The sequence below is a fragment of the Acidovorax sp. GW458-11-26-14-TSB4 genome (assembly GCF_059423865.1).
On the sequence record NZ_JBWKYR010000006.1, the window covers coordinates 292,738 to 348,872 of the forward strand.

The window sequence follows — 56,135 nt, forward strand, 5'->3', positions numbered from 1 at the left end:
TGCAAGCGCCCGCCGTTTCGCGTGAAGACGCGCATGGCAGGCAATCTGCGCACGCTTTCGTTCCATGCGGAAGTGTTCGGCAGCCCGGGCCCGGGCTCCGGCAGCGGCACCACCAACCTCTACGCCTTTGCCACCGCAGACCTCGGCACCTGGATGCAGCTGGACGAGCAGGGCCAGTGGAGCCTGCTGGGATCGCCCGTGCCGCCAGCCAGGGCCAATGTGCCGTTGGCCGGCGAAGCCCGGCCGGTGGTGCTGCCCATCCTGCCGCAGCTTTCGGGCGTGGGTCTGGCCGGCGTGCGGATTTTTGTGGGGCAGGGGCGCGATGCGCAGGAGATGCTGCAGGCGCAGCGCTTTCGCGAGGTGCTGGAGCTGGCGCCCGAAGACTGATGGCCCATCAACCTACCGGCCGAGCAACCGACCAGCCGATTCACGCTACCGCCAAACACCTGTTCCGAGGCCTATTTGCATGCACCATCCGCTTCTTCGATCCCTGGCCGGCCTGCTGACACTGGCATTGGCCGCCACTGCCGCGCAGTCCCAATCCATCGCCACCGGCGCGCGCCATGGCCTGGCGCTGCAGGCCGATGGCAGCGTGCTCGCCTGGGGCGACAACCGGCTGGGGCAGTTGGGCCAGGAGCGCACCCTGTATGCCGAGGTGGCGCGAGAGATCCCGCTGCCCGCGAAGGCCGTGGCCGTGCGCACCAGCACCACCAATGCGCTGGTGCTCGACGACCAGGGCAACATCTGGAGCTGGGGCACCAACCGCCGTGGCGAACTCGGTGACGGCACCCGTGCGGACCGACCTACGCCGCAGATCGTGTTCCGCAATGCTGCGCAGATCGTGGTCAATGGCGGGGCGTCGTCCCCCACCTTCGTGCTCGACAGGGATGGGCAGCCCTGGCAATGGGGGCCGCTGCCGGGTGGGGGCGAAGCACTGGCGCCCGTGCAGTCCGCCCAGGTGCCCGCACGGCTGGTGAAGCTGGTGCCTCGGGGGGCCACCGTTGCCGCGCTCGACGACCAGGGCGTGCTGTGGTCCTGGGGCGAGGGCGTGGCCTGCGCCGATTCGCCGGCCAAGACCGGCCCGGTGGCCATGCGCGGCCTGCCGCCCCTCAAGGATTTCGGGCTGTCGTTCGAAAGGCTGCGCGCCTCCAGCCTCTCCGGCGCACCCACCCCTGCGGGAGCTGGCACGCCCCTGTCCCTTGTGCAGGCGGTGGACCGGGACGGCAAGACCTGGAAATGGGGTTCCGAGGCGTACTACGGTTTCATGGGCTATATGCCGGGCGAGATCATCCGCCACTGCCCCCCCGTGCCGACCCCCAATGTCGCTGACTGGACCAGTCCGGTGGCACCGGTCCCCTTGTACGTGCCGCCCGAGCTGGTGCGCGCCGGCGTGGTGATCACGCGGGTACTGGGCATGAACATGGAGCAGGCCGTGGCCTCGAACAACCGCACCACGCTGGGACTGACGCAGGAGGGGGATCTGTGGCAGTGGCGTAGCCAGGGCCCGGGCGTCAAGTTCAACCGCGAGGCTTCGGACGTGGTGGACGCGGGCAACTATTCCTCCTGGGAGGGCGACGGAACGCTCGGCCTGGTCTACGTGACCAAGGGCGGCAAGGTCTACGCCAAGGGATCCAACATCCACCTGCACCTGGGCATCCCCAGCAGTGGCGTGGATGCCCGGGCCTACCCGCAGAAGGTGCCGCTGCCAGGCCCTGCCGTCAGCGTGCATGCGCACACCAGCGGCAGCTATGCGCTGCTCAAGGACGGCCGGGTGTTCCACTGGGGCTACGGCGCAGCGCCGTACGACCCGTTCGCCGGCATCAACCACTACACCGTGCCGCAGGGGCTTGCGCAACTGGCCATCCCCATGCCCGTAGTGAAGCTGGCGGTGGGGCCGAGCCGCTGGATGGCCCTGGCCGCGGATGGCGAGGTCTGGAGCATCGACCCCACGGCCATCGCCAACGAGTACCGGCTGGTGGACTTCTTCCAGCCCATACGCGTCACGCGCGCCACGGGCCTGCCGGTCGTCAAGGACATCGTGATGAGCGGATCGGGCGGGAAGGCGGCCATCCTCGGGGTGGACGGAACGCTCTGGAGCGCCGCGGCAGCCGCAGTCGCCTATCCCGACATCAGCACCCGGCCCCTGGTGTTTCTTCCCTTCCAGTTCGGCGGCCTGCCGCCCATCCGGCAGGTGGCAATCGCTGCCGGGCGCTTCGGCGAGGCCCACTTCGCGCTCGACGGGCAGGGACAGGTCTGGTTCCGGGGCAGGGAGTCGTACGGCCTGAGCGGAGCGGTGGATACCGGTACCCCCACGGGCCTGGATGTGCCGGCGCCCTTTGTGCGGCCCCTGCCGGGCAAGGCCGTCTCCGTGCATGCCGGCGGGGGCAGCTTCTGCGCCGTGCTGGAGGATGGCTCGGCCCAGTGTTACGGCAAGATCTTCCGCGAGCACCTGGGCATGCGCTTCACGCTGCATGCGCCGATCCGCGAGGTGTCCATCGGTGCCGATGGCGCGTTGGGCGGCACGGTGCACTTTCGCCTGGCTGGCGGTGCCGTGTGGGCCTGGGGCCAGGGCCAGTGGGGGCAGCTCGGGTCCGGCGCCCATGCCCACGCCTTCGACCCCGTGCCGGTGGTCAGCGAATCGGGCTCCAGCGACCTGGACCTGGACCCGGGCACGCCGGACAGTGCCGCCCCGGCGCGGCCCCCGTTCCGCGTGAAGACGCAACTGGTGGGCAACCTGCGTGCGCTGTCCCTGCGTGGCGATGTCTTCGGCAGCGCTGGCACGCCTGCCGGGAGCAATGTCTACGCCATGGCCGTACCTGCGAGCGGCGCCTCGGGCCTCTGGGTGCAGCTCGATGCCCAGGGCCAGTGGGGGCCGCTGCGCTGGCCGGTGCCTGCCGTGGCCAGCAACGTGCAGCTCACCGGCGAGTCCCAGTCGGCTGCGCTGGCCAACATCCTGCAGCAGTTCCCGGCCACAGGGCTTGAGGGCCTGCGCATCTACATCGGCTATGGGCGCGACGTGGAGGAGATGCTGGCCGCACGGCGCCTGCGCGCCGTGCTGGACATCGCGGCGGACCCGTGCCCCGAGAACCTGTGCACCCCGGCCTACCCCTGAGGGCCTGAACTATCCCGCTGGGGTGGGGCGCGGCCGTGCGCTGCCGCATAGGATGCTTGCTTTCCAACGGCGCCGTGGCGTGTGGCATTCGCCCTGGGCCGACAAAGAGAGGAAAGGACTATCACCATGACGACACCACCACCATGGCGTCGGGCGGCGGGCCGCCTGCTGTTGCCCGCGCTGCTGGCAGGCCTGGGCCTGCCCTGTACCGCAGGGGAGCAGACCATTGCCACCGGCGCGCGCCATGGCCTGGCGCTGCAGGCTGATGGCAGCGTGCTGGCCTGGGGCGACAACCGCCTGGCCCAGCTGGGCCAGGGCAAGACGATCTATGCCAGCACGGCGCGCGAGATTCCCCTGCCGGCCAAGGCCACGGCCGTGCGCACCAGCCGGACCAACGCCCTGGTGTTGGACGAAGAAGGCAATGTCTGGAGCTGGGGCACTAATGCCAGGGGGCAGTTGGGGGACGGAACGCGGGCTGACCGGGCCATGCCCCATGTGGTGTTTCGCGGGGCAACATCCATCGCCAACGGGGGCGATACCGATCCCTCCTTCGTGATCGACAGGGACGGGCAGCCCTGGTGGTGGGGGCCGCTGCCGTCGGGCGTGGATGCCACCGTGCCCGAGCGCTCCGTACAGGTGCCTGCGCGGCTGGTGCGCATCGAACACCAGCAGCGCGCCACCGTGGCGCTCGATGAGCAGGGCGTGATGTGGTCCTGGGGCGAGGGTGCGCCCTGCGCGAGCGGCGCTGCGGTGCCGGTGGCCATGCGCGGCGTGCCGCCCATCGGGGATTTCTTCTTCCAGGCCCAGGGGCCTATCACCCACCTGGGTCCCGGCATGCCAACCTTGGGCCCGGTCTCGCGCGTGATCGCCAAGGATGCCGATGGCCGCCTGTGGGGATGGGGCAGCGATCCCCACCGCATCCCGGACGGACTGCCGTCCGCAGGGCTCACCTACTGCCCGGCCGAGCGTTGGGTACAGGCCTACGATCCCTTCGCCATCCGCGACAGCATCCACCCGGATCTGGAGAAGGCCGGGGTGAAGATGCAGAAAGTGCTGCATGGCGGTGACGGCGCCCTGGGGTGGACGGCGGACGGCGATCTCTGGCGCTGGCGGTATGTGTCCCCGGGCGAGGTTGCGTGGGGCGCGCCCATGGCGATGGAGCGCGTCGCCACCGGCGTGGTCGATGCCAGCGGCAACAACACCGCGGTGGGGGGCGGGCTGCCGGTGCTGATGTACATCACGCGCGACGGCAAGCTCCATGCCATGGGTTCCAACACCAGCCTGCACCTGGCAGTTGCCGCCGATGCGGCCGGTGGGGCCGAATCGATCGCCAGCCCGCGCAAGCTTGCCCTGCCGTCCGCTGCCGTCAGCGTGCACGCGAGCGATGCAGGCAGCCACGCGCTGCTGGCGGACGGACGGATCTTCCGCTGGGGCCTGGGTGCCGTGCAGTACGACAGGCAGGCCAGCTTTCTGGAACGCAGCTATGTGCAGACGCCCACGCACATTCCGCTGGGGGTGCCGGTCATCCGGCTCGCAGCGGCACAGGGTCAGTGGCTTGCGGTGGATGCGGATGGCAAGGTCTGGAGTTCAGGGGGCTGGGGTACCGATCCCGCCCCCCACAGCCGTCCCATCGTGGTGGGGGACTCCGCTGGCGTGCCGCGTGCGCGCAGCGTGTCTGTGGGGGGCAATGGGCATGGCGCCATTCTCGGTGTAGACGGGTCGGTCTGGACCATCGGCGGTAGCCGCGAAATATTCCCTCCGTTCCAGGGTTCCGATCTCCATCCGTCCCTGATCGCGTCGTCGGTACCCCGCAAGATGGAGGGGTTGCCGGGCACCATCACGCAGGTGGCAACCGCCGATGGGCGCTATGGTGCTGCGTACGCGCTGGACGCGTCCGGCACCGTGTGGTTCTGGGGTGCGCGGCACATGCACGGGATTTCCGGGCAGGACAGCGCGGCGCTCAACCGGGGCAATTGGCTGGTGCGGACTCCCATCGTGCTGCCGCTGCCGCAAAAGGCGGTCTCCATCCACGCGGGCGATTTCAACGTCTGTGCCGTGTTGCAGGATGGCTCTGCGCAGTGCTACGGCAAGCTGTTCAACGAGCATCGGGGGCGGCGCTTGCAGTTGCATGCGCCCATCGCTGAAGTGTCGATGGGTGTGGATGAGGACCGCCGTGTCCTTGCTCTGGGCGCCCAGCGGGGCGGCACGGTCCACATGCGCCTGGCCGACGGCACGGTGTGGGCCCTTGGCAAGGGCAGTCAGGGGCAACTGGGATCGGGTGCCTACGCCAATGCGCCGGAGCCCATCCCTGTGGTCAGTGAAAGCGGCACCGGCGACCTGGACCTGGACCCCGCCACCCCGAATGTGGCAACGGCCAACCGCCCGCCGTTTCGAGTGAAGACGCTGCTTACGGGCAACCTGCGCAGCCTGTCGTTCACGGGCGACATATTCGGCAACACCGGCGCGCCGGCAGACGCCAATGTGTACGCGCTGGCATCTGCCGGGCCCCTGGGCCAGGGCGTCTGGGTGCAGCGTGACGCGCAGGGCGCCTGGGGCCCGCTGCGCTGGCCGGTACCCGCCGTGGCCAGCCAGGTGCAGCTTGGCAGCGAAGCGCAGTCGGTGCCGCTGAATCTCTCGCCACCCCTGGGTGGCTCGGGCCTGGAGGGCCTGCGCCTGTTCATCGGCTACGGCCGCGACGTGGAGGAGATGCTGGCCAACAGGCGCTTTCGGGAGGTACTCGAAGTGGCGCCTGAACTGGAGCTGCGCCTGCCGTACTGGAACTGAAAGTCCATCCCCGGCAGAGCCAGTCGGGCTGTCAATACTGTGTGTAGTGCCCGTAGTGGCCGTTGTAGCTGTTCAGGCTGAGCCGCGGGTTGCGCGCATGGTCGAAGTACAGCTGCAGCAGGTTGCCCAAGGGCGTGGCGCTGTCCAGCACAAGCTCATCGTCGGTCATGGGCTGGAACAGGTCTGCCAGCGCGTAGCGATCGAACACACTGGCCAGGGCCAGGTCGGTGCCCAGGGGGCGGTTGTCCTTGTCCAGCAGCAGCGAGGGCTTGACCGCCATCTCCTGGTGCATCCAGAACCACAGGCCATCGCTGCCTGTGGCGGGGCCTGGGGGGCTGCCCAGGCGGGTGTGCTCCTCGGGTGCGAGGCCTTTCGGGTCCCAGGCCAGGGCGCCCATGCCGTCACCGACCGTGACGAACACTGCCAGGCTGCGTGCATAACGGTCGCGCACGCCGGGCGTTAGAAAACTGCTCGGGGCATCCTTGCCGGTGCTTGGGTAGCCGAAGTCGCCGTGCATCAGGTCGAGCAGGGTGGTCATGGCGGCCGGGTGCAGAAAGTGCGATCGCCCCAGGCGAATGTCGGAGGTCGCCAGCAACTGTGCCAACGCCGGAGGCAGGGGCGCCCCCAGCCGCTTTTCCAGGGACTGCAAGACGGCCCCGGCCGCCGGTGGGGCAGAGGCCACGATGAGTGGAGCGTCATCGTCCTCAGGGACCGGGATCGCCTGCGCCAGTGCACGCACGCGCTCCGGCCAGGGCTTGCCCTGCTCGTACAGCGGGGCCGACATGCTTGCCAGGTCGCGCAGCTTCCAGGTCCGGTCGAAGCGGGTGGCCTTGCCAGCCACGGTCACCGTGCCGCGCAGCTGCAGGCGCTGCACGCCCGCGGGCAAGGCCACGGTGGTGGCCGGCAGGCGGGGCACGCCGGCCTTGGTGGAGCGGTGGTCCAGCTGCCCCACTACCTTGCCATCGGCCAGCACCTCCGCCACCACAGTGTCCCCGGCTTCCAGCCAGGGGTGGATGCCGGCTTGCACACCCGTCGCAGCCGCGGCTACGCCTGGTGTCGATGCCAGCAGGGCGCTGGACAAGGCACTCAACGCAGCCAACAGATTTCGTCGTGTGGCTTCCATGAACTGGATTCCTCTTTCTTTCGTTTCTATCGAAGGGAGATTGTAGGAACACCCACCACACGGCGAAGGCTCAGGGCGTTGCCGGTTCGATGCGCGTCACTACATAGGCCCCCGCCTGCTGCTCGGCCCGAAAACGCACCTTGGCCCCGGTCTTGACCTGCGCGGCCTGGGCCGGGTCGGTGACGCGGAACACCATGGTCATGGGCGGCATGTCCAGATTGCGGATGGGGCCGTGGCGCAGCGTGACCTTGGCGCTGGCCGCGTCCCAGCGCACGACCTCGCCTTGCGTCAACTCCGGTGCGGCTGCGGCCGTCTGCGGCGCGGTGGGTGCTGCGTGGCTGCCGTGGTCCTCGCCATGGTCATGGTCGTCGCCTGCCCACGCAACTGCGGCGCTGAAGAGGAATGTGGTGGCGAGCAGGGCGGTGCGCAGTGGGTTGGTGGTGCTGTGGTTCATGTCGATGCTTTCTGGTTTGCGGGGTAGTTCTTGAAAACGCGGGTGCTGCCATTGCGTGCAACCAGCAGCACGGCGTAGCTGTCCTTGCGGCTGCCGTAGGCCGGGCCATCCATGCCGGGCGAGCCGATGGGCATGCCGGGCACGGCCAGGCCCAGGGCGTCGGGCTTTTGCTGCAGCAGGGCGCGCACGTCGCTGGCGGGCACATGGCCTTCGACCAGGTAGCCGCCCACCAGGGCGGTGTGGCACGAGCCCAGCTTGGGCGACAGGCCCAGGCGGGCGCGCACGGCGTTGTTGCCGGTATCGTGCACCTTCACGGCAAAACCGTTGGCCTGCATGTGGTCCACCCAGTCCTGGCAGCAGCCGCAGTTCGGGTCTTTCCAGACCTCGACGGGTGTGGGTGCCGCTGCACCAGCAGACAAAGGCAGTGCGGCGACTGCGAGCACCGGCAGCGTGGCCGTCAGCCAGGCACGGCGGGTGGTGGTGGTCGAAGGGAGGGTCATCGGAGTTCCTTTTTTCATGCGAGGTCAGCCCTTGCGCGGGATGACGTGGATGGTGCCCACCATGCCGGCCTGGTAGTGGCCGGGGATCAGGCAGGCAAAGTCGAAGCGGCCGGGGCGGTTGAATTGCCAGACGAGCTGGCCTTGCTTGCCGGCCGCCACATGCGACATATAGGGCTCGTCATGCTCCATGGGTGGCGTTGCCATGGGCCCATGCGGTTCCCGTGCCGGCCAGCAGGGCGGCGGTAGCGACAAGGTGCAGGGCAAGGCGGCGGGATGTGGACAGGATGTTCATGGTCTGCTCCAAAGGCTCAGTGCCGGTGGCCGCCGCTGTGGGCGGCGGGTTTGCGTGCGTTGGCTGCGCCAGGCGCGGTGCCTGGCGTGGTGGTGCGCGGCGGGGTCGGCGTGGCGGCCGGCGCACCCTGCCATTCATAGGCCTGCGTGCCGGGCGGCTGTGCGTAGTGGCCCGGGTCGCGGTAGTCGCCCGCCGGCTGGTTGGCGCGCACCTTGAAGGTGGTGAACATGCCGCCCATCTCCAGTGGGCCATAGGGGCCGGTGCCGGTCATCATGGGGAAGGTGTTGTCGGGCAGGGGCATCTCCATGGTGCCCATGTCGGCCATGCCACGCTCGCCCATCACCATGTAGTCGGGCACGATCTTCTGGATCTTGCCGACCAGGCCTTTGTGGTCCACGCCGATCATGGTGGGGACCTCGTGCCCCATGGCGCCCATGGTGTGGTGGCTCTTGTGGCAGTGGAAGGCCCAGTCCCCAGCCTCGTCGGCGATGAGCTCCACCTGGCGCATCTGGCCCACGGCCACGTCGGTGGTCACCTCGGGCCAGCGCGCGCCCTTGGGCACGGGGCCGCCGTCGGTGCCGGTCACCTCGAACTCGTGGCCGTGGATGTGGATGGGGTGGTTGGTCATGGTGAGGTTACCCACGCGGATGCGCACGCGCTCGCCCTGGCGCGCCACCAGCGGGCTGATGGCCGGGAAGACGCGGCTGTTCCAGCACCAGATGTTGTGGTCCAGCATGGTGTTGACCTTGGGCGTGCGCGCGCCGGGCTCCACGTCGAAGGCGTTGAGCAGAAAGGCATAGTCGCGCTGCACCCGCGCGATGTGCGGGTGCGCCGCCCTGGGGTGGGTGATCCACAGGCCCATCATGCCCATGGCCATCTGCACCATCTCGTCGGCATGCGGGTGGTACATGAAGGTGCCGGGCCGGCGTGCCACGAACTCGTAGACAAAGGTCTTGCCCGGCTGGATGGCTGGCTGGTTCAGCCCGGCGATGCCGTCCATGCCGTTGGGCAGGCGCTGGCCATGCCAGTGCACCGAGGTGTGCTCGGGCAGGCGGTTGGTGACGAAGATGCGCACGCGGTCACCCTCCACCACCTCGATGGTGGGGCCTGGGCTCTGCCCGTTGTAGCCCCACATGTTGACCAGAAAGCCCGGCGCAACCTCGCGCACCACGGGCTCGGCCACCAGGTGGAACTCCTTGACCCCGGCGTTCATGCGCCAGGGCGCCGTCCAGCCGTTGAGCGTGACCACGGGGTCATAGGGCCGGCCCGTGGGCGGGTGCAGCGGCGGCGCGGTGTCGGCACTGGCCTGCATCGCGGGCTCGGGCAGCGCGGCCAGGGCCACACGGCTGACGGTGGTTGCGGCCACGGCCGTGGCGGCGCCTGCCGTGAAGAAATGGCGTCTTTGCATAGGGATCAGTGGCCTGCTGGGGTGGATGGGGTGGCGCTGCTGGCCGCAAGGCCTTGCAGGGCGCCGGGCGATGTGCCGGTGAGGGCCAGTTGCAGATCGGTCTCGGCCAGCCAGAAGTCGCGCTGCGCCTCGATGGCCCCGGCCACCGATTGCGTGCTGGCGCGTGCCTCGGCCAGCAGCTCCCACACGCTGGCCAGCATGCCGTTGTAGCGCAGCGTGGTCTCGTCGGTGATGAGCTGGCGCAGCGGTACCACCTCATCGCGCTGTTGGCGCGCCAGGTCGAGCGCGGTGCGGTAGGTGAGCCAGGCGCTGCGAACCTCGCTGCGGGCGCGCACCGCCGTGTCCTGCAAGGTGGCGGTGCTCTGCTCCATACGCAGCTGGGCGCGGGTGCGTGCGGCGCCTCCCCAGTCGAACAGGGGCAGGGGTACATCCAGCTCCCAGCCGCGCGTGGTCTCGCGGTGGTCGCTGTCCTGCTCGGTTGCGGTGTTGCGCTGGTAGGCGATGCCGATGTCGCCGAACACGGCGCCTGCACGCGCCCAGCCCTGCTGGCGCGTCGCGGTGTCGAGCTGGCGGCGCGCGGCCTGCACGTCCAGGCGCTCGCGCAGCGCGGTGGCTTCGATGCCGTCGGCCGGCAGGGCCGTCGCGGGAAGGGCCGGCAATTGCGTGGGCAGGGTGAACTGCTGCACCTGCGGCCCCCAGAGCCCCATGCTGCGCGCCAGTTGCTCGCGCGCGGTGGCGGCGGCCAGGCGGGCGCGGGCACGCTGGGCATTGGCTTCCTGCAGCACGGACTGCTCGCGCGCCTGCTGCAGGCGGCTGAAGTTGCCGACCCGGGCCATTCGCCGGGCCAGTTCGGCTCCGGCCTCGGCGGCCTCCACCATGCGCTCATGCGCCGCGGCCACCTGCTCGGCGGCCACCGCGCGCAGCCAGGCGCGACGGGTGTCGGCGGCATGGGCCACCACCTCCTGCGCGGCCTGCACGGTGGCGACCTGCAATTGCTCGGCCTGGCGCGCGCTGCGCCAGGGCAGGGTGACCAGGTCCAGCAGGCTGAAGGCCAGGCTGCGCTCGATCTCGCGCTCATGGCTGTTGGTGAGCCGGGCAATGGAGAATTGCGGGTTGGGCAGGGTGAGGGTCTGCACGCGTTCGGCATCGGCCACGCCCAGCGCCGCCAGACGGGCCTGCAGGCCGGGGTGGTTGAGCAGGGCGGTGCGCACGGCGGCCTCCTGCGTGAGCGGCTGGGCCAGCCAGCCGGCGATGGCCTGGCGCGCCTGCTCGCGCGCGACCGGGTCGGCGGCGGGCAGGGCGGCATCGGCCACTCCAGTCAACCCGATACGAGGCTGTGCCAGGGCCTGCACATCGCCGCGCAGGCCATCGGGCGCAACGCTGGCGCAGCCAGCAAGAGCGCTCGCCAGGGCCAGCGCCGCCAGGCGGGGAAGCGGCTGCGGGCTCATGGCTTGTGCCCCTGGTGGTGTTGCGGCTGGGTGGTTGCCGCGGCGCTGCCCTGGCTGGCCTCCCAACGCACGATATCGGCATGGCCGCGCGGAAAAGCTGCCACGGCCTGGTGGGCGGCGCGCCACTCGGTCGGCAGCACATCGGCGTCTGGCAGCGGTGGCATGGGTGAAAGGGTGCGGTGAGCCACGGGGGCATGGTCCGCAGCGGGGGCGGCAGCAGGGGCCAGGCCGGCAGTGGCCTGCGGCTCGGCCCCGGCCATGGCGGGCAGCCACAGGACCAGGGCGTTCAGCCAGGGCCGGCGAAGAACGAAGGCAAAGATGTCGCGCATGTGCGGTCTCCAGAAAGGGTAGATGGAACGGCGCCATGGCCTGCGGTGTGCTCGTCGTGCGCGTGCAGGCTGGGCGGGTGCGGGCGGGCGCAGGGCGAGGGCCGTTCAGGGGGCGGTCAGGCGCCATGCACGCTTGGCGCCACAGCAAGGGCGCGCCAGGCGCACCTTTGTGGGCGAAAAAGGGGTGGCAGGCGCGCTCGCACAGGCCTGAACAGGCCCTGCGCAGGCAGCTTCAGGCGATGGGGGGCTTGATGGCCAGCGCGGCGGTGGCGCTGTCGAAAGGCGTGGCGGCCGCAGCGGCGGCGCTGGCCGCCGGCGGCAGGGGCGCGGCCGGAAATGCCGGTGGCTCCATCAGTGCGGTGTGGCAGATTTCGCAGGCTGTGCAGTTGGCGTGCTGGTTGTGCGTGGCGCAGCCGTTGCTGGCAGCCGCGCTGCCATCGCAGGCCAGGGGGGCTGCATGGGCCGTGGCATCGGCACCACCATGGGCGGCGCCTTGCAGGCTGCCTTGGTCCGCCTGGGTTGCGGCTCCAGGGTGGTCGTGCTGCCCATGGTGGTGGTCCGCCACCTGGGCCTGCACAGTGGCCGCCGGTGCATGGTGCTGCATGGGCACCATGCCTGCTGCCATGGCGGTGCCCACCAGGCCCCGAAGGACCAGCAACCCCATCAGCAAATAGAGCAGAAAGCCGCGACGCATGGTGCAATGATAAGACCTTGGCACCGCAAGTTCTGCAAGGGACCCCCTTGTCGCGGGGTTTACGGGCAAACCTGCCGCCAGCGCTGATCCAGGGTTAAGATGTTTCCAGATGTTAGTATGGTTGCGAGCCTCGCCGGGGACCATGCGTCCGGCAGGCCCAAAAACCACGTCCTTACGCGAAAGGCCCCATGCGTGCTTTGCCGCAGTTGGCTACGGGCTCCCTGTCTGCCAGGATCCGGCTGCTGATCCTGGTGGCCACGCTGCCTGCGCTGGCATTGGTGGCCTACCAGGCGCAGGCCAGCCGCGAGGAGTCGGTGGCTGCGGCGCGCGCGAGTGCGCTGCTCCTGACCCGTACCCTGGCCTCCAGCCAGCAGAGCCTGATCGACTCCACCCGCACCTTTTTGCAGCAGCTGGCCGCAACCCGCCGGGCGCAGCAACTCGATGCCCCCGACTGTTCGCAGTACCTGGCCGAGGTGCTGGCGCTCAACGCCACCTACGTGAACATCGGCCTGCCGCGCGCCGACGGGGACCTGCGCTGCAGTGCCGTGCCGGCCCGGGTGCCGGTGAACCTGACCGACCAGCCCCACTTCCTGCGGGCCATCGTGGCGCGCGAGTTCTCCGTGGGCAGCTTCCAGGTGGACCCGGCGGTGGGCGTGGCCAGCGTGAGTTTTGCGCAACCGCTGATCGACCCCGACACCCGCGCCGTGCTGGGCGCGGCCGTGGCCGTGGTGTCGCTCGACTGGTGGAGCCGCCGCCTGCATGAGCTGGGCCTGCCCGATGGTGCCGTGGCCCGCGTGATCGGCCCCGATGGCCGGGTGCTCGCGCGTTATCCGCCCGAGCCGGAGGAACTGGGCACCCAGCCCGACCTGCCCGTGCCGGGCGCTGGCGTCCAGGCCTTGCAGGGCGGCGCCAGCCTGCTGGAGACCGAGGACGGTGCCCGCTACATCGAGGTCGTGCGGCCCCTGCTCGAATCCCAGGGCAGGCCGGTGGCCAGCATGCGCCTGTCGGTGCCGCTCGATGCGCTGTATGCCCGCATCGCACGGCAGATGTGGCGTGATATCGGCTTTCTGCTGCTGGGGTTGCTGGCCTCGTTCGTGCTGGCGCACGAAGGCGTGCGCCGCGGCGTGGGCAAGCCGCTGGCACGGCTGCTGCGGGCCACCGACCAACTTGCCCAGGGCCAGCAGGTGGCTGCGGTGCCTGAGACGGGGTTTCGCGAGCTGGCCCAGCTGGCCCAGCGCTTCAACCACATGGCCCAGGCCCGCCAGCAGGCCGAAGGCGAGCTGCGCCAGAGCGAGGAAAACCTGGCCATCACCCTGGACTCCATCGGTGATGCGGTGGTGGTCACCGATGCCGCGGGGCAGGTGGTGCGCATGAATGGCGTGGCCGAGCAGATGACCGGCTGGCCGCTGCGCGAGGCGCGGGGCCGGCCGCTCACGGACATCTTTCGCATCGTCAACGCGCGCACCCGCGAGCCATCGAAAGACCCGGTACAACTGGTCATGGCCAGCGGCCTGGTGGTGGAGCTGTCCAACCACACCACGCTGATTGCCCGCGGCGGCACTGAATACCAGATTGCCGACAGCGCGGCCCCGATCCGCAATGCCGCAGGCGGGATCACCGGGGTGGTGCTGGTGTTCAGCGATGTCACCGAGTCGTACCGCGTGCGCCGCCAGCTCGAAGACAACGAGGCGCGCTTTCGCACGCTCACCATGCTGTCATCGGACTGGTACTGGGAGCAGGACGCGCAGCTGCGCTTCGTGACACTGGAGGGCGAGGCTGCAGCGCGCAACCTGCCGGGCCCACAGTGGCATGTGGGCAAGACCCGCCACGAGGTGGCCACCGACGACGGCGGCGCGGTGGCTGCGTCCGAGGGCATCGCGGTCGACTGGGCGCAGCATGAACAGACCTTGCGCGAGCACCGCGAGTTCCGTGATTTCGAGTACCCGCGCCGGTCCACCTCAGGGGCGGTGGAGTGGGTCTCGGTCAGCGGCACGCCGATGTTCGATGCGGACGGTGCCTTCATGGGCTACCGCGGCATCGGCAACAACATCACAGCGCGCAAGAACGCCGAGCGGGAGCTGCGCATCGCCGCCATCGCCTTCGAATCGCAGGAGGGCATGCTGGTCACCGATGCCGACACCGTGATCCTGCGCACCAACCGCGCCTTCACCAAGATCACCGGCTACGACAGCGCCGACGCCGTGGGCCGGCGCGCCAGCTTTCTCGCCTCGGGCCAGCACGACGCGGCCTTCTTCACCGGCCTGCGCCGGACCCTGGACAGTGTGGGCGAGTGGAGCGGCGAGATCTGGAACCGCTGCAAGGACGGGCGGGTGAGCCTGCACCAGATGAGCATCACGGCGGTCCAGGACGGCGAGGGGCGGCTCACACACTACGTGGCCTCGCTGAGCGACATCACGCAGAAGGCGGCCGCAGCCAGGGAGATCGAGCACCTGGCCTTCTACGACCCGCTCACCCTGCTGCCCAACCGCCGCCTGATGATGGACCGGCTGCAGCAGGCCTTTGCCAGCAGCGCCCGCTCGGGCCAGTACGGCGCGCTGCTGTGCCTGGACCTGGACCACTTCAAGAACCTCAACGACACCCTGGGCCACGACATGGGCGACGTGCTGCTGCAGCAGGTCGCCCAGCGCCTGAAGGCCTGCGTGCGCGAAGGCGACACCGTGGCGCGCCTGGGCGGCGACGAGTTCCTGCTGCTGCTCAAGGGCATGAGCAGCGAGCCCACCGAAGCCGCCGAGCACACTCAGACCGTGGGCAACAAGGTGCTGGCCGCGCTGAACCAGCCCTACCAGCTGGCGCTGCACCATGTGCACAGCACGCCCAGCATTGGCGCCGTGCTGTTCAGCGGGCAGGCGCAGCAGTCGGTGGACGAGCTCATGAAGCGCGCCGACCTGGCCATGTACGCGGCCAAGACCGCCGGGCGCAACGCCGTGCGCTTTTTCGACCCGCGCATGCAGGCCGCAGTGACGGCCCGCGCCGCGATGGAAAACGACCTGCGCACCGCCCTGGCCGAGGACCAGTTCCGACTGCACTACCAGGTGCAGGTGGGGCAGGGCGGCCAGGCCATCGGGGCCGAGGTGCTGATCCGCTGGCAGCACCCCGGGCGCGGCCTGGTCATGCCCGGTGAATTCATCCCGCTGGCCGAAGAGACCGGGCAGATCCTCGGCATCGGACTGTGGGTGCTGCGCACTGCCTGCCGGCAGTTGCGCCAATGGCAGGACGACCCCGCGCGCAGCCACCTGCAGCTGGCCGTGAACGTGAGCGCGCGCCAGTTCCGCCAGGGCGACTTCGTGGACCAGGTGTGTGCCGTGCTCAGCGAAACCGGCGCCCGCGCCGACCGCCTCAAACTGGAGCTGACCGAGAGCATGGCGCTGGACAATGTGGAGCACACCATCGCCCGCATGAACGCGCTGCGCGCACTGGGCATGGGCTTCTCGATGGACGATTTCGGCACCGGCCAGTCCTCGCTGTCCTACCTCACGCGGCTGCCGCTGGACCAGCTCAAGATCGACCAGAGCTTCGTGCGCAACATCGGCCTGCAGGAGACCGACGCGCTCATCGTGCAGACCATCATCGGCATGGCCCAGAGCCTGGGCATCGGCGTCATCGCCGAGGGCGTGGAGACCGCGGCCCAGCGCGAATTCCTGGCGCAGCACGGCTGCACGCAGTGGCAAGGCTACCTGTTCAGCCGGCCCGTGCCGCTGGAAAATTTTGAGCAGTTGATGGCGCAGCGCTATGCTGCCAAGGGGTAGCGTGAGGTCCGCCCGCTCGCCTGCTTGCCCTGTGCGCGGCTCACACCCCAAGCATGCTTGGCACGGAAGATGCTGATGCTGCGAATGCCTTGAGGGCATTGGGCTGGCTGACGACCAGGTTCCCGAAGCGCATGCAAAATCCTGTGTGCGCGGTTCCACCGGGCTGTTGAAAAAGCAGGCATCCATCCACCTGACGAAACCATGCTCCAAACCCAGCCTGCAGCCTTCCAAGCGACCCTGCCGTGACGATAGCACTGAAGTCCCACTTTCAGCCGATCTTCAGCCTGGCCCATCGCCGCGTGGTGGGCTATGAAGCCCTGCTCCGGGGGACCATGCCCGATGGCACGCCCGTGTCGCCGCCCGAACTCTTTGCCCGCTGCCAGTCGGTCGAAGAGCAGACCGCACTCGATGTGGCCGCCTGCGAGCTGCACGCCGGCAGCTTTGCGCGCTTTTCGCCGCAGTCGCACTGGCTTTTCCTGAACGTGGACGCCTCCATCTTTTCGCGCGGCAACGCCATGTCGGCCTCGCAGCGCCTGCAGCAGATCTGCCGCCAGTCGGGCCTGGCGCCGCACCAGATCGTGGTGGAGATCCTGGAGACCGCCATCGACGACCATGTGGACCTCGAAGCCCAGGTGCGCGAGCTCAAGGCCCAGGGCTTTCTGCTCGCGCTGGACGACTTCGGCGCCGGCCACTCCAACTTCGACCGGGTGTTCACCCTCGCGCCCACGCTGGTCAAGCTGGACCGCAGCGTGGTCGTCAAGGCCGCGCAGAGCCAGACCGTGCGGCGCGTGACCACGCAGATGGTCTCGCTGCTGCACGAATGCGGCGCCCTGGTCCTGATGGAAGGCGTCGAGCGGCGCGAGGAGGCCGTGGTCGCCCTCGACTCCGACACCGACTTCGTGCAGGGCTACTTCTTCGGCCGCCCTGCGGCGCAACTGCTGCCCCCGGCCTATACCAGCGAAGAGATCGAGGACACCTGGGCCCTGTGCGGCGACCGCTGGCACGAGCAGCGCCGCGCCTACCGCAATCGCCTGCAGCCCTACGTGCAGGCCATGGAGCATGCCTGCGCGGGCATGCAGGCCGGCGCCACCCTGGCCGAGGCCTGCGCCGGCTTTCTGGGGCTGCACAACGCCGACGTCTGCTACCTGCTCGACGCCAGCGGCCACCAGGTGGGCGTGAACCTGTTCTCCCCCGGGCGCGGCCTGGTGCTGGCCGAGCGCGATGCCTTCGCCCCGCTGCGCGACACCACCGGCGCCCGCTGGTCGCGCCGCCCGTACTTCCGCCGCGCGCTGGCCGACGTGGGCGTGGTCCAGGTCACGCGCCCCTACCGCACCATGCAGAGCCTGAGCATGTGCATCACCCTGTCCGTGAGCGTGGAGCGCCACGGCCAGCGCCTCATCATCTGCGGCGACATGGAGTGGACGCCGGTGGACGTGCGGCCGGATTTTTCGGACACGGTGTCGTGAAGCTTGCCCGCTGAGAGTGGCCAGAAAAACTCAGCGAAGCGGTTCTGGCTAGGCGCTGTGTCGCAGGCAGTACGGGTAGTACGACAAGACGCAGCAACGACGCCAGAAGAGTTTTGCTGGAGTGGCAAAAGCGCATTGCGGCGGGGGCATCCCGGACAATCATGATCGAGAGCGCCTGACGCTGTGGAAGGGAATGGGAATGTTCGATGACAAAGATCTGGCGGCGAGCCGCCCGGCAGGCATGGAGCCCGACGAGTGGCGCCTGCGCGTGCAGTTGGCGGCGTGCTACCGCGTGTTCCATGCGCGCGGCTGGAGCGAGGAGATCTTCAACCACATCACGCTGAGCGTGCCCTCGCACGCAGGCCACTACCTCATCAACCCCTTCGGGCTGCACTACGGCGAGGTAACGGCGAACAACCTCGTCAAGATCGACCTGCAGGGCAACCCCGTGGGGGAGGCTGGCTACCCGGTCAACCGCGCGGGCTTCGTGATCCACAGCGCGATCCACGGCGCGCGGGCGGACGCGCACTGCATCATGCACACCCACAACACAGCGGGCGTGGCCGTGTCCTGCAAGGAAGAGGGGCTGAAGTTCAACAATTTCTACTCGGCCTTCCTGAAGGGCAATGTGGCCTACCACGACTTCGAGGGCATCACCGTGCACCCGGGCGAGCAAGGCCGCCTGGTGCAGAGCCTGGGCAGCAGCAACTGCCTGATCCTGCGCAACCATGGCCTGCTGGTGACGGGCCGCAATGTGCCCGAGGCCTTCTACTTCAATTACGTGCTGCAGCGCGCCTGCGAGGTGCAGGTGCTGGCCGACTCCATGGCCGGCGCCAATGTGCCGATCGCGGCGCAGGCGCTGGCGGTTTCGTCGCGCGATGTGGGCCTGACCGACCCGGACAACGACCTGTATGCCAAATTGTTCTGGGCCGCGGTGCGCAGGGCAGGGCTGACCCTCTATGACCTGGTGCAGGCACCGGCATAAACTCCGGGGTCTTTGAACAGGTTCTTGAATCCGTTCCATTACAAACAATGAGGAGACCGACCATGACCGCTTCCACATCCCTGTCGCGCCGCGACGCCCTGCAATGGGCCCTGGCCGGCGCCGCAGGCAGCCTGCCCTTCATGGCCCAGGCCCAGGCCATCGACACCGTGAAGATCCTGGCCGGCTTTGCCGCCGGCGGCACGGTGGACACCCTGGCGCGCCGCGTGGCCACCCAGATCACCGGCGGCTACGCCAAGTCGGCCGTGGTGGAGAACAAGACCGGCGCTGGCGGGCAGATCGCCATCACCACGCTCAAGACCTTGCCCGCGGACGGCGCCACCTGGCTGGTGACCCCCATGTCCATGCTGGGCATCTACCCCCACACCTACAAGAAGCTGCCCTACGACCCCGTGGCCGACGTGACCCCGGTCTCGTTGGGCGTGGTGTTCGACATGGGCTTTGCCGTGGGCCCGCAGGTGCCCGTGTCGGTGAAGACCGTGCCCGAGTTCCTGGACTGGTGCAAGGCCAACCCTACGGGCGCCAACTTCGGCTCACCCGCGCCGGGATCGGTGCCGCATTTCGTGGGCGAACTTATCAGCCGCGCCGGCAAGGTGGACATGCGCCACGTGGGCTTCCGTGGCTCGCAGCCCGCCATCCTGGACCTGCTGGGCGGGCAGATCGCGGCCGTCTCGGCCCCGGTGGGCGAATTCCTGCCCCACCTGCAAGGCGGCAAGATCCGCGTGCTGGCCACCTCGGGCGCCACGCGCAACAAATTCATGCCCAACGTGAGCACCCTGGTGGAGCAGGGCTACAAGGACATGACCTACAACGAATGGTTCGGCTTCTTCCTGCCGGGCAAGGCACCGGCCGAACTGGTGGCCAAGGCCAATGCGGCCATCCGCACGGCGCTGGTGGACAAGGATGTGATCGCCGGACTGGCGGCGATGGGGCTGGAGGCGCGTTCATCCACTCCGGCCGAACTGGCGGCGGCGCTCAAGGCCGACACCGAGCGCTGGGGCCCGATCGTCAAGGCCATCGGCTTCACGGCCGAGTCCTGATTCCCACCGGGCCGGCCGGGGAACTTGCCGTTCGTTCTACAGGCGGGGTCGCCGGTCGCTGACTTGGTGGCTGGTGCCCGGCATCGACAGTGGGGTGCATGTGCCGATCCCACGCCAGTCAACCTGCCAGCCTGTGGGCGCCTGGAGATCTCTCAAGGCGGCGGTGCGGGTGGCGCTTGGCGTCCGGAAGCGCGGAAATGCCGCGGCCCTTTTACTTGGGCCCTGCCAGGTAGGCGGCAAGCCCGCGAGCGGCGGGCCCATATGCGTCTCGGCCCTGTAACGCCGGGAATCACATGGCAGGCGTTGCAGGCATGCTGGTGCATGGCCTGGCGGCCCAGCACCCGCGGACGCGTTGCTGTCCGGCATGCGCTGGCCTGCATGGTCCCGCCGCTCGAACTCTTTTCCTTTGCCAGTTCGGCCGCCCATGGCGGCCATCGCACCCATCGGCCTGGCCCTGCTGTTGCGCGACGGCGCGCTCATGGTCGTGGCCTCTCTTCTGGCGTGCGGGGCCGCAGGGCTGCTGATCGCAAGCCTGCTGTGAGAACCACGGACGCTACAGCACCCGCTACTGGGGCATCTGCAGCAGCACCAGGGCCTCGCTGAGCTCCGCCCGGCGGCGCGCCGCCTCTTCCTGGCGGATGGGGGCATTGGCGCGCTGGTGCTGCTCGCGTGCGTTGTTGCGCCGGCTCATCATCTCCTGGTCGAGCAGGCTGCGTTCGTTGAGGAATTCGCCATACCCTGCCTGCCCGACGTACAGGCGCGACAGCAACACGGTGAAGCGGGAGTTCTCTTCCTCCACGATGTCTGCATAGGCCGGTGGCGCGTTGGTGAGGCGGAACTCCGCCCCCCGGTTCACGCAGTCCTTGCGCAGGCCCGCCCAGGACTGGATGGCTTTCTTCTCCTCGGCAGTGGGCATGGCCGTGCTGCTGCGCAGGGCCAGGGGCGGGGCGTCCGCATCGGCCAGGCTGCCCACGCGGGGCTTGAGCGCGGCCAGTGCCGCATGGCCTTCCAGCGCGGCCAGGCAGGTGGCGGTGGGGTCGTCGGCCGCCGTGCGCGCCACGGGGGCAGGTCCGTTGCTGCTGCACCCGGCCAGCGTGACCATCGCAAGGCAGGCAGTGGTGAGGGCAAGGGTCTTCATGGTCGGGCCTTTCATGAGTCGGTGCGCGGTAGCCGCAGGGCCGCCGGCATGCCACGCATGGCCGGCGGGACGTGTGCTTTCACTGTAACCAGCGCTTGCGATTTGGGAAGCCCGCCCGGAGGGGTCGCGCGCTCTTCCTACACCTGATCGGGAATCCGTGAAGAACAGGGACTGCGCGAGGCAGGCAATTGGCTGGCCTCCTACATTCTTGGCCCTCAGGTTGAGGCTCAATTCCGACCACCCACCACCCCAGAAGCAAGCACCATGGATTCCATCAACCAGAACCAGTCCGAAGACACGCACCAGCACCTGAGCGGGGCCGAGGCAACGCGGCGCATCCGCGAGATGGCCGAGGACGCGAAGTCCTGCTTCTTTTGCACCAACGCACCCCACAGCGAGACCCGCGGCACCCGGCCCATGGGCGTGGAGAAGGTCGACGAGCATGGCCGCCTGTGGTTCCTGAGCGCGTCCGACAGCCACAAGAACCGTGAGATCGAGGCCGACCCCCAGGTGCGCATCTTCATGCAGGGCTCCAAGCACGCAGGCTTTCTCGTGCTCGACTGCACGGCCCGCATCCACCGCGACCAGGCCCTCATCGACGAACTGTGGAACCCGCTGATGAAGACCTGGTTCACCGAGGGCAAGGGCGACCCGCGCATCACCGTGATCGAAGTGGTTCCGCAATCGGGCTACTACTGGGACAACAAGCACGGCAGCCTGGTGGCGGCCACCAAGATGGTGATCGGCGCCGCCATCGGCAAGACGCTGGACGACTCCGTCGAAGGGCATTTGCACCCATGACGGCGGGCCTGCGGTGGCTGGCCCGCGCCATCGCCGACCTGCCCGTGTTGGGGGTGTTCGTGCTGGCCGTGCGCAACTACATCCTGCACCAGAGCGCGAACCAGGCGGGCAGCCTGGCGTTCTCGTCGGTGCTGGCCATGTTTCCGCTGCTGATACTGTTGTCCGCGGCGGCGGGCTTCTTCGGGCAGCCCGGTGAGGCGGCGGCGCTTGCCGAGCGTGTGATGGGCTATGCACCGCAGGTGGTGCGCGATGCCATGCAGCCCGTGATCCACCAGGTGCTGGCGCAGCGCAATGAGGCCTTGCTCACGGTGGGCCTGGTGGTGACGCTGTGGACCAGCTCCTCGGGCATGCAGGCCGTGCGCTCGGCCCTGAACCGCTCGTACGGCATCGCGCGCGGCATGCCCTTCTGGAAGGCGCGCATCAAGGTCACGGTCTTCACGGTCATCGTCGGCCTGGGGATGCTGCTGGTGTTCAGCTCCGTGATCATCATGCCGCGCATCTGGCAGTTCGTGGTGTCCAGCGTGGCTGAGGGGCAGGAGGTGGTCTGGCTCTACGACAGCGTGCGCTATGGCGCAGCCTATGTGACGCTGGTGCTGCTGTATGCGCTGCTCTACGGCTGGCTGCCCGATATTCCGCAGCGCCTGGGCACGGTGCTGCCCGGGGCCTTGGTGGGCGCAGCACTGTGGGTGGCTGCCGCTGCGACCCTGTCGTACTCGCTGCGCACCGCCGGCAAGCTGGTGCTCATCTACGGCAGCTTCGCGGGCGTGGTGGCCACGCTGGTGTTTCTCTACATCAGCGCGACCACGCTGATCTTCGGTGCTGAAATCAATGCCGTGCTGCGCGAAAGGCAACTGCCCCCAGAGCCCTCAGCAAGCGGTTCCGGCTGATCCGCCGGGCGGGGGGAGTTCTCAGGACCTCATGGCACCGGGGCTGGTGCCGTAGTGCTTGCGGAACAGCCGCGCCAGGCTGCTGGCATTGCCCAGGCCGACCTCGTCGGCAATGGCCGCCAGGCTGTGGTGCGAGTGGGTCACGCGCCAGTGGGCGTGCTCCATGCGCATCCGGGTCCAGTGGTCGTGCGCGCTCATGCCAAAGCGCTCGGCGAACAGCCGGTCGAGCTGGCGGCGGCCGATGCCGATGCGCTGGGCCAGATCGGCCACGGTCATGCCGTCGGCCATAGAACTGCGCATCAGCGCCACGGCGCGCGCCAGGTGGCGGCCCAGGTCGGGCCCGCCGCCGTCCATGGACTGCAGCTGGTGGCCCTGGTGCCGGGGTGCGTCCACCAGCATGTCGGCCAGGCCCTTGAAGGCGCGCACCCGGCCGCAGTGGCGCGACAGCAGCTCCACCGCCATGTCGATGGCGGCCGTGCCGCCCGCGCAGGTGATGCGGTCGCGGTCGAAGCAGTAGATCTGCTCGCTGGCCACCGCGATGCGCGGAAACGCACCGCGGAACTCGGCCACGTGGCGCCAGTGCAGCGCCACGCGGTGGCCGCGCAGCAGGCCCGCCTCGGCCAGCAGAAAGCTGGCGTTGTCGATGGCCACCAGCGGCAGGCCGCGCGCCGCCGCCTTGCGCAGCACCGGGCCATAGGCCTGCACGTACCCGCGCGAGGCCTGCACCGTGCGGCTGCCAAAGACCACCAGGTAATCGAACGCCGCCAGGTCCACGGCATTGGCCGTGGTGTCCATGGCGACCTGCACTCCGCTGCTGGAGACTACAGGGTTGCCATCGATGCCCAGCAAGGTCCACGCGCAGTAGCGCTGGCGGCTGCGGTCCTCGTCGTCGGCCGAAAAACGCAGCTTGTCCAGAAAGCCGCCAAAGGGCAGCAGGGCGAAGCCGGGCAGCGGCAGCAGCAACAGGCGCACATCGGGGCGGGGCAGGGCGCTGGCGGTTGCGGCGGTCATGGTGGTGTCCAATTTGGTATGGATGATAGCCATATTGAATGCTGCCCAGGCAGCAATGCGCGCCTAGACTGCAGGCCATGTCTCAGAGGATGGTGCTGAAATGGATCTGAAAATCTGGCTGGTCTACCTGCTTGCGGTGCTCGGCCTGTCGCTGGCCCCTGGCCCCAACAGCCTGCTGGTGCTGGCCCATGGCGCGATGCACGGGCGGGCACGCACGCTGTGGACCATTGGCGGGGGCGCGGTGGGCTTTGTCTGCCTGATCGGGCTGTCCATGCTGGGCATCGGCGCACTGCTGCAGTCGTCGGCCCATGCGCTCACGTTGATGAAGTGGGTGGGCGGCGCCTACCTGGTGTGGCTGGGCATCCAGCTGTGGCGCGCGCCGGCCATGCAGCTGCAAGCCTTGCCGACGGCCCGGGGCGGGCAGGCGATCACCAGCGGCCGGCTGTTCCGCCAGGGGCTGCTGGCGGCCATCTCCAACCCCAAGGTGCTGCTGTTCTACGGCGCCTTTTTGCCGCAGTTCATCGTGCCGGGCCGTGACCTGTGGCTGCAGTTCGTGGTCATGGCGGGCACCTTCGCGGCAGTGGAATGCCTGGTGGAGCTTGGTCTGGCCGGCTTGGCGCACCGCATCCGCCCCTGGCTGCAGCGCACGGGCCGCAAGTTCAACCGTTCCTGCGGCGCACTGTTTGGCCTGATGGGAGCGGCCCTGCCCATGACGCACTGATGCATCCCGGTTTACAGTGCAGGCTGCACAGTATCTGGGAGCAAGGCATGCGTGGGTTGTTTGGTCTGGTCGGTTTGATCGTGGTGCTGGCCATCGTGGGCATCGTGGCCAAGAAGCAGCTCTCATCCACGCGCGCCCCCGCGGCTGCGCTGCAGCAGGCGCCCATCCCCGGCACCGGGGCATCGTCCCCCGTGATCAACCCCACGGGCAATGTGCGCGAGCAGAGCCAGCAGGTGCAGCAGCAAGTCCAGCAGCAGCTGGACGACATCATGAAGCAGCGCACGCAAACGCTGCCTGAAGCCGACAAGTGATGGCTGCTGCGGTGCTGAGCGACGAAGACGGCATGCGCCTGGCACTGGCCGAGGCGCGCGCCGCGGCCGATGCGGGCGAGGTGCCCGTGGGCGCCGTGGTGGTCCAGGACGGCCAGGTCATCGCCACCGGCCGCAATGCCCCCGTGCAGGCCAACGACCCGACTGCGCATGCCGAGATCGTGGCCTTGCGCGCGGCGGCGCAGCGTCTGGGCAACTACCGGCTCGACGGCTGCACCCTCTACGTCACGCTGGAGCCCTGCGCCATGTGCAGCGGCGCCATGCTGCATTCGCGCCTGGCGCGTGTGGTCTATGGCGCCACGGAGCCGAAGACGGGTGCCGCAGGTTCGGTGCTGGACCTGTTTGCCCACACCGCCATCAACCACCAGACGCAGGTGCAGGGCGGGGTGCTGGCCCCTGAGTGCAGCGCGCTGCTCACCGGCTTTTTTGGCGCGCGGCGCAGCCAGCAGCGCGCCGATGCCCTGGCGCGCCACCCGCTGCGCGACGATGCGCTGCGCACGTCCGATGCTGCCTTTGCCGACCTGCCCGGCTACCCCTGGTCGCCGCAGTATGTGAGCGACCTGCCCAGCCTGGCCGGCCTGCGCCTGCACTACCTCGACGAAGGCCCGCGGGACGCGCCGCGCACTTGGCTGTGCCTGCATGGCAACCCGGCCTGGAGCTATCTGTACCGCCACATGCTGCCCGTGTGGCTGGCGGCGGGCGACCGCGTGGTGGCGCCCGACCTGATCGGCTTCGGCAAGAGCGACAAGCCCAAGAAGGAAGCCGTGCACCAGTTCGAATGGCACCGCCAGGTGCTGCTGGAGCTGGTGGAGCGCCTCAACCTGCAGCGCACCGTGCTGGTGGTGCAGGACTGGGGCGGCATCCTGGGCCTGACCCTGCCCATGGACTGCCCGGAGCGCTTTGGCGGCCTGCTGGTGATGAACACCTTGCTCGCCACCGGCGATGTGCCGCTGCCCCAGGGCTTTGTGGACTGGCGCGCTATGTGCCGCGACAAGCCGCTTTTTGGCGTGGGCCGGCTGCTGGCGCGCGGCAACCCGCAACTGTCTGCGGCCGAATGCGCAGCCTACGATGCGCCGTTCCCCGACAAGGGCTACCGCGCCGCGCTGCGCGCGTTCCCGGAGCGCGTGCCGGCGGGGCCCGGTGACCCGGGCGCCGCGCTCTCGCGCCAGGCGCGTGATTTCTGGCGCCAGCAGTGGCAAGGCCGGAGCCTGATGGCGGTGGGCGCGCAGGACCCGGTGCTGGGCCCTGCGACCATGCGGGCGCTGCGGGCAGACATCCGCGGCTGCCCGGATCCCATCGTGCTGCCACAGGCCGGCCACTTCGTGCAGGAGCATGGCCGGGGCATTGCCGAGCGGGCTGTGGAATACTTCGCACCCTGACCGCACGCCAGCGCCTTTTCGCGCAGCCAGCGCCGAATCCACTGGAGCAGGCCCGACACCGGCGCCTGAACGCTTTGAACAACGATCACGACCACCACCATCACGGGCATCACCATGGCGACTGCGGCCATGACCATGGCCCCAAGCACATCTATATCTACTCGCCGTCGAGCGCCGTGCGCGACAAGGCCGCGTTCAAGCGCGGCATCGCCCGCCTGAAGGCCCTGGGCCACGAGGTGGAGGTGGATGTGGACGCGCTGGCCAGCCACACCCGCTTTGCCGGTGACGATGCCACCCGCCTGGCGGCCATCCACCGTGCGGCCGCTAGCGGCGCCGACGTAGCGCTGATCTCGCGCGGCGGCTACGGGCTCTCGCGCATCCTGCCGGGCATCCGCTATAAAGCGGTGGCCAAGGCCATCGCCAAGGGCATGAAGTTCGTCGGCCTGAGCGATTTCACGGCCTTCCAGAATGCGCTGCTGGCGCAGACCGGTGCCATCAGCTGGTCCGGCCCGGCACTGGGCGCGGATTTCGGTGTCGAGGGCGAGCCCGACGACATCATGGAAGCCTGCTTCGACGATCTGCTCACCGGCCACGGCGAAGGCACGGGCTGGCGCATGCACCGCGAAAAGCCCGGTGCCGCCACCGGCAAGCCCGCCGTAGCCGACATCTACGTGAAGAGCGCCCAACTCTGGGGCGGCAACCTGGCCGTGCTGGCCTCGCTGGTGGGTACGCCCTACCTGCCCCAGGTGAAGGGCGGCATTTTGTTCCTCGAAGACGTGAACGAACACCCTTACCGCATCGAACGCCTGCTCACGCAACTGCTCCACGCCGGCGTGCTGGCGCAGCAAAAGGCCGTGGTGCTGGGCCAGTTCACCCAGTTCAAGCTGGTGCCGCACGACAAGGGCTACAAACTGCAATCGGTGGTGGACTGGCTGCGCACGCAGATCAAGGCCCCGGTGCTGACCAACCTGCCGTTCGGGCATGTAGAGACCAAGGTGCTGCTGCCGGTGGGGGCGACGGTGTCGCTGTCGGTGGAAGAGCGCGACGCCCTGATCTACTGGGGACATATTGGCTAACACCCCCTGACACGCTTCGCGTCTTCCCCCTCTCTCGTCTTGCTGCACAAGGCGGGAGGGGACACCCCCGGTGGGGCGGGGCGGCCCTTGCACGGGGGTGCTGGCTTTGGCCGCGCGCGTTCAAACAGAGCGCACTGCGCGAAGCCTTCTTCTTGAGTCGCTGATCGGGTGGCTCAAGATATCGTCTGCCGCACAGGTGTGCCCAGGGCGCGCGGCAGCAGGCCCTGGAACAGGAGTGTCACCTGGGCAATGACGTTTTTGGCAGATGGCTCGCCCTGCAGGGGGGCCAGGGTTCCCAACAGGTCGGTGCGCAGGTACCACAGCGACTCGATGTCGCCCGCATAGCGCAGGCGGATGTTCATGCGCGCCACTTCACAGCCTGAGTAGCCCGAGAGGCTGCCGATCATGGCCCGGCGCACTTCCTCCAGTTGCTGGTCGCGCACCCAGGCGGTGGATGCGGGCGCATCCCGGCCAATGAGGCCGTGCAGGCTGCTGCCGCGTACATAAGGTTTGTTCCAGCGCATGGAATGGCTTTTCACCATGGATATGTAACCAAGAATCCCAAGGTAAGTGGCACACGCGGGAAACGCAAGGGGCTACCCTCGCTTTATGCGTAAAGCCAACAGGCCTCGATAGCTTTTTGCAAACAATTGCAACTAATCGATGTGTTTTGAATGAAGTGTCTTCATGAGCAAGCAGGACTCGTGCCCGCGGCGTGGGGCGGCCACGGGCAGCGCCCGCAGACTGCCCGGCGATGCAGTGGGGCCCTGCTGTGCGGGTGCAGGAGGGGCACAACGGGCAGAGTGCAGGGCTGTGTTCCCACCGCAGGGCGCATGGGTGCAAGCCGGGTCTTGCCCGGCCCGCTGCGTCATGGGGCGCCATGCACGCCGGGTGCGCTTGGACTAAACTGGGTCACATGATGTTACCTGTGCCTTCGCGCCCATGACGGTTCTATCGACGGTGGTCTTTGCCGACATTTCCGGGAGTACGTCGCTCTACGAGACGCTGGGGAACGAGCGTGCCACCGAAGCGGTGACGCAACTGACCCAGTGGATCGGCGACTCCATCGAGGGCAATGCGGGTCGCGTCGTCAAGAAGCTGGGCGACGGCGTGCTGGGCATCTTTGGCGATGCCGCCAGCGCCGTGTCGGCCATGGCCGAGATGCAGCGCAAACACCTGGCCCGGCTGGACCGCTGGCCCCACCCCTTGCGCATGGACATCCGCGTGGGCGTGGCCAGCGGCGAGGTGGTGGAGGTCGATGGTGACTGCTACGGCGATGCCGTGAACGTGGCCTCCCGCCTGTGCGAGCGGGCCGGCCCGTCCGAGATCTGGGCCACCGAAACGGCGGTGCTGCTGGCCGGTGCTGCGGCATCGGTCTGGTACCGCCAGCTCGGGCAGATGGAAATCCGCGGCAAGGCCGAAACGCTGATGCTTTACCAGGTGGAGTGGCGCCAGGACGAAGAGCCCGACTCGCTCACCATGCAGTCGGCGCTGACCAGCCACTTTTCACCGGTCGACACCATCCTGGGCCAGATCCAGTTTTCCTGGCATGGCGTGGACCTGTCCTTCAGCTCGGCCGATGCGCCAGTGCATGTGGGCCGGGCCTCCGAGATGCAGCTTCGCATCAACGACCCTCGGGTATCGCGCCTGCACGCCCGCATCGACTGGCGCAACAGCGGCTTCGTGCTCACCGACATGAGCAGCTTCGGCACCTGGGTGCGCTTCGAGGGCAGCGACTCGCCCGTGCGCCTGCGCCGCGATGCCTGCATCCTGCATGGCACGGGCCATATCGCGCTGGGGGTTTCGTTCAGCGAGCCCACCGCGCCCACCATGCAGTTCCAGGTCGTGGGTGCCAACGTCCATCTCGGCTGATGCGCAGGCATCGCCCTTTTTTACAGGGGCAGACTGACACGTTCTGACACAATGCCCGGCGACAAGACCGAGACAGGACAGAACGATATGGCGTGGATCAAGAAAACGGCCGTGGCCCTGGTGGCCGGGGCCTTGCTGGTGGGGGCGGGGGCCGCCATCTATGTGCAGCGGACCTTTGCGGTCATGGATGGCCAGCTGCAGGTCGCAGACCTGGGCCAGCCCGTGAAGGTGCAGCGCGATGCCGCGGATGTTACCCATGTCAGCGCGCAAAGCCCGCAGGACGCCTGGTTCGCCATGGGCTATGTGCATGCGCAGGAGCGCACCTGGCAGCTCGAATTCAACCGCCGGGTGATGCACGGCCAGCTCTCCGAGGTGTTTGGCGAAGCCACGCTGGAGACCGACAAGCTCATGCGCTCGCTCGACATCGTCGGCACGGCGCGCAAGCAGTACGCCGGCCTGCCGCTGTATGCGCGCGAGGCGCTGCAGGCCTACAGCAAAGGCATCCATGCCTTCCATAAGAACCGCTCGCAGGCCCTGCCGCCCGAGTTCCTGGTGCTGGGTGCCAAGCCCGGTGGTGACACGGGTGCCGTGTGGGAGCCCGAGGACAGCGTGGGCTGGGCGCTGATGATGGCGCTGGACCTGGGCGGCAACTGGGGCAACGAATTCGCGCGCCTGTCGGTGGCGCGCACGCTCGACACCGACCGCCTGTGGCAGCTGATGCCGCCATACCCCGGCGAGCCGCCTGCCGCCACGGCCGACCTGGCTGCCTTGTACCGGCAGCTGGGCGTGTACCGCGGCGACGCCGCTGGCGCGCAAGCGCCCAGCGCAGGCCTGGCCCGCGGCGCCGCGCTGCAGGCCAGGAAGCCCGATACTGCGGCGCAGCAGGGCGGCAGCGCCGTGTGGTCCCGCCAAGTCGGCGCGGGCATGCTGGCCTGGGCCGAGGAGCTCACCCGCAACGCCGGCACCAACGACGGCAAGGGCAGCAACAACTGGGTGCTGGCCGGCTCGCACACCGAAAGCGGCAAGCCACTGCTGGCCAACGACCCGCACCTGTCGCTGAGCGCACCGGCCATCTGGTACTACGCCCGCCTGCAGGCGCCAGCCGGCAAGGCCTCGGACGGCTCGCCGATTGCCGCCATCGATGCCCTGGGTGCCACCTTGCCGGGCCTGCCCTTCGTGGTGCTGGGCCGCACGGCCAGCGTGGCCTGGGGCTTCACCAACACCAGCCCCGACGTGCAGGACCTGTACCTGGAGCAGATCAACCCGGCGGATGCCACGCAGTACCGCACGCCCGAGGGCTGGGCCGCGTTCGCGGTGCGCAAGGAGCGCATCCGCGTTAAGGGCCAACCCGATGTGGAGCTGGCCCTGCGCAGCACGCGCCATGGTCCGGTGCTCAGCGATGCGCAGAAGTCGCACGCCGAGGTGCTGGACCTCAAGAAGTACGTGCTGGCCCTGCGCTGGACAGCGCTGGACCCCGACAACCAGACCGTGCTGGCCGGGCTCATGGCCAACCAGGCCACGTCGGTGGAAGACCTGTTCGCCGGCTTCGCCAGCTACCACTCGCCCATGCAGAGCGTGGTGGCGGCCGATGTGAACGGGCGCATCCGCTTCCAGGCCATGGGCCGCGTGCCCGTGCGCGCGCCGGACAACGACATCCGCGGGGTGGCCCCGTCGCCCGGCTGGGACGCGCGCTACGACTGGAAGGGCTGGCTGCCGCTGGACCAGACCCCGCAGGACGAGGGCGCCAAGGGCTGGATCGCCACCGCCAACCAGCGCGTCACGCCGCCCGGCTACCCGCACTACCTGACGCAGGATTGGGCGCTGCCCTACCGGTACGAGCGCATCGCCCAGCTCATCGAAGCGCGTCCCAAGCACACGGCGGCCAGCCTGCAGGCCATCCAGCTCGACGCCACCTCGCTGGCCGCCAGGCACCTGCTGCCCCACCTGCAGCAGGCCCAGTCCAGCCACCCGCTGGCGGCCAAGGCGCAAGCCCTGCTCAAGGATTTCGATGGCGTGATGGATGCCCGCCGTGCCGCGCCGCTGATCGTGGCCGCCTGGACCGACGAGCTGGTGCGCGGCCTGGTGGTGCCCCGCATCGGCAAGGAGCGCTTTGCCGCCACCTACGGCAAGCGCGACTACCGTGCGGGCGTGGAAGGCATGCTGGCGCGCAACGATGCCTGGTGGTGCCAGCCCTCCACCTGTGCCGAGCAGTCGGCCGCGGCCCTGGGCCGGGCGCTCGACCGCCTGCAGGCCGCCTACGGCGCCGAGCCCGCCGCCTGGCGCTGGGGCGATGCCCACCCCGCTGTCAGCGGCCACCGGCCCTTCGGCAATGTGGCGGCGCTGGCGCGCTGGTTTGACGTGAGCGTGCCGTCCAACGGCGACTCGTACACCGTGAACGTGGGCCAGTACAACGCGGGCGATGCCAAGGCGCCCTTTGCCAACCGCCACGCCGCGTCGCTGCGCGCCATCTACGACCTGGCGGACCTGGAGCAATCGACCTTCATCTACCAGACCGGGCAGAGCGGCCTGGTGTTCTCTCCGCGCTACCGCGACATGGCCACCGCCTGGGCAGGGGCCGGCAACCGCCTGCTGCAGCGCGAGCCGGCACGCTTCGTCCACTCCCTGACACTGGCGCCTGCGCCTTGAGACAAAGGATACCCATGGGTTTCGCACCATTGATCGAAGTCACCCGGGGCGGCCTGGTCGAATGCCAGCACTGGGGGGCCGTGGCTGTGGCCAACCGTGATGGGAAGCTGCTAGCCCAGGTGGGTGACCCAGGGGCGGTGGTGTTCACGCGCTCCACCATCAAGGCCTTCCAGGCACTCCCTTTCATACAGTCGGGCGGGGCCCGGGCCCTGGGCTGGGGCCCGGCCGACCTGGCGCTGCTGTGCGCCAGCCACAACGGCGAACCCATGCACGTGGAGCAGGTCGAGCGCATGCTCGCCAGCGTGGGCCAGGACTACCACGCGCTGCGCTGCGGCTGCCACCGGCCGCTGTTCGCCGAACTGGGGCTCGGCGGGCTGCCTGCGAGCTTCGTGCCCGATGAGCGCCACAACAACTGCAGCGGCAAGCACGCGGGCTTTGTGGCCTACTGCGTGCAGCAGGGCCTGCCGCTCGATGACCATCTGAACCCTGGCCACCCGCTTCAGGTGGCGGTACGCGAGCGCGTTGCGCAGGCCGTGGGCCTGGTGCCGGGCGACCTGGCCGCCGGCACGGACGGTTGCTCCGCCCCCAACTACGCGCTGCCGCTGGCCAACCTGGCCCGCGGCTACGCGCGCTTGGCCGGTGGCGCGCCGGACACCGATCTCGACGAAAGCCTTACCGCGCTGGCCGATGCCATGGTGGCGCGGCCCGAGCTGGGCTCGGGGACCGGGCGGCACGACCTCGACTTCATGCGCGTGGGCGCGGGCGACTGGGTCTCCAAGACCGGCGCCGACGGCGTGCAGGTGGTGGGCAGCCGCAGCCGGGGCGAGGCCTTTGCGCTCAAGGTCATGGACGGCAGCATGCTGGCCCAGGTGGCCGCCTCGGTGGAGGTGATGGACCAGCTCGGCTGGCTCAGCGACGCGCAGCGCGAGGCGCTGGCACCGCGGCGCTCGGCGCGCATCGTCAATGCGCGCGGGCTGGAGGTGGGTGGCCGGCGGCCCGCCTTCAGGCTGGGTTCAGGACGGTAGCCGGGCCAGCGGGTAGGCCGCGTCCGCCGCTGGAAAGAAGGCGGCGAACGGCTCCGAATCGGGCAGCACATAGACCACGCCCGCCTCGCGCCCGAACCAGGGCGCAATGCAGCGGTTGTAGAACGCGGTGGGCGCATTCACGCAGCCATTGCTGATACGCCGCTCGGCCAGCACCGGGCTGGCCAGCCGCTGCACCCGGCGCTCGGCCGGGGCGCCGCGCACGCGGTGCAGCGACACGGCGGCCTCGTAGTCGATCCACACGATGTCGTGGCCCTGCAGGTTGCTGCCGGGCTCGCTCACGAAGCGGCCGGCCGGCGTGGTGCGCTCCTGTGGGCGGATCTGCGACAGCGGCTTCTGGCCTATGCCGGGTGCCGAACGGTCGCCCAGGGCCGAGCCCAGCAGTACCGGCGCGCTGCCCGCATGGCCGCCACCGGGGCCGAATACGTGGATGCTGGCGGCGGGCTTGTCGATCACCGCGAAGGGCATGCCCTGGTGGTTGCCGCTGGACTGGATCCAGCGCACCAGGCGCTGCGCGTCCACCGTGGCGCTTGCGCCTTCCCACGGTGTGGCGGCGCGTGCCGCCGGGCTCCAGGCCGTAGCGGCCAGCGCGGTGGCGGCGCCACCCAGCAGCAGGGCACGGCGCCGCAGGCCGGTTTGCGGCACGGCGGAAACCGCCAAAATGTCACGAACAAGGGGGGCGGGTAATGGGAGCGAGGTCATGGTGCCTCCCAATCGTAGCGGTTTGTGCCAATAATGGTGCATCTGCGACTTCATCGAAGCCTTGCGGCTTGTGAGCACACCATGTTCGATCGCATCCGCCAGGCCTTTGCCGGGGCGCCATCCGATTCTTCCGATGGCCTGTCTTCCAACCAGCCCGTGACCGGTGCGCAACTGGCGCGCTGGATTGCCGACCAGCACCTGTCCAGCGTGCCGCAGGCAGGTGCGGGCCACTTCGACGTGGGGGGCGAGATCCTGGGCCATCCCTGGCGGCTGGAGTGCGGGGCCTCCACGCGCGACTACATCCTTGGCCTGGAGCTGCGCGGGCGCGCCGACGTGAAGGCCGACCCCGACGCGGCCGTGCTGGTGCTCAACCGCCCGCTGCGCGATGCGCTGGAGCGCCACGCCTACAACGCCATCACCGACAACCTGCAGACCAGCGTGGATGCGCGCATGCCCGAGGAGATGCGCTGGCTGTCCATGTTCGACGAGGTCTCCTGGCCCGAGCTGCCAAGCTCGTTCGTGCGCCATTTCGCGGTGGTGGCCGAGCGCATCGACCATGCCGAGCGCTGGGTCCATGCCCATCTGGTCTCCGCGCTGCTCAATGCGGTGGAAGGCGAGCAGGGCGCCCTGAGATCCGAAACGCCCATGGTGCTGATGCTGGCGCGCGGGCATGTCTATCTGCGCACCGAGCACACGCGCCGCACCCTGGCGGAAATTGCCCATGCCCATGCGGTGCTCGTGACGGCGGCCCAGGCTGCAGCGCAGAACCTGCCGGCACCGCCGCTCGATCTGTGACAGGCTGGGCTAGTCTGCGATTTGTCCCGGTCCCGGACAGGTCGCAAGCAGGCTTTTATGATCACAGGCCACCGGCGCATGGGCGCCGGGCCTGAGAGAGCCTGAATGAGCACACCTTCTGTCCGCGCCATCGGCGGGACCACTCCCTATGCCGTGACCCTGGCCGACGAGGCCGGCCATACCTGGATTGGCGATGAGCCCACCGACCTGGGCGGTGCCGATGCCGGCCCGTCCCCGTTCCACCTGCTGCTGTCGAGCCTGGGGGCATGCACCGTCATCACCCTGCAGATGTTCGCCCGGCGCAAGCAGTGGCCCCTGGCCGGCGTGGAGGTGGCCTTGCAGCTCCACCCCGGCGGTGCGCCGGCCAGCGGCACCGACATCACGCGCAGCATCACCTTGTCGGGCGCGCTGAGCGATGAGCAGCGCGAGCGCCTGCTGCAGGTGGCCAATGCCTGCCCGGTGCACAAGCTGCTGACCGGCGAAGTCCGCATCGCTTCGGCGCTGGCAACTGCGGAGGGCACAGCGCAATGACCAAGGTGGCATCGGCTTCGGTGGTGTCGGGCGACACCAACTACGTCCACCAGGTGCGCGCGGGCCATTTCGACCTGGTCGCCGACGAACCCCGGGCGCTGGGCGGCCAGGGGAAGGGCCCCGCACCCTTCGACTACTACCTGGCGGCCCTGTCGGCCTGCACGGCCATCACCTTGCGCATGTACGCCGAGCGCAAGGGCTGGAGCCTCGGCGAGTTCCGGGCCGAGCTGTCCTTGAACCGGGACGAGGAGGGCAGGCTGCACATCCACCGCGTCCTGCATTCGGACCAGGCGCTCAGCGACGCCCAGTGGGAGCGGCTGCTGGAGGTGGTCGCCAACACGCCCGTGACCAAGGCCCTGCGCGACGGTGCCGAGATCACCAGCGAACGGGGGAATTGAGCCGCTGGGCTCGGGTGCCGGGCATGGGGGCGATGTAGGCCGGCGTGTTGATCATGTTGGCTTTCATGTAGTTTCAATCAACGCGCCCACGCGGGGCGCGACCCACCACCGAGCGGTCACGCACTGACACGCCGATGTTTCAATCCACGAACCCACACGGGGCGCGACAAGAGCTGGGCGCCCTGGCGGAATGCACCGGTCAGGTTTCAATCCACGCGCCCACACGGGGCGCGACCAGCGAAGGCGCCAGGCGCCACGATTTCCTTGTACGTTTTAATCCACGCGCCCACACGGGGCGCGACACGCCCTTGCCAAGCTTGTTGCCCGAGTTCTCGAAGTTTCAATCCACGCGCCACACGGGGCGCGACCTGACGCCGTGCGGTCAGGGGTAGGTGGGGTTACGGTTTCAATCCACGCGCCCACACGGGGCGCGACGCCCAGCGGTCGGTGGTCCAGCCGCGCAGGCTCGCGTTTCAATCCACGCGCCCACACGGGGCGCGACCCGGCTGAGCGTCTTTGGTGCACGGAGCAGCTGGTGTTTCAATCCACGCGCCCACACGGGGGCGCGACCGTCGGCTTCCTCCGTTGATGCGGCCTGCACCACGTTTCAATCCACGCGCCCATACGGGGCGCGACTGGGCCCTGCCGTGCGACCGAGATCACCACCGTCTGTTTCAATCCACGCGCCCACACGGGGCGCGACGCCGCTGTCCGTGCGGCGCATGCCGGGCTTCATGTTGTTTCAATCCACGCGCCCACACGGGGCGCGACACGCCGAGGTCGCCCGCAGCATTGCTGATGCTTGCGTTTCAATCCACGCGCCCACACGGGGCGCGACATCAAACCGCCCGCGCGCGCCACCGTGGAGTCGGTGTTTCAATCCACGCGCCCACACGGGGCGCGACGCTCCATGTTGTGCGGCCACTCGATGATGGCCTTGTTTCAATCCACGCGCCCACACGGGGCGCGACGCGCCACGTCGTAGCCGCCAGCGTTGGCAACCATGTTTCAATCCACGCGCCCACACGGGGCGCGACCTGCCAGGCGGTGGTGGCGGCGATGGCACCGCCGAGTTTCAATCCACGCGCCCACACGGGGCGCGACGTCCGGCGTGAGCCATTCGTGGATTTCCAAGTTCATGTTTCAATCCACGCGCCCATACGGGGCGCGACGAGGCCGGCCATGGCGCCGCGTTCCTGTCGCTGGTTTCAATCCACGCGCCCACACGGGGCGCCACGAGCCCGCCCCCGTGCGGTCCTTCGCCCCGCCAGAGTTTCAATCCACGCGCCCACACGGGGCGCGACTGAGGCCGATCTCGATGTTCAAGTGCTTGGCAATGTTTCAATCCACGCGCCCACACGGGGCGCGACTGCCGATGCGTTCGCCGCGACTGCCGATGCAGCTATTTCAATCCACGCGCCCACACGGGGCGCGACGTACTCGCGCATCGCCTCTAGTGGGTCATGCGTAGAGTTTCAATCCACGCGCCCACACGGGGCGCGACCGCCGAGTACCTGCGACAGCTGTCCTTGAGCCTGTTTCAATCCACGCGCCCACACGGGGCGCGACCAACCGCCAAGGCAAAAGGCCTGTTTCCATAGGAGTTTCAATCCACGCGCCCACACGGGGCGCGACTCCGGCCGCGGATCTTCGCGCCGAACGTGTCTTCGGAGTTTCAATCCACGCGCCCACACGGGGCGCGACGTCGAGACCTGGGAACGCATCGTCCGCGAGATGGTTTCAATCCACGCGCCCACACGGGGCGCGACCCCTCGTGCCGAGATGACAAGCTCTACCTGGGCGTGTTTCAATCCACGCGCCCACACGGGGCGCGACGGTTTCGGTGGAGGACTTCGCCCGGGTGGTGGAGTTTCAATCCACGCGCCCACACGGGGCGCGACTCACGTGATGTTCGACCTCGACAAGCCCGACATGTTTCAATCCACGCGCCCACACGGGGCGCGACACCAACACCAACACCAACACCAGTAAGTGTTTCAATCCACGCGCCCACACGGGGCGCGACGGCACGCTGTTCCGCATCGCCGAGTGGTATGGCTGGTTTCAATCCACGCGCCCACACGGGGCGCGACACGGATTGCCGTCCGGGTCTTGACCCGTGCGCTCCTGTTTCAATCCACGCGCCCACACGGGGCGCGACAATTCCCCCGTGTGTACAATTCGGCTGCTCAGGCGCGTTTCAATCCACGCGCCCACACGGGGCGCGACCTGGCGAGTACACCGCTGCCGCTCGCTTCGTCATGTTTCAATCCACGCGCCCACACGGGGCGCGACGAACTTGGGGCCGAAGAGGTCAAGGAAGCGCTGGAGTTTCAATCCACGCGCCCACACGGGGCGCGACCTGGTCGACGGCAACAATTTCTACGTCTCGTGTGTTTCAATCCACGCGCCCACACGGGGCGCGACGCCCCTGTCGTGTCGTCGGTGGGCTGCTGGCTGCGTTTCAATCCACGCGCCCACACGGGGCGCGACGCACCTGGTCCCACAGCGCGCGGTTGCTTTCGTGTTTCAATCCACGCGCCCACACGGGGCGCGACGGGCAATGCTGCAGGCAACAACGGTGCCTCAGTGGTTTCAATCCACGCGCCCACACGGGGCGCGACTTGCCGAGGCGTGAGCGATTGGGGCACCGTGGGTGTTTCAATCCACGCGCCCACACGGGGCGCGACACCGGGCTCCAGTCCCAGGCGATCACCCACCCGACGTTTCAATCCACGCGCCCACACGGGGCGCGACTGCCTGTTTATAACGTGTTGACGCTCAACGCGAAAAACAGAGCCTTGCGCGAACCGACCACGGCCGAGAGAGGGCGAGGCGGGAGATGACGCGGTGCGTTGAAAAAAACCTTGTGCGATAAGGCACTCGGAGCGCTGCGAAGCTCCATGGGAATTTGCGATCACTTGGGGTTCGCAAGGAGCCCGCTACCGGCGGCTGGTGCTCGGGGGCGCCATGCCGACTCTGATGGTCCGGACTCGCAGGTGCCCCATGCCCAGGATTGGGCATTGGCGCAATGGATGCAGCGCCTGCGGGCAGGGCACCGAGGCTGCATGGGGGGCCACTGGTCCCGCGCCGTGCGTGCCGGGCACGAACGCGGGAGGTGGCCGATCAGGATCAGCTTCCGCGCGTCACGGGCACACCGGCATCGCGGCCGTAGGCGCCGTACTTGCCCAGCTCCCACTTGGCGATGGCGTTGCGGTGCACCTCGTCCGGGCCGTCGGCAAAGCGCAGCGTGCGCGCGCCGGCGTAGGCATAGGCCAGCGGGAAGTCGTCGCACATGCCGCCGCCGCCATGCACCTGCATGGCCCAGTCGATCACCTGGCAGGCCATGCTGGGGGCGACGACCTTGATCATGGCGATCTCGGTCTTGGCGACCTTGTTGCCGGCCACGTCCATCAGCCAGGCGGCCTTCAGCGTGAGCAGGCGGGCCATGTCGATCTTGCAGCGGGCTTCGGCGATGCGTTCCTGCGTCACGGTCTGCTGGGCCACGCTCTTGCCGAAGGCGACGCGCGAGCTGGCGCGCTTGCACATCAGCTCCAGCGCGCGCTCGGCCAGGCCGATCAGGCGCATGCAATGGTGGATGCGGCCGGGGCCGAGGCGGCCCTGGGCGATTTCGAAGCCACGGCCCTCGCCCAGCAGGATGTTGGAGACCGGCACGCGCACATTGTCGAAGGTCATCTCCACGTGGCCGTGGGGTGCGTCGTCGTAGCCGAACACGTTGAGCGGGCGGATGATGTTGATGCCCTTGGTATCGGCGGGCACCAGCACCATGCTCTGCTGCGAGTGCTTGGGCGCTTCGGGATCGCTCTTGCCCATGGTGATGAACACGGCGCAGCGCGGGTCGGCCGCGCCGGAGATCCACCACTTGCGGCCATTGATCACGTACTCGTCGCCATCGCGCTCGATGCGGGTCTCGATGTTGGTGGCGTCGCTCGATGCCACGTCGGGTTCGGTCATCGCGAAGGCCGAGCGGATCTTGCCTTCGAGCAGCGGCTTGAGCCAGCGCGCCTTGTTCGCCTCGTCGCCATAGCGGGCGATGGTCTCCATGTTGCCGGTGTCGGGCGCCGAGCAGTTGAACACCTCGCTGGCCCATGGCACGCGGCCCATGATTTCGGCCAGGGGGGCGTATTCCTGGTTCGTCAGGCCCGCGCCTGCGTAGCCCGATGCGGCGGCACTGTCCACCGGCAGAAACAGGTTCCACAGGCCGGCGGCCTGGGCCTTGGGTTTCAGGTTCTCGATGGTGGTCAGGGCGGACCAGCGCTTGCCCGCAGCCGTGTTGGCGGCCAGCTCATTCTTGTACGAAGCCTCGTTGGGGTAGATGTGCTCGTCCATGAACTGCAGCAGCTTGGCCTGCAGGTCCTTGGTCTTGGGGGAGTAGTCAAAGTCCATGGGGGGTCTCCGTTGGTAATCGGTGGGGGGGGCTCAGCTGCGCTGGGCGAACGACCAGGCCAGCTGGGCCATGGGCCGTGCGGTGTCGCCCGAGGCCTTGGCCTGGGCGCTGGAGGCCGTGCCGGCCTCCACCCGCTTGGCAATGCCCTGCAGGATGGCGGCGATGCGGAACATGTTGTAGGCCAGGTAGAAGTTCCAGTCGGCGCGCAGCGCATCGGGTGTGGCGATGCCGGTGCGCTCGCAGTACATGCGGATGTAGCGGTCCTCGTCCGGGATGCCCAGCGCCGCGATGTCCTGGCCGGCGATGCCGCGGCCCATGGAGGCGGGGATGTGCCAGCTCATGCAGTGGTAGCTGAAGTCGGCCAGCGGGTGGCCCAGGGTGGACAGCTCCCAGTCGAGCACGGCGATCACGCGCGGCTCGGTGGGGTGGAACATCAGGTTGTCCAGGCGGTAGTCGCCGTGCACGATGGAGACTTGGCTCTCGTCGCGCGCGCTGGCCGGCATGTGGGCCGGCAGCCATTCCATGAGCTGGTCCATCTCGGGGATGGGCTGGGTGACGGAGGCCACGTACTGCTTGCTCCAGCGGCCGATCTGGCGCTCGAAGTAGTTGCCGGGCTTGCCGTAGCTGGCCAGGCCGCGCTCGGCGAACTTCACCGTGTGCAGCGCGGCGATCACGCGGTTCATCTCGCCATAGATGGCGCCACGCTCGGCCGGCTGCATGCCGGGCAGGGACTGGTCCCAGAGCACGCGGCCCTGCATGCATTCCATGATGTAGAAGGCGCGGCCGATGACCGACTCATCCTCGCACAGCACATGCATGCGCGGCACGGGCACGTCGGTGCCGGCCAGGCCGCTCATCACTGCGAATTCGCGCTCCACCGCATGGGCTGAGGGCAGCAGCTTGGCCACGGGGCCGGGCTTGGCGCGCATCACGTAGCTTGCCTTGGGTGTGACGAGCTTGTAGGTGGGGTTGGACTGTCCGCCCTTGAACATCTCCACGGTCATGGGGCCTTCGAAGCCCTCCATGTGGGCCGTGAGCCAGGTGGTCAGTGCGTTGACGTCGAAGGCGTGCTGATCGGATACCGGGCGGGTGCCGACGAAGTGGTCGAAATTGCTCATGGGTTCGGGGTCCTCACGCGGGTGGCGCCGGCGTGTCTGTCTCGTCCCGCCGTGGTCGGCAGGTGTTGGGAAATGGGGGCGCCGGGGCATGCCCCGGGCCGGGATGTCAGGTGTCTGCCTCGGCGATGCGCATGAGCGCGTCCCGGTCGCGCACCACCAGGCCGCCCGGCTCGATGCGGATCGCGTCCTCGCGCTCCATGGACTTGAGCTCCTGGTTCACGCGCTGGCGTGATGCGCCCAGCAACTGCGCCAGCTCTTCCTGCGCCAGCTGCAGGCCAATGCGCATCTCGCTGCCGTCCGACAGGCTGGGCACGCCGTAGCTGCGCACCAGGTGCACCAGTTGCTTGGCCAGGCGCGAGCGCAGGGGCAGGGTGTTGAGGTCTTCCACCAGCCCGAAGAGCTGGCGTATGCGCCGCGCATGCAGGCGCAGCATGGCTTCGTACAGCTCGGTGTGGGCGGCCAGGATCTTGCGGAAGTCGGCCTTGGCCACGCACAGGATGGTGGTGTCGCCATGCGCATAGGCATCGTGCGTGCGCCGGTCCCCGTCGAAGATCGCCACGTCGCCGAACCAGATGCCCGGCTCCACGTAGGTCAGCGTGATCTGCTTGCCCGATATGGAGGTGGAGCTCACCCGCACCGCACCGCGCGCGCACGCAATCCACTCCTCGGGCGGGTCCCCGCGGGCGGCGATCAGGCCGCCATCCTTGAAGCGTTTGACATAGGCACATCGCAGGATGTCGTGGCGTAGAGAAGGTGAGAGGGAAGAAAACCAGCGACCTGAGTTGATCGCTTCACGTTCTTCGATAGTAAGAATCGGGTCGTCCATGGTCTGTCTTTTGGGTGACTGGAAACAGGCCCATTGTCGCGTGAGGGACCGGCGCGCTGCGTCAGGGTTGTCACCTGAGCGTCTTGCAATCAGGCGCAGCAAAACAAACGGCCCTGCGAAAGGGCCGTTGTGGTGAGGTGCTGCAAGCAGGGGGAGGGCTATTCGTAGTTCGGCGTGCGCTTTTCCAGGAAGGCCGAGATGCCCACCCCGCCGTTGGCGTGGTGCAGGTTCTTCACGAAGTGGTCGCGCTCGCTGCCCAGGTGCTGGGTCAGGTTGTTGCCGGGCGCATCGTTCAGCAGTTCCTTGATGCTGGCCAGCGCATTCGGCGCGCGCCCGTTCAGGCGCTCGGCCAGGGCCAAGGCCACTTCAAGCGCGCTGCCTGGGTCTGCCAGCTGGTTGACCACGCCCAGGGCGTGCAGCCGCTCGGAGGGGATGCGGTCGCCGCACATCAGGATCTCGGTGGCGATCTGGCGTGGCAGCGCGTGGGCCAGGCTCCAACTGGCGCCGCCATCGGGCGACAGGGCCACATTGCTATAGGCCATCACGAACACCGCGTTGCGAGCGGCCACCACCATGTCGCAGGCCAAGGCCAGCGAGAAGCCTGCGCCTGCTGCCGCGCCTTCCACTGCCGCGATGATGGGCTTGGGGTAGGTGCGCACCGCCTCGATCCAGTTGTGCAGGCCTTCGATGCTTTGGGCCTGCACTTCGCGCGCCTCCTGGCGGTTGGCCAGCAGGCGCTGCAGGTTGCCGCCCGCGCAGAACATGTTGTCCGAGCCGGTGATGACCACGCTGCGGATGTCGTCGCTGTTCTCGGCCACGCTCAGGGCCTCCACGCCAGCGGCGTAGATGGCGGGCTCGATGGCATTGCGCCGCTCCGGGTTGTGGATGGTCAGGACCAGGGTCTTGCCCTGGCTGGTGCTCTTGAGTTCTGCGGGCATCTTGTCTCCAGTAAAGGCTTCGGCGGTTGGCTGCCAGGTTTTCGCAGCGCTCAGCATTGTCTGCCGCCTGTCAATCAGGGCGCGGCCCAAGCCAGGGCAGCCGTGCAAGGGCCGCCCCGCCGCACCGGCTGCGTCCCCCTTCCCGAATTGCACAGCAATTCGAGAGAAGGGGCTGAGGGCCGCGGCTCCAAGCCTGCCTGCGCAGGCTTGGACGTGCCAGAAGAGCCGCCGCCTCTGGCGGCGGTGCCGAGGCGCGACAGCGACTCAGGGGGATGTACCGAATCACGCTTCCTCGACGTGCGTGAGGCTCAGGCCGATGGCGCCGCGCCGGCGCAGCCAGGGGCTGGGGCGGTAGCGCGTGTCGCCGTACACGGTCTGCATGTTGAACAGTACTTCGAGGATGTTGGTCGGGCCCCAGCGGTCGCCCATGGCCAGTGGGCCCAGGGGGTAGCCCAGGCCCAGGGTGACGGCGGTCTCCAGGTCGCGCGGGCTGCAGATGCCCTGCTGGCAGATGTCGCTGGCGATGTTGACGATGGTGGCCACCACGCGCTGGGTGACGAAACCGCCGCTGTCGCGGATCACGCTCACCGGCTTGCCGTCGCGGGCGAACAGGGCGTGCGCGGCATTGCGGATGTCCACGCGCGTGGCGGGGTTGGTGGCCAGCACGCGGCGCTTGGTCGCGGCTTCCTCCACCAGCATGTCGATGCCGATGGTGCGCGCCGGGTCCAGCCGCTCCACCACGGCCACGGTGGTCACGTCGAAACCGAGTGGAGCCACCAGGGTGATGGCCTGGGGCGAGGGCGAGGTGCCGGTCTCGATGGTGGCGCCCAGGTCCTTGAGCAACTGGTACAGCTCGGCACGGCGCGCGGCGCGCGGCGATACCCAGACGGGCGGGATCTGGTCCACCACGGGCACCGGGGGCTCGGCGGGTACCTGGGCGGCGCCATTCTCGTAGCGGTAGAAGCCTTCACCCACCTTCTTGCCCACCACGCCGCCGGCCAGGCGCTGCGCGGTGATCACGCTGGGGCGGTAGCGCGGCTCGTCGTAGTACTGCTGGTAGATGGATTCCATCACCGGGTGCGACACGTCCAGCGCCGTGAGGTCCATGAGCTCGAAGGGGCCGAGCTTGAAGCCGACCTGGTCGCGTAGGATGCGGTCGATGGTGGCGAAGTCGGCCACGCCCTCGCCCACGATGCGCAGGGCCTCGGTGCCATAGCCTCGCCCGGCGTGGTTGACGATGAAGCCCGGCGTGTCCTGCGCCAGCACGGGCGTGTGGCCCATCTGCTTGGCATAGGCCGACAGGGCGGTGCAGACGGCCGGCTCGGTCTTGAGCCCGGCAATCACTTCCACCACCTTCATGAGTGGCACGGGGTTGAAGAAGTGAAAACCCGCCAGGCGCCCAGGGTGCTGCATGCCCGCGCCGATGGAGGTGACCGACAGGGACGAGGTGTTGGTGGCCAGCACCGTTTCGGCGCCCACCACTTTCTCCAGCTCGGCGAACAGGCCGCGTTTGGCATCCAGCCGCTCGACGATGGCTTCTACCACCAGGTCGCACTGCGCCAGGCCCGCCGCATTGTCAACAATGTGCAATTGCGCAGACCAGGACGCGGCCTGTTCTGCAGAAATGCGATTTTTCCCTACGAGTTTTTGCCACTGGTCGTGGATACTGTCTCTGGCGGCCAGTGCTGCCCCGGATTGGGCATCCAGCAAGAAAACCTGGCTGCCGGCCTGGGCGGCGATCTGTGCAATACCGCGGCCCATGGCACCCGAGCCCACGATGCCGACATTGAGAAACTGAATTTTCATAGCGCCATTATGGCTGTGGACATGCCCGCGCACTTATGTGCAAGAATGGGATGCGCTCAAAACAGAAATTATTGTGAAACTCCGTAACACCATTTTGGGAGCCGGTTTGTGGGTGGTTGCCTTGGGCGCCTCGGCGCTGTCCATGGGCAACGGCCGGGGCGCCGTGGTGATCGGTTCGCCGGTCGATCTGAGCTTCGACATTCAGCCAGACCAGGGTTCTGACATCGGGTCGTCATGTATCGGGGCCACACTGGTAGCGGGCGATACGCCCATCAGCCCCTCCCGGGTGCGCGTGACGCCCCAGGCCGAATCGGCCGGGCGTGCCGCCTTCGTTCGCGTGCAGACCACTTCGGCCGTCGATGAGCCGGTCCTGACCGTTAGCCTCACCGCCGGTTGCACGGGCAAGGTGACGCGCACCTACACCTTTCTGGCAGATCCCCCTGGGCGTGTGCCGGCTCCTGTTGCCGCCGGGCAACTGCCGGTGGTTCCGGCTGCGCTGCCGGGCAATCCAGGCCTATCGGGGGGCACATCGGGCCAGGCCAGCGCTTCTTCTCCTCCAGACCGCAATGCGGCCGGCGTTCCGGCCCGTGGCGCTGCCGCTGCGCCCAGCCGGGCGGCAGCCGCCAGCGCCGCCGCGGCGCGTGCCCCGCGTGCGTCCGCCCCTGCTGCTGTCGCTGCACCGGCACGCACCAATGCGCGCGTGATCGCCAGCCCGCAGGCGCCAGCCCCCGCGACCCCCGGGCCGCGCCTGGTGCTCGAACCCCTGGACCTGTGGCTGGAGAGTCCGGTGGCGCTGCGGGCCTCCACCCAATTGCTTTCGACCCCGGCCCAAGAAGCGTCGCCGCAGCGCGCCGAAGCGGCGGCCGCCTGGAAGGCCTTGAACGCCACGCCCGAAAGCCTGGCCCAGGACGCCGAACGCCTGCGTGTGCTGGAGGCCGAGGCCAAGACCGTGCGGGCGGGCTCGGCCCAGCAGCTGGCTACCACGCAACAATTGCAGCAGCAACTGGACGAGGCGAACGAGCGCTTTCCGGCCATGGTCGTCTATGTGCTCGGTGCCTTGCTGGCGCTGGCGTTGGGTCTGCTGGCATGGATGTGGCAGCGCGCAAACCGCCAGGCCGCACTGTCCGAAAAGTCCTGGCGCGAGTCGGTCAAGGTCAGCGCGGTGGATTCCAGCGCCCCGACAGCCGGGCAAGTCGATCCCGGATGGGAGCCGCTCGAAACCCTGCCCATCCCGTCGATGAAGGGTGACCTGCTGGCGCCATCGGGCAGCGCCGCGCTGTTCAAGGACGCCAAGCCAGTCTCTGCGCCGGCACCGCTGTATGCCGCGCCGACGGCGGTGGCTGCGGCGGCAGCCGCCCGTGTGCCGGTGTCCCCGCCCAAGGCCCCAGCCCCGTCGGTCGAGCCGGCGCGGGCGCTCCAGATCGTCAACCCCGACGACCTGTTCGATATCCAGCAGCAGGCCGAGTTCTTTGTCTCGGTGGGCGAGCACAACCAGGCGGTGGAGGTGCTGCGCAAGCACATCGTGGACCACAAGGAAACCACACCCGTGGCCTACCTGGAGCTGCTGCGCCTGTTCCACACCCTGAGCCGTGCGGAAGACTTCATGCAGCTGCGCTCGCAGTTCATGCGCTATTTCAACGCCAAGGTGCCCGAGTTCTCGGCCTTCAACCGCCAGGGCCGTCCGCTGGACCGCTACCCCGAGGCCCTGGCTGAGATCGAGGCCGAATGGAGTTCGCCGGCCGTGCTGCACACGCTGGACAAGTTCCTGTTCCACCGCCCGGGCAACACGGTCGAGCCCTTCGACCTGGCCGCCTACGATGACCTGCTGCTGCTGCTGGGCATCGCCCAGACCACTCCGTCGAGTGCGCGGGGCGCACCGCCACCCCGCAAGCGCACCACGCCGGTGGAAGATTCGTTCGAAGCCGCTGCGGAGAGGGGCCTGAGCTTTCTGTCGCCGCTGGACAATACGGAGCCCGATTTCCCGCTCGACTCGCTGGCCGCCAGCCTGGAGTTCGATTTCGGCAGCGCCGCACCCTCGTCCGCTCCGGTGCCGATCGCGCGTCAGTCCGGCCCGGCCGAGCTGACGCTGGCGCCGGCATCGGGCCTGGCGCCCGTCGCCGGGGTTTCCTCGGCGCCGGCGCCCCTGGCTGCCGCGCAGCGGGCACTTCCGCGCAACCCGCCGGCTGCCTATACCAAGTCGTCGGTGAACCTGGACGTGGACCTGTCCGAACCTCTGCACCTCACATTGAGCGACCTGCCGCCTGTGCCGATCACGCCCCCACCCCCACCTGGCCAGGCCGTGGGCTTCGGTGCGGAGAATGACCTGATGGAACTGCGCCTGGAGCTGGAGCAGCGCAAGGACGACGACAATCGCAAGAAGTAGTAAAAAAACAGGCCTCGGCGGCCTGTTTTTTTTGTGGGCCCCTCCTGGTACGCCCGGTGTTGTGCTGCGCCGCTTCGCAGCCTGCACGTCAGGCGCCTTGCATGGCCTGCATCAGCTCCCCTGCAGCCGCCTCGGGGTCCGGCGCGTTGACCAGGGCTCGCACCACGGCAATCGAGCCCACGCCGGTTGCCAGCACTTGCGGAAACTGATCTGCTCCGATTCCGCCGATCGCCACCTGTGGATAGCTGCGCAGCAGCCGTGCATACCCGTGCAGCCGGCCCACGCCCTGCGGCGCAGTCGCCATCTTCTTGAGCGTGGTGGGAAACACCGCACCCATGGCGATGTAGCTTGGCCCCACCGCATCGGCGCGCACCATCTCGGCATAGCCATGGGTGCTCACGCCCAGGCGCACACCGGAATGGCGCAGGGTCTGCAGATCGCCCGCGCTCAGCGCATCGAGGTCTTCCTGCCCCAGGTGAACGCCGTAGGCGCCCGCGTTGATGGCCGCGCGCCAGTGGTCGTTGATGAACAGCAGCGCGCCGGTGTCCTGCACCGCCTGCACGGCAGCGTTGACTTCGCGCTCGATGGCGGCCGGGTCGTCCGACTTGAAGCGCAGCTGCACCGTGGGTACGCCGGCGCGCGCCATGCGGCCCACCCAGGCAGCGTCGGGCAGTACGGCGTACAGGCCCAGCGCCTCGGGGCCGGCAGCAAAGGCCTGGGCGCGCGGTACGGGCTGCAGGCCAAAATCGGCGGGCTCATCGGGCCAGGTCTCGGGGCTCAGCGCCCCGGTGCGCTGGGTACGCGCCTGCCAGGCGCGGGCGATGCATTCGGCGTCGTGCGCAATGAAGCCCAGGGTGCTTGCGGCCTGCAGTGCCGCCAGGTAGGCGGGCTCGCTGGAGGTGGGCGCCGGCGTGGGCTCGGGGCTGAATCCGGCGAAGGTGGCCGCATGGTGCGCCACGATGGCCTTGGCCAGTTCGGTCGGTGCGGTATCAGGCATGGTCGTCGTGGTGCCAGAAAGGGGTGCCGAGCACAGGGGTGCTGGGCTGGGCGGCGTCCTGTGCGGTCATGGCGCCGGCCAGGCGGGCCGTGCGGCCGGCGTGCACCGCATTGGCAAACGCGCCAGCCATGGCCACGGGGTCCTGGGCCAGGGCCACGGCGGTGTTGAGCAGCACGCCGTCATAGCCCCATTCCATCACCTGGCAGGCGTGCGAGGGCAAGCCCAGGCCGGCATCCACCAGCATGGGCACGTTAAGGCGCTCGCGCAGCATCTGCAGCGCATAGGGGTTCACCGGGCCGCGGCCCGTGCCGATGGGCGCGGCCCAGGGCATCACGGCCTGGCAGCCCACGTCCACCAGGCGCTGGCACAGCACGAAGTCCTCGGTGCAATAGGGCAGCACCTGGAAGCCCTCCTTGATCAGGTGCTCGGCCGCGCCTACCAGGTTCAGCGTATCGGGCTGCAAGGTGTAGTCGTCGCCGATCAGTTCCAGCTTGATCCAGGGCGTGTTGAACACCTCGCGCGCCATCTGCGCGGTGGTGATGGCCTCCTGCACACTGTGGCAGCCTGCGGTGTTGGGCAGCACGGGCACGTCGAGGCGGCGCAGCAGCTCCCAGAAGCTGCTGCCCGACTCGGCCGGGTTGCTGCCCTGGCGGCGCAGCGAGGCCGTGACCATGGCGGGGCGCGAGGCCTGCACGGCGGCTTCGAGCACCGCCGGCGAAGGGTAGCGCGAGGTGCCCAGCAGCAGGCGGCTGTGGAAGGTCTGGCCGTACAGGACCAGGGGATCGTTGGGGGTTGCGGTCATGGCAGGGGTTAGCCTCCGGTCACGGGAGAGATCACTTCGACCTTGTCGCCGGGCTGCAAGGCCTGGGCCGCATAGCGGCTGTTGGGTACGAAGACGGTGTTCACCGCCACGGCGAACGGCGGGCGCGCGGCGATGGCGGCCACGGCGTCAAGGACGGTGGCACCTTCGGGCAGATCGTGGGGGGTCTGGTTGATGGAAACGTTCATGGCAGAGATGCGGCGGCAGCTTCGGGCTGCCGCCATTGCAGATTCAGGTCGAACCGGGGCGCGAGGGTGGACTGCCCGGATCCCAACAGCTCCAGCACCACGTCCAGCATGGCCGGGGCGATCATGAAGCCGTGGCGGTACAGGCCGTTGACTTCGAGCACGCCGGGGCGCAAATGGCGGATGGCGGGCAGGTTGTCGGGCAGGGTGGGGCGGCACTGCGTGGCCACCTCGACGATGCGCGCCTCGGCAAAGCCGCTGTGCACGGCATAGGCCGCGCTCAGCAGCTCCAGCGTGGAGCGCACGCTGGCGGGCGAGAGGTCGTCGGACTCGATCTCGGTCGCGCCGATCACGAACAGGTGGTCTTCCTTGGGTGCGATGTAGATCGGGTAGCGCGGGTGCACAAGGCGCGTGGGGCGTTGCAGCGCGACCTCGGGCGCATGCACGCGCACCACCTCGCCGCGCACCCCGCGCAGGGCACGCCAGGGGTCGCGTGCGCCCAGGCCGCGGCAGTCCAGCACCCAATCGGGCTGGCCGGGCTCCCCGGGCTGGAAGGCATCGGGGTGGCGCAGCGCGTGCCAGTGGGTGCGCACGCCCAGGCGCTGCATCTCGTGCAGCAGGGCGGCCAGCAGTTGGCGGTTGTCGAGCTGGCCTTCACCGGGCAGGTACAGGCCCTTGGCAAATCGGCCGGCCAGGGCGGGCTCCACCGCGGCCAGGCGGGTGCCATCGAGCACCTCCAGAGGGGGCAACTCGGGGATGGTTCGGTGGTTGGCCTGCAATTGGCTGGTCAGGCGCTGGGCTTCGCCCGCATCCTGTCGGTGCCACACGATGAGCGTGCCCTGCTGCTGGAAGAAAACGGGTTGGGCCAGTTGTGCCAGCAACTGCGGCCAGCGCGTGAGCGCGTGCTGGCCCATGCGCACCACGCCCGGCTCGGTCACGGCCGACTCGGCCAGGGGCGCCAGCATGGCGGCGGCCACGGTGGCGGCCGATTGCTCGGCGGCCGGGCCGGCTGCGTCGTAGATGTCCACGCTGTGGCCCTGGCGTGCCAGTTCCACGGCCAGCAGTCGGCCCATGAGGCCGGCGCCCAGGATGGCAAACGACGAGGAGGAAGAAGGAGTCATGCGTCCAGCTGTACTGCAGGTGGACAAAACGGGATGGCTGCTGCTGCTTGCCGTCGCTGTGGAAACTCCCCACGCCAGCATGATCTGGATCGGGTAGCGGGGCTGTGCAGCCCCAGGGTATTTTCTCAGTCGCGCGCCGCTTGGGCGGGACACCCCTGTTTCGTCCGTGAACCGCAATTACAGCACATCGGCCTTCGCCTGCCCTGACCCAGGTCATGAAGATGATCCTCGATCCGATGGTTGACCGCTTATTTATTCTCGGTCGCCGCATGACCGAAAGCGGCTTTGCCTGCTCTCCGATCCCCGAGCGTGGTGACGCCGCTAAGCACCCGATGGCACCGTGCTCGCCACGCCATGCCGCTTTCCTCCTCCTTGCGCACAGCGGTGCACTGCGTCCTCGCGCCTTGCCTGGCGCGCCGATCACGGCACCTTCGGGCGCTTTCAACCGTCGGATCAAGGATAATTTCCGCCCTATGACTTCTGCCTCCACCCAAGGGCTTTCCACCGCCCCGCGTTACGCACGCGTGCTCTCGATCGCCGGCTCCGACAGCGGGGGCGGCGCGGGCATCCAGGCCGACCTCAAGACCTTTGCCGCGCTGGGCTGCTACGGCATGACCGCCATCACCGCCATCACGGCGCAGAACACGCGCGGCGTGATGGGCATCCACGGCATCCCGCCCGAGATGCTCAAGGCCCAGATCGACGCCGTGGTGCAGGACATCGGGGTGGACGCCGTGAAGATCGGCATGCTGCACTCGCCCGAGGTGGTGCGCGTGGTGGCCAACGCCATTCGCGAATACCGCCTGCCCCATGTGGTGCTCGACCCGGTGATGGTCGCCACCAGCGGCGACCGCCTGATCGCGCAGGAGACCGTGGGCGTGCTGGTGCAGGAACTGTTTCCGCTGGCGGAGGTGATCACGCCCAATCTCGACGAAGCGGGCTGGCTGCTGGGCCGCACGCTGGCGGGCCTCGACGACCTGGAGCAGGCCTCGCAGGATCTGCTGGGCCTGGGTGCGCGCGCGGCTCTGCTCAAGGGTGGCCACCTGCCCGGCGACTGGGTGGTGGATGTGCTGGCCACCGCGTCTGGCCAGGCCGGCCACCGCCTGCAGTCGGCCCGCATCGCCACGCACAATGGCCATGGCACGGGCTGCACGCTGTCGTCCGCCATCGCCGCGCACCTGGCCCTGGGGCTGCCGCTGCAGCAGGCAGTGGAAGGCGCCCGCGCCTACATCCTGGGCGCGATTGCCGCGGGGGCTCAGGTGGTCACCGGTGGCGGCCATGGCCCGCTGAACCATGGCTATGCGCCGGTGGCGCAGCGGGTGTTCTGATCAGAATTTGGGCCGTGTGGCCCAGGCCAGAACGAAGCTGAATACCAGCGCTGGAAGGGCGGAGCCCGCGCCCGGCAGCACCCGCGGCGCGACGTGGTACACCGCGATGCCCACGAGCCAGATAGCCACGGGCAGCCAGTTGACCTGGGGGGCGCGCTGCAGCAGTGCTGGGGCATTGGTTCCAAAGGCCAGGCGGCCGAGGATCACGCCGAACAGGGGCACGAACACCGAGCTGAGCAGCAGCAGGAAGGGCTCCAGGCTGTGCATGGGCAGCACCAGCGCCAGCGCGGTGCAGCCTGCGGCCATCACCATGCCCCAGCGGCGCACGCCCCAGCGCGGCAGCAGGCTGTGAGCCGACACGGCGCCCGAATAGGCATCGCCGTAGGCGTTGTCCACCTCGTCGATCAGGATCAGCGACAGCGCGATCAGCCCGCCCTGGGCCAGCAGCAGGGCCTGCACCAGGTCCTTGCTCGGCAAGGTCAGGGCCACGAGCACGCCGAGCGTGTAGCACCACATGTTGGCCAGCGCATAGCCCAGCCAGGTGCCGCGCAGCGCGGCCCCACCATTGCGGCCGTGGCGGGCATAGTCGGCGACCAGCGGCAGCCACGAGATCGGCATGGCGATCACCAGGTCCAGCGCGGGCAGCACACCCATGCCGCCGGCACCAGGGCGGTTCCACAACTGCTCGAAGCCCTGGGCATGGGCCAGCGACAGGAACTGCCAGCTCAGCCACAGCAGCGACAGCACCACCAACGGCAGCGCCACGCGCGCGATCAGCTTGCGCACCAGCTGCACCATCGATGCACTGATCAGCAGCACCACCACGCTGCCCCACAGCAGCGTGGCCAGCACCGGCCACTGGCTGCCCGCCATGCTGCCCGACTGGCGGCCTATGGCGACCGTGGCCTCGCTCATCACCACCAGCTCGAACGTGCCCCAGCCCACGAGCTGCACGATGTTCAGGATGATGGGCAGGCTGGCAAAGGTGCGGCCATAGACCGCGTGCATCAGCCCGGCACTGGCCAGCCCGCTGTCGCAGCCGAGCTTGGCCACCCAGCCCAGCAGGCCGGCACCCACGATGGAGCCGGCGACGATGGCGATCAGCGCTTCTTTGGTGCCCAGGGCGGGCATGAGGTAGCTGCCCACCTGCATGACCAGCAGGCCCACGCCCAGGCTGAACCAGAGCGAGGCATGGTCATGCCATTGGAAGACGCGGTGCTCGGGGCTGACCGGGGCCAGTGCCTCGTTGGCAGGGGCGGCGGAAGTGGAAACGTGGGCTGACATGGCGGTTGGGCTCTCCGTTCAAAAAACGACAGAGCAGGGTCAGCAGCGTATCGGCTGGCCCCCAACGCGCAGGCCTCTCACATGGGCATGAGGGCAGGGCGCCAGGTGTGGCATATGCAAACTGCTTCCCTGCGCGAGGATGATCTCAATCAGGTTCAAAGGGACTCTCTCAGTCGGCCCTGCTTGCGCAGGCCGACACCCCTAGCGAATCACAATTCTATCGCTGGACTCCACCCGGAAGTAAAACGGCCCGCACGATGCGGGCCGCGAGGCGTAAGCAGTCCAACAAGGATGGCGGAATGCATCCGGGACGCGGTTACGTGGGTGGGGCATTCAGAATGATGCGATTCTGGGCAATGTCTTTTTCAATCTGATCGATGCGGGCATTGATGTCTATTAAATCCCGTTCGATATCGTCTGGTGGAGGGATCTTGAACGACTGATAGACCGCTATAGGACCGGCTGTGACTGCAAGCGCCCAGAAGAAATAATGGCCACCGTGGAGCTTTTCGCCGAACGCGAGGACAAGGAAGATGGGAAACAGGAAGATGCCAGCTACAAGGGAGAGAAAAAAAACCACGGTGCGATAGGCGCGGGCTTTCCCCGGCTTCTCGTCCGCTGAGTGGATCAACGCTGCCTTGTTCTCTTGGGCATCGGCGAGTTCCCGGTCCAGGCGCACCAGTGCCAGTTCTGCCGCTGTGCGGTCCGTGCCCTTCTGCACAGCCCGGATGGCTGTCTCCACCTTCCTCAGCCAGACGATGCCGCCAGAACGCTCCACGATCTGCTCGGTACCGCAGTAGCTGCATGCAAAGCGCTTCAGATTCTCTCCAATCTCAAGTGGTGCCGAGCAATTGGCGCAAGAAAGTTTCAGTAACGGCACTGGGGTCCTCGGGTTGATGAAGCAAATTTACCATTGGTGACCCCTCGCAAACGGCGAGGGTGGGCCAGTTGCATGACATTGGAAGGTCTCCGTTCTGTCACATGCCCTCCCTAGACTACCCGGCTTCACTCACGGGGAGAAAACCACAATGACAGTTCTTCGCAGCATCTGGACGCTGGGCGCGGTATGCGCCGCCACCGCACTGCTCGCCGCCTGTGGCGGCAGCGATGACAACAACAACGGCGAGCGCAGCGTCGGCTCGCTGCGCCTCATCGGCCAGCAGATCCTGCCGCGCCGCATGGAGTACCAGGGCACGGTGGTCGGCGGCATCTCGGGCATCGACTACGACGACAAGAGCAACCAGTTCATCCTGCTGTCGGACGACCGCACGACGACCGATTCGGCCAATGCGCCGCGCATGTACACCGTGCGCCTGAACTATGACACCAGCAGTTTCAGCGGCGTGCAGTTCCTGTCGACCTTCAGCATGAAGCAACCAGGCGGCGCGGTGTACCCCAAGGTGCCCGATCCGCTGGTGGCCGACCCCGAATCGGTGCGCATCGACCGCGCCACGGGCAACTACGTCTGGGTCAGCGAGGGCGACCGCACGCTGGCCTCGGGCACGAGCGCTGCGCGCATCATCGACCCGTTCATCCGCGAGGTGCGCCCCGACGGCACGCATGTGCGCGAGTACCAGATCCCCGCGATGTTCCGCATGTCGGCTGACAATACGGGTCCGCGTGGCAACCTGGCCTTCGAAGGCATCGCCTTCACGCCCGACAACAACCGCGCCGCCGTGCTGATGGAAGGCGCACTGCTGCAGGATGGCCCGGCATCGACCACCACGGCTGGCAGCGTCTCACGCATCACCATGTTCGACCGCAGCACCGGCGCCGCCGTGGCGCAGTATGCCTACCCCGTGGACAAGGTGCAGGCCGTGCCCGTGCCGGCAGACCAGTTTACGGTCAGCGGCGCCACCGAGATCCTGGCCCTGAGTTCCACGCGCTTTCTGGTGCTGGAGCGCAGCTTCTCGGTCGGTGTGGTGGGCAACCAAGCGCGCCTGTACGAGATCAATACCGCCAACGCCACCAATGTGCTGACCACGAATGCGCTGGCCGGCGCTGCCTACACGCCGGTGACCAAGCGCCTGGTGCTGGACTTTGAAACCCTGAAGGGCCAGTTGGGCGGCATTGCCAATCTGGAAGGCATCACCTTTGGCCCCAAGCTTGCCAACGGGCGCGACTCGCTCGTGGTGGTGGCCGACGACAACTTCCCCACGGCCGATTCGGGCACCGATCGCAACCAGTACCTGGTATTTGAAGTGCTTCCTTGATCCCGGTCAAAGCCGATTGCGATGTGAACGCATGGCGGGCCCGGAAGGCCCGCCATGCTGCCTATAATTGGCCACCATGTTCCGGAGCCTTGTCGCCGTCTTCCTCCTGCACTTTCTGCTGTGCGTGGGGATTTCCGTCGTCGGTTCCAGCAAACCCCTGCCGTCGTTCGAGCCGCAGAAGGACCTCGCGGCACTGAGCCAGTCCGCACCGGGGCACGACGCCCCCGGCGCCAATTCCGACGCCGACGACCATGCCCTGCTCGATGACCGGCAGGACTTTCCAGACCTGCTCCAGCCCAGGACGCTGGCCGATGCCGCAGCCGCGGCGACCGAAAGCCTGATCTCGCTCGCCCTGGTGCGCACGCCTTCCGTGGCCGTTGCGCCACCGCACAAGCCGCCAAGGGCTCCAGGCATCCTCGCCTGAGGATCGCTCATCCAGCCTACGGCCGGCTCCTCCTTCGGTGCATCCGAAGTGGTTTTTTCACTGCTTTGCCCCCTGGGCAGCCCCAAGCCGCGCGCACCTGGCTGTTGCGCAATCCCTTTGCCTTGAATCAAACGCCGCTGGCCCCTTGGCGCTGCCCGCACCGGAGCGCCATGGCCTATGGCCCCTGAAATCCACCATGGAAATCGCCCATACCCCCTGTCCAGGGCTTGACCTGTCCGGGACGCCATCGTGACCGAGTTCTCCTGGCTGATTGCTCCGAGGACGCGCGCAGTCTGGCCGCGCTGGCGGTTCGCCTTCGCAGCGGCTGCCATTGCCCTGGGTGCCGCCTGCATGGACGGCTACCCCAAGCAGGACGCACCGGTGTCGGACCCGTTTGGCATGACCCAGGCCCAGCGCCTGGCGCACATGAACACGCTGGGGTCCGAGGCCCACCCCGAGCGCCGCTGGAGCTACCGGCTGCTGCCCGGCTGTGTACTGCGCATCGATGTCGATGGCCCCGGCGGGCCCCAGGCGCCGCTGTCGATCCCCTTGCTCGGTTCGGTCGTGCAGGTCGCGGCCGACAGGGCCGACGGCACCTTCGACGTGGATGTGGCCAACGGCCGGGCGCCTGCGGCATCCGTGCTGGAGGCACTTGATTGGAGCCAGGCGGGCTGGATGCAGTTGCTGCTGCGGGTGGTGCAAAAGGGCTGCGCCGATGCCTGAAAGAAGAAGCTTGAACAAGAACAACGACCGGGTGCTCGCGAAACACCCCCAACCCCACTTTCGGAGTAGCCGCCATGCGCCTGACCACCCGTAGCAAATTTGCCGTCGTCGCCATCGTGGACCTGGCGTCCCGTTCCGTGGGCAGCCCGGTGGCGCTGTCCGCCCTGAGCGAGCGGTACGAAATTTCCGTGTCCTACCTGGAGGTGCTGTTCAGCGGCCTGCGCCAGGCGGGGCTGGTGGCCAGCACGCGGGGCCCTGGGGGTGGCTACACCCTGGCCCGGGGCGCGCGCGATATCTCGGTGGCCGACATCGTGCTGGCCTCCGAGGTCGGCAAGCCCGGCGGGGCCGGGCGGACGGCCGACGCCATGAGCAGCTCGCAAGGCGCCATGACGGCAGACCTCTGGGCCGCCTTCAACCACTCCGTGATGGAATACCTGGCCTCGGTGTCCGTGGCCGAACTGGTGAGCCAGCAGGCCCCTGTCGAGAGCCGTCCACCGGTGACGGTGATGGAGAAAATCAGCGCTGCCAAGCGGGCCAAGCCCCAGCCGCAGCTGCCCCGGGAGGGGGTGCCCAACTCTGTCTTTGCCTTGGGCGCTTCCCGGGCGCTCGAATAGACGCCGGTAGCGCTGCGGGCCCGGCAGACCCGCACGGGCAGGCGGCCTAGGCGGCCTAGGCGGCCTGCTTACTTGGCGGCGGCGCGTGCCGCTTCTGCCTTGGCCTTGGCCTCGTCGGCCTTGCGCTGCAGCTCCTTGGCTTCCTTCTCGGCGGCCTCGGCTTCCTTGGCCTTGGCATCCTTGTCTGCGCTCGACGGG

The 56,135-nt window shown here is 68.4% G+C and carries 49 protein-coding genes, 1 CRISPR repeat array and 1 riboswitch (2 of these 51 only partly in view); of the genes, 25 read left to right on the plus strand and 24 right to left on the minus strand.

Going from position 1 to position 56,135, the window contains the following annotated elements:
* The 3 genes from AC07X5_RS15670 to AC07X5_RS15680 form a co-directional block, all read left to right on the plus strand.
* Positions 1–387 carry the 3' portion of a hypothetical protein gene (locus AC07X5_RS15670; RefSeq protein ID WP_494770911.1) on the plus strand. 132 nt of this gene lie to the left of the window's left edge, so only the last 387 of its 519 coding nucleotides appear in the window; its start codon lies off the left edge, out of view; the stop codon is at positions 385–387.
* A 79-nt stretch (positions 388–466) separates the two neighbouring features.
* Positions 467–3,112 (plus strand): RCC1 domain-containing protein, encoded by a 2,646-nt coding sequence (locus tag AC07X5_RS15675; protein ID WP_494770912.1) that lies wholly within the window; start codon positions 467–469, stop codon positions 3,110–3,112.
* A gap of 126 nt (positions 3,113–3,238) precedes the next feature.
* Positions 3,239–5,896 carry an RCC1 domain-containing protein gene (locus tag AC07X5_RS15680; RefSeq protein WP_494770913.1) on the plus strand — a complete coding sequence of 886 codons (2,658 nt, stop codon included), beginning with the start codon at positions 3,239–3,241 and terminating at the stop codon, positions 5,894–5,896.
* A 31-nt stretch (positions 5,897–5,927) separates the two neighbouring features.
* Here the strand turns inward: AC07X5_RS15680 and AC07X5_RS15685 are convergent, their stop codons facing one another.
* The 8 genes from AC07X5_RS15685 to AC07X5_RS15720 form a co-directional block, all read right to left on the minus strand.
* Positions 5,928–7,019, minus strand: coding sequence for a hypothetical protein (locus AC07X5_RS15685; protein ID WP_494770914.1), 1,092 nt, complete (start codon positions 7,017–7,019; stop codon positions 5,928–5,930).
* 70 nt (positions 7,020–7,089) lie between these two features.
* Positions 7,090–7,473: a copper-binding protein gene (locus AC07X5_RS15690; RefSeq protein ID WP_494770915.1), complete on the minus strand. Its 384-nt coding sequence runs from the start codon at positions 7,471–7,473 to the stop codon at positions 7,090–7,092.
* A complete protein-coding gene (locus tag AC07X5_RS15695; RefSeq protein WP_494770916.1) occupies positions 7,470–7,973 on the minus strand; it encodes a DUF411 domain-containing protein in 504 nt (167 codons plus the stop codon). Before AC07X5_RS15695 ends, AC07X5_RS15690 begins: the two co-directional genes overlap by 4 nt.
* A gap of 24 nt (positions 7,974–7,997) precedes the next feature.
* Complete coding sequence (locus AC07X5_RS15700; protein ID WP_494770917.1) at positions 7,998–8,177, minus strand: cupredoxin domain-containing protein; 180 nt, start codon at positions 8,175–8,177, stop codon at positions 7,998–8,000.
* Between the two features lie 104 nt (positions 8,178–8,281).
* Positions 8,282–9,673, minus strand: coding sequence for a multicopper oxidase family protein (locus tag AC07X5_RS15705; RefSeq protein ID WP_494770918.1), 1,392 nt, complete (start codon positions 9,671–9,673; stop codon positions 8,282–8,284).
* Positions 9,674–9,678: 5 nt separating this feature from the next.
* Positions 9,679–11,121 carry a TolC family protein gene (locus AC07X5_RS15710; protein ID WP_494770919.1) on the minus strand — a complete coding sequence of 481 codons (1,443 nt, stop codon included), beginning with the start codon at positions 11,119–11,121 and terminating at the stop codon, positions 9,679–9,681.
* Positions 11,118–11,450, minus strand: coding sequence for a hypothetical protein (locus AC07X5_RS15715; RefSeq protein ID WP_494770920.1), 333 nt, complete (start codon positions 11,448–11,450; stop codon positions 11,118–11,120). Before AC07X5_RS15715 ends, AC07X5_RS15710 begins: the two co-directional genes overlap by 4 nt.
* Positions 11,451–11,682: 232 nt before the next feature.
* Positions 11,683–12,144, minus strand: coding sequence for a hypothetical protein (locus tag AC07X5_RS15720; RefSeq protein ID WP_494770921.1), 462 nt, complete (start codon positions 12,142–12,144; stop codon positions 11,683–11,685).
* 188 nt (positions 12,145–12,332) lie between these two features.
* On the opposite strand from AC07X5_RS15720, the gene AC07X5_RS15725 reads away from it, so the two are divergent.
* The 4 genes from AC07X5_RS15725 (at position 12,333) to AC07X5_RS15740 (ending at position 19,420) form a co-directional block, all read left to right on the plus strand.
* The gene (locus AC07X5_RS15725; protein WP_494770922.1) at positions 12,333–15,911 is read left to right on the plus strand and encodes an EAL domain-containing protein; all 3,579 of its coding nucleotides are present in this window, start codon (positions 12,333–12,335) and stop codon (positions 15,909–15,911) included.
* 242 nt (positions 15,912–16,153) lie between these two features.
* The gene (locus AC07X5_RS15730) at positions 16,154–17,377 is read left to right on the plus strand and encodes an EAL domain-containing protein (protein WP_494770923.1); all 1,224 of its coding nucleotides are present in this window, start codon (positions 16,154–16,156) and stop codon (positions 17,375–17,377) included.
* Positions 17,378–17,576: 199 nt separating this feature from the next.
* Positions 17,577–18,362, plus strand: a complete 786-nt coding sequence (locus tag AC07X5_RS15735) for a class II aldolase/adducin family protein (RefSeq protein ID WP_494770924.1) — start codon at positions 17,577–17,579, stop codon at positions 18,360–18,362.
* A 62-nt stretch (positions 18,363–18,424) separates the two neighbouring features.
* Complete coding sequence (locus AC07X5_RS15740) at positions 18,425–19,420, plus strand: Bug family tripartite tricarboxylate transporter substrate binding protein (RefSeq protein ID WP_494770925.1); 996 nt, start codon at positions 18,425–18,427, stop codon at positions 19,418–19,420.
* Positions 19,421–19,985: 565 nt separating this feature from the next.
* Here the strand turns inward: AC07X5_RS15740 and AC07X5_RS15745 are convergent.
* Positions 19,986–20,558 (minus strand): hypothetical protein, encoded by a 573-nt coding sequence (locus AC07X5_RS15745; protein WP_494770926.1) that lies wholly within the window; start codon positions 20,556–20,558, stop codon positions 19,986–19,988.
* Positions 20,559–20,822: 264 nt separating this feature from the next.
* On the opposite strand from AC07X5_RS15745, the gene AC07X5_RS15750 reads away from it, so the two are divergent.
* On the plus strand, positions 20,823–21,359 hold the full coding sequence (locus tag AC07X5_RS15750) for a pyridoxamine 5'-phosphate oxidase family protein (protein ID WP_494770927.1): 537 nt from the start codon (positions 20,823–20,825) through the stop codon (positions 21,357–21,359).
* A complete protein-coding gene (locus AC07X5_RS15755) occupies positions 21,356–22,246 on the plus strand; it encodes a YihY/virulence factor BrkB family protein (protein WP_494770928.1) in 891 nt (296 codons plus the stop codon). Before AC07X5_RS15750 ends, AC07X5_RS15755 begins: the two co-directional genes overlap by 4 nt.
* Positions 22,247–22,267: 21 nt before the next feature.
* On the opposite strand, the gene AC07X5_RS15760 is transcribed toward AC07X5_RS15755, so the two are convergent.
* Positions 22,268–23,257 carry a GlxA family transcriptional regulator gene (locus tag AC07X5_RS15760; RefSeq protein WP_409961955.1) on the minus strand — a complete coding sequence of 330 codons (990 nt, stop codon included), beginning with the start codon at positions 23,255–23,257 and terminating at the stop codon, positions 22,268–22,270.
* A 100-nt stretch (positions 23,258–23,357) separates the two neighbouring features.
* Between AC07X5_RS15760 and AC07X5_RS15765 the strand changes: the two genes are divergently transcribed.
* The 4 genes from AC07X5_RS15765 (at position 23,358) to AC07X5_RS15780 (ending at position 26,762) form a co-directional block, all read left to right on the plus strand.
* Entirely contained in the window at positions 23,358–23,978 is a 621-nt protein-coding gene (locus AC07X5_RS15765; RefSeq protein WP_494770929.1) for a LysE family translocator, read from the plus strand.
* A gap of 47 nt (positions 23,979–24,025) precedes the next feature.
* Positions 24,026–24,289, plus strand: a complete 264-nt coding sequence (locus tag AC07X5_RS15770; RefSeq protein WP_494770930.1) for a hypothetical protein — start codon at positions 24,026–24,028, stop codon at positions 24,287–24,289.
* Positions 24,289–25,686 (plus strand): tRNA adenosine(34) deaminase TadA, encoded by a 1,398-nt coding sequence (tadA, locus tag AC07X5_RS15775; RefSeq protein ID WP_494770931.1) that lies wholly within the window; start codon positions 24,289–24,291, stop codon positions 25,684–25,686. Before AC07X5_RS15770 ends, tadA begins: the two co-directional genes overlap by 1 nt.
* 74 nt (positions 25,687–25,760) lie before the next feature.
* Positions 25,761–26,762, plus strand: coding sequence for an LD-carboxypeptidase (locus tag AC07X5_RS15780; RefSeq protein WP_494770932.1), 1,002 nt, complete (start codon positions 25,761–25,763; stop codon positions 26,760–26,762).
* Positions 26,763–26,935: 173 nt separating this feature from the next.
* Here AC07X5_RS15780 and AC07X5_RS15785 read toward each other — a convergent pair whose 3' ends face one another.
* On the minus strand, positions 26,936–27,304 hold the full coding sequence (locus AC07X5_RS15785; RefSeq protein ID WP_494770933.1) for a hypothetical protein: 369 nt from the start codon (positions 27,302–27,304) through the stop codon (positions 26,936–26,938).
* A 400-nt stretch (positions 27,305–27,704) separates the two neighbouring features.
* Between AC07X5_RS15785 and AC07X5_RS15790 the strand changes: the two genes are divergently transcribed.
* The 3 genes from AC07X5_RS15790 (at position 27,705) to AC07X5_RS15800 (ending at position 32,305) form a co-directional block, all read left to right on the plus strand.
* Positions 27,705–28,634, plus strand: coding sequence for an adenylate/guanylate cyclase domain-containing protein (locus AC07X5_RS15790; protein WP_409960979.1), 930 nt, complete (start codon positions 27,705–27,707; stop codon positions 28,632–28,634).
* 87 nt (positions 28,635–28,721) lie between these two features.
* Complete coding sequence (locus AC07X5_RS15795; RefSeq protein ID WP_494770963.1) at positions 28,722–31,280, plus strand: penicillin acylase family protein; 2,559 nt, start codon at positions 28,722–28,724, stop codon at positions 31,278–31,280.
* Between the two features lie 14 nt (positions 31,281–31,294).
* The gene (locus tag AC07X5_RS15800) at positions 31,295–32,305 is read left to right on the plus strand and encodes an asparaginase (RefSeq protein WP_494770934.1); all 1,011 of its coding nucleotides are present in this window, start codon (positions 31,295–31,297) and stop codon (positions 32,303–32,305) included.
* Here the strand turns inward: AC07X5_RS15800 and AC07X5_RS15805 are convergent.
* A complete protein-coding gene (locus AC07X5_RS15805) occupies positions 32,294–33,025 on the minus strand; it encodes a hypothetical protein (protein WP_494770935.1) in 732 nt (243 codons plus the stop codon). The genes AC07X5_RS15800 and AC07X5_RS15805 overlap by 12 nt on opposite strands.
* A gap of 81 nt (positions 33,026–33,106) precedes the next feature.
* On the opposite strand from AC07X5_RS15805, the gene AC07X5_RS15810 reads away from it, so the two are divergent.
* From AC07X5_RS15810 to AC07X5_RS15820, 3 genes are all read left to right on the plus strand, one after another.
* Complete coding sequence (locus AC07X5_RS15810; RefSeq protein ID WP_494770936.1) at positions 33,107–33,820, plus strand: hypothetical protein; 714 nt, start codon at positions 33,107–33,109, stop codon at positions 33,818–33,820.
* A gap of 105 nt (positions 33,821–33,925) precedes the next feature.
* Positions 33,926–34,351, plus strand: a complete 426-nt coding sequence (locus tag AC07X5_RS15815) for an OsmC family protein (RefSeq protein WP_494770937.1) — start codon at positions 33,926–33,928, stop codon at positions 34,349–34,351.
* On the plus strand, positions 34,348–34,749 hold the full coding sequence (locus AC07X5_RS15820) for an OsmC family protein (RefSeq protein ID WP_494770938.1): 402 nt from the start codon (positions 34,348–34,350) through the stop codon (positions 34,747–34,749). Before AC07X5_RS15815 ends, AC07X5_RS15820 begins: the two co-directional genes overlap by 4 nt.
* Before the next feature lie 403 nt (positions 34,750–35,152).
* Positions 35,153–37,506: a CRISPR direct-repeat array (repeat unit 32 nt; unit sequence GTTTCAATCCACGCGCCCACACGGGGCGCGAC).
* A gap of 375 nt (positions 37,507–37,881) precedes the next feature.
* Here the strand turns inward: AC07X5_RS15820 and AC07X5_RS15825 are convergent.
* The 5 genes from AC07X5_RS15825 to AC07X5_RS15845 all read right to left on the minus strand — a co-directional run bounded on the left by AC07X5_RS15825 (position 37,882) and on the right by AC07X5_RS15845 (position 43,845).
* Positions 37,882–39,156 (minus strand): acyl-CoA dehydrogenase family protein, encoded by a 1,275-nt coding sequence (locus AC07X5_RS15825; RefSeq protein ID WP_494770939.1) that lies wholly within the window; start codon positions 39,154–39,156, stop codon positions 37,882–37,884.
* Between the two features lie 33 nt (positions 39,157–39,189).
* A complete protein-coding gene (locus tag AC07X5_RS15830; RefSeq protein ID WP_494770940.1) occupies positions 39,190–40,275 on the minus strand; it encodes a phosphotransferase in 1,086 nt (361 codons plus the stop codon).
* A 106-nt stretch (positions 40,276–40,381) separates the two neighbouring features.
* Complete coding sequence (locus AC07X5_RS15835; RefSeq protein WP_409959254.1) at positions 40,382–41,101, minus strand: Crp/Fnr family transcriptional regulator; 720 nt, start codon at positions 41,099–41,101, stop codon at positions 40,382–40,384.
* 158 nt (positions 41,102–41,259) lie between these two features.
* Positions 41,260–42,039 carry an oxepin-CoA hydrolase, alternative type gene (locus tag AC07X5_RS15840; RefSeq protein ID WP_409959256.1) on the minus strand — a complete coding sequence of 260 codons (780 nt, stop codon included), beginning with the start codon at positions 42,037–42,039 and terminating at the stop codon, positions 41,260–41,262.
* 282 nt (positions 42,040–42,321) lie between these two features.
* Positions 42,322–43,845, minus strand: a complete 1,524-nt coding sequence (locus AC07X5_RS15845; protein WP_494770941.1) for a 3-hydroxyacyl-CoA dehydrogenase — start codon at positions 43,843–43,845, stop codon at positions 42,322–42,324.
* A 73-nt stretch (positions 43,846–43,918) separates the two neighbouring features.
* Between AC07X5_RS15845 and AC07X5_RS15850 the strand changes: the two genes are divergently transcribed.
* Positions 43,919–46,228, plus strand: coding sequence for a type IV pilus assembly protein FimV (locus AC07X5_RS15850; protein ID WP_494770942.1), 2,310 nt, complete (start codon positions 43,919–43,921; stop codon positions 46,226–46,228).
* An 88-nt stretch (positions 46,229–46,316) separates the two neighbouring features.
* Here the strand turns inward: AC07X5_RS15850 and AC07X5_RS15855 are convergent, their stop codons facing one another.
* From AC07X5_RS15855 to thiO, 4 genes are read right to left on the minus strand one after another with little or no spacing between them, the layout of a single operon-like run.
* Entirely contained in the window at positions 46,317–47,225 is a 909-nt protein-coding gene (locus tag AC07X5_RS15855; RefSeq protein ID WP_494770943.1) for a thiamine phosphate synthase, read from the minus strand.
* Positions 47,218–48,027: a thiazole synthase gene (locus AC07X5_RS15860; protein ID WP_494770944.1), complete on the minus strand. Its 810-nt coding sequence runs from the start codon at positions 48,025–48,027 to the stop codon at positions 47,218–47,220. Before AC07X5_RS15860 ends, AC07X5_RS15855 begins: the two co-directional genes overlap by 8 nt.
* Positions 48,028–48,035: 8 nt before the next feature.
* Positions 48,036–48,233, minus strand: a complete 198-nt coding sequence (gene thiS, locus AC07X5_RS15865; protein WP_409959266.1) for a sulfur carrier protein ThiS — start codon at positions 48,231–48,233, stop codon at positions 48,036–48,038.
* A complete protein-coding gene (gene thiO, locus AC07X5_RS15870; protein ID WP_494770945.1) occupies positions 48,230–49,351 on the minus strand; it encodes a glycine oxidase ThiO in 1,122 nt (373 codons plus the stop codon). Before thiO ends, thiS begins: the two co-directional genes overlap by 4 nt.
* A gap of 473 nt (positions 49,352–49,824) precedes the next feature.
* On the opposite strand from thiO, the gene thiD reads away from it, so the two are divergent.
* Positions 49,825–50,679, plus strand: coding sequence for a bifunctional hydroxymethylpyrimidine kinase/phosphomethylpyrimidine kinase (gene thiD, locus AC07X5_RS15875; RefSeq protein ID WP_494770946.1), 855 nt, complete (start codon positions 49,825–49,827; stop codon positions 50,677–50,679).
* Here the strand turns inward: thiD and AC07X5_RS15880 are convergent, their stop codons facing one another.
* Positions 50,680–51,963 (minus strand): purine-cytosine permease family protein, encoded by a 1,284-nt coding sequence (locus AC07X5_RS15880; protein ID WP_494770947.1) that lies wholly within the window; start codon positions 51,961–51,963, stop codon positions 50,680–50,682.
* A 109-nt stretch (positions 51,964–52,072) separates the two neighbouring features.
* A riboswitch (TPP riboswitch) is annotated at positions 52,073–52,176 on the minus strand.
* Positions 52,177–52,279: 103 nt separating this feature from the next.
* Positions 52,280–52,843, minus strand: a complete 564-nt coding sequence (locus tag AC07X5_RS15885; protein WP_494770948.1) for a TFIIB-type zinc ribbon-containing protein — start codon at positions 52,841–52,843, stop codon at positions 52,280–52,282.
* Positions 52,844–52,991: 148 nt separating this feature from the next.
* Between AC07X5_RS15885 and AC07X5_RS15890 the strand changes: the two genes are divergently transcribed.
* The 4 genes from AC07X5_RS15890 (at position 52,992) to AC07X5_RS15905 (ending at position 55,937) form a co-directional block, all read left to right on the plus strand.
* Positions 52,992–54,176 (plus strand): esterase-like activity of phytase family protein, encoded by a 1,185-nt coding sequence (locus AC07X5_RS15890; protein WP_494770949.1) that lies wholly within the window; start codon positions 52,992–52,994, stop codon positions 54,174–54,176.
* Positions 54,177–54,252: 76 nt separating this feature from the next.
* Positions 54,253–54,600 carry a hypothetical protein gene (locus AC07X5_RS15895; RefSeq protein ID WP_494770950.1) on the plus strand — a complete coding sequence of 116 codons (348 nt, stop codon included), beginning with the start codon at positions 54,253–54,255 and terminating at the stop codon, positions 54,598–54,600.
* 249 nt (positions 54,601–54,849) lie between these two features.
* A complete protein-coding gene (locus tag AC07X5_RS15900; protein ID WP_494770951.1) occupies positions 54,850–55,323 on the plus strand; it encodes a hypothetical protein in 474 nt (157 codons plus the stop codon).
* A gap of 74 nt (positions 55,324–55,397) precedes the next feature.
* Complete coding sequence (locus tag AC07X5_RS15905) at positions 55,398–55,937, plus strand: Rrf2 family transcriptional regulator (RefSeq protein ID WP_409961160.1); 540 nt, start codon at positions 55,398–55,400, stop codon at positions 55,935–55,937.
* Positions 55,938–56,005: 68 nt separating this feature from the next.
* On the opposite strand, the gene AC07X5_RS15910 is transcribed toward AC07X5_RS15905, so the two are convergent.
* A protein-coding gene (locus AC07X5_RS15910; protein WP_494770952.1) for an ABC transporter substrate-binding protein crosses the window boundary here: on the minus strand, positions 56,006–56,135 show its end. The gene runs 326 nt beyond the window's last position; the window shows 130 of its 456 coding nt (coding positions 327–456); the start codon falls outside the window, past its right edge; the stop codon is at positions 56,006–56,008.

Coding starts and splice junctions, on each gene's coding strand:
- AC07X5_RS15675 (WP_494770912.1), top strand. CDS start 467: ATGCACCATCCGCTTCTTCGATCCCTGGCCGGCCTGCTGACACTGGCA.
- AC07X5_RS15680 (WP_494770913.1), top strand. CDS start 3,239: ATGACGACACCACCACCATGGCGTCGGGCGGCGGGCCGCCTGCTGTTG.
- AC07X5_RS15685 (WP_494770914.1), bottom strand. CDS start 7,019: ATGGAAGCCACACGACGAAATCTGTTGGCTGCGTTGAGTGCCTTGTCC.
- AC07X5_RS15690 (WP_494770915.1), bottom strand. CDS start 7,473: ATGAACCACAGCACCACCAACCCACTGCGCACCGCCCTGCTCGCCACC.
- AC07X5_RS15695 (WP_494770916.1), bottom strand. CDS start 7,973: ATGACCCTCCCTTCGACCACCACCACCCGCCGTGCCTGGCTGACGGCC.
- AC07X5_RS15700 (WP_494770917.1), bottom strand. CDS start 8,177: ATGGCAACGCCACCCATGGAGCATGACGAGCCCTATATGTCGCATGTG.
- AC07X5_RS15705 (WP_494770918.1), bottom strand. CDS start 9,673: ATGCAAAGACGCCATTTCTTCACGGCAGGCGCCGCCACGGCCGTGGCC.
- AC07X5_RS15710 (WP_494770919.1), bottom strand. CDS start 11,121: ATGAGCCCGCAGCCGCTTCCCCGCCTGGCGGCGCTGGCCCTGGCGAGC.
- AC07X5_RS15715 (WP_494770920.1), bottom strand. CDS start 11,450: ATGCGCGACATCTTTGCCTTCGTTCTTCGCCGGCCCTGGCTGAACGCC.
- AC07X5_RS15720 (WP_494770921.1), bottom strand. CDS start 12,144: ATGCGTCGCGGCTTTCTGCTCTATTTGCTGATGGGGTTGCTGGTCCTT.
- AC07X5_RS15725 (WP_494770922.1), top strand. CDS start 12,333: ATGCGTGCTTTGCCGCAGTTGGCTACGGGCTCCCTGTCTGCCAGGATC.
- AC07X5_RS15735 (WP_494770924.1), top strand. CDS start 17,577: ATGTTCGATGACAAAGATCTGGCGGCGAGCCGCCCGGCAGGCATGGAG.
- AC07X5_RS15740 (WP_494770925.1), top strand. CDS start 18,425: ATGACCGCTTCCACATCCCTGTCGCGCCGCGACGCCCTGCAATGGGCC.
- AC07X5_RS15745 (WP_494770926.1), bottom strand. CDS start 20,558: ATGAAGACCCTTGCCCTCACCACTGCCTGCCTTGCGATGGTCACGCTG.
- AC07X5_RS15750 (WP_494770927.1), top strand. CDS start 20,823: ATGGATTCCATCAACCAGAACCAGTCCGAAGACACGCACCAGCACCTG.
- AC07X5_RS15755 (WP_494770928.1), top strand. CDS start 21,356: ATGACGGCGGGCCTGCGGTGGCTGGCCCGCGCCATCGCCGACCTGCCC.
- AC07X5_RS15760 (WP_409961955.1), bottom strand. CDS start 23,257: ATGACCGCCGCAACCGCCAGCGCCCTGCCCCGCCCCGATGTGCGCCTG.
- AC07X5_RS15765 (WP_494770929.1), top strand. CDS start 23,358: ATGGATCTGAAAATCTGGCTGGTCTACCTGCTTGCGGTGCTCGGCCTG.
- AC07X5_RS15770 (WP_494770930.1), top strand. CDS start 24,026: ATGCGTGGGTTGTTTGGTCTGGTCGGTTTGATCGTGGTGCTGGCCATC.
- tadA (WP_494770931.1), top strand. CDS start 24,289: ATGGCTGCTGCGGTGCTGAGCGACGAAGACGGCATGCGCCTGGCACTG.
- AC07X5_RS15785 (WP_494770933.1), bottom strand. CDS start 27,304: ATGGTGAAAAGCCATTCCATGCGCTGGAACAAACCTTATGTACGCGGC.
- AC07X5_RS15790 (WP_409960979.1), top strand. CDS start 27,705: ATGACGGTTCTATCGACGGTGGTCTTTGCCGACATTTCCGGGAGTACG.
- AC07X5_RS15795 (WP_494770963.1), top strand. CDS start 28,722: ATGGCGTGGATCAAGAAAACGGCCGTGGCCCTGGTGGCCGGGGCCTTG.
- AC07X5_RS15800 (WP_494770934.1), top strand. CDS start 31,295: ATGGGTTTCGCACCATTGATCGAAGTCACCCGGGGCGGCCTGGTCGAA.
- AC07X5_RS15805 (WP_494770935.1), bottom strand. CDS start 33,025: ATGACCTCGCTCCCATTACCCGCCCCCCTTGTTCGTGACATTTTGGCG.
- AC07X5_RS15810 (WP_494770936.1), top strand. CDS start 33,107: ATGTTCGATCGCATCCGCCAGGCCTTTGCCGGGGCGCCATCCGATTCT.
- AC07X5_RS15815 (WP_494770937.1), top strand. CDS start 33,926: ATGAGCACACCTTCTGTCCGCGCCATCGGCGGGACCACTCCCTATGCC.
- AC07X5_RS15820 (WP_494770938.1), top strand. CDS start 34,348: ATGACCAAGGTGGCATCGGCTTCGGTGGTGTCGGGCGACACCAACTAC.
- AC07X5_RS15825 (WP_494770939.1), bottom strand. CDS start 39,156: ATGGACTTTGACTACTCCCCCAAGACCAAGGACCTGCAGGCCAAGCTG.
- AC07X5_RS15830 (WP_494770940.1), bottom strand. CDS start 40,275: ATGAGCAATTTCGACCACTTCGTCGGCACCCGCCCGGTATCCGATCAG.
- AC07X5_RS15835 (WP_409959254.1), bottom strand. CDS start 41,101: ATGGACGACCCGATTCTTACTATCGAAGAACGTGAAGCGATCAACTCA.
- AC07X5_RS15840 (WP_409959256.1), bottom strand. CDS start 42,039: ATGCCCGCAGAACTCAAGAGCACCAGCCAGGGCAAGACCCTGGTCCTG.
- AC07X5_RS15845 (WP_494770941.1), bottom strand. CDS start 43,845: ATGAAAATTCAGTTTCTCAATGTCGGCATCGTGGGCTCGGGTGCCATG.
- AC07X5_RS15855 (WP_494770943.1), bottom strand. CDS start 47,225: ATGCCTGATACCGCACCGACCGAACTGGCCAAGGCCATCGTGGCGCAC.
- AC07X5_RS15860 (WP_494770944.1), bottom strand. CDS start 48,027: ATGACCGCAACCCCCAACGATCCCCTGGTCCTGTACGGCCAGACCTTC.
- thiS (WP_409959266.1), bottom strand. CDS start 48,233: ATGAACGTTTCCATCAACCAGACCCCCCACGATCTGCCCGAAGGTGCC.
- thiO (WP_494770945.1), bottom strand. CDS start 49,351: ATGACTCCTTCTTCCTCCTCGTCGTTTGCCATCCTGGGCGCCGGCCTC.
- thiD (WP_494770946.1), top strand. CDS start 49,825: ATGACTTCTGCCTCCACCCAAGGGCTTTCCACCGCCCCGCGTTACGCA.
- AC07X5_RS15880 (WP_494770947.1), bottom strand. CDS start 51,963: ATGTCAGCCCACGTTTCCACTTCCGCCGCCCCTGCCAACGAGGCACTG.
- AC07X5_RS15890 (WP_494770949.1), top strand. CDS start 52,992: ATGACAGTTCTTCGCAGCATCTGGACGCTGGGCGCGGTATGCGCCGCC.
- AC07X5_RS15895 (WP_494770950.1), top strand. CDS start 54,253: ATGTTCCGGAGCCTTGTCGCCGTCTTCCTCCTGCACTTTCTGCTGTGC.
- AC07X5_RS15905 (WP_409961160.1), top strand. CDS start 55,398: ATGCGCCTGACCACCCGTAGCAAATTTGCCGTCGTCGCCATCGTGGAC.